Genomic DNA, 57,465 nt, shown 5'->3' on the forward strand with positions numbered 1-57,465 from the left:
CTACGGCGTTCTCAAATCGGGCACTGCGTTCGACCCGAAAAGAGGCCTTGCCTGCTAGGGGGTAAGACGGTATCTACAAGGGTGCTGCCGGCTGGCATACACCTGCGCAATGCACTCTTGCTCTGGCGCCGACATACACCAGAGACGGTATCCCACGCGACGCAGGCGTTGGACGACTCCCTGGGTGAGATGCAACAGCGACATCAGAACAGGGGAGCGGCACGGCATGCGACCGCCATCGCAACCGCCTCTTGTAGGAGCGGCTTCAGCCGCGATGGCTTCACCGAGAAAGCCCGTCGCGGCTGAAGCCGCTCCTACGACAGCCACTGCGACCCAAAGCAACTGATGCGCTCGCCTGCTGTGGAACCGGCGCCAGGCTCGCCTGCGCGCTGCGCGGCGCGCCCTAGGGACGCCGCCGCCTGAATGCACCCCCACGTGCCGTGCTCTACCCAGCACCAACCCCGCTTGCCGGCCACCCAACTTCGATATATCGTTTCCGCGCCAAATTCGACATATCGAAATGCCACGACCCCACACCCCCGGCCCGCATCCCGCGCACCGCCTGTTCGAAGAGGACCGGGCCGGGCGCGGCCGTGGCGCACGCGGCCCCCGTCCGCTGGGCCACGGCGACCTGCGGCTGTTGCTGCTGGCGATGATCGAGACCCAGCCGCGCCACGGCTACGAGTTGATCCGCGCGGTCGCCGAGCTGTTCCATGGCCTGTACACGCCCAGCGCCGGCACGGTCTATCCGACCCTGGCACAACTGGAAGCGCAGGGCCTGGTAGAGGCCGATACCGACGCCACCCGCAAGCGCTATGCGATCACCGAGGCCGGCCAGGCCTTCGTGCAGGCCGAGCGCGCGCAGGTGGACGCGGCGCTGCAGCGTACCCAGCACAGCGCGCGGGCGCTGGTGCGCGCCAACGTGCCCGCGCCCGTGCGCGAGGCGATGCGCCGCATCAAGCACGGCCTGCTGGCGCGGCACGGGCGCTGGGATCCGGACGAGATCGAACGCGTCGCCGCGCTGTTGCAGGCCGCCGCCGACGGCATGGATGGCGCTCCCCCCTGACTTCCCCTTCCAGCCAGCACGCGGACACCTGCGCTTTCGGCAACCGCGCGCGCGCCAATCCCCTCCCCCACTTTTCGAGGATTCCCATGGCGACCCACGAACACCGCCTGCTGCGCCACCCGCTGCGCCTGCGTCATCTGCAGGTGCTGCGCACGCAACCGCTGACCCCGCACATGCGCCGCATCGTCGTCGGCGGCCCCGAGCTGGACGGCTTCGTCAGCGCCGGGCCGGACGACCACGTCAAGCTGTTCTTCCCCAATCCCGAAGGCGCGTTCGTGCTGCCGACGATGACCGAGCACGGCCCGGTGTATCCGACCGATGCGCTGCCCTCGCCCGCCCGCGACTACACCCCGCGCCACTACGACGCCGACGCGCAGGAGCTGACCCTGGACTTCGTGCTGCACGGCGATGGCCCCGCCTGCCGCTGGGCGGCGCAGGCCGACCCGGGTGATGCGCTGGTGGTCGGCGGACCGCGCGGCTCGTTCGTCGCCGCCGACGACTTCGACGCCTATGTGCTGATCGGCGACGAAACCGCGCTGCCGGCGATCGGCCGCTGGCTGGAAACCCTGCCGGCCGACGCGGAAGTCGACGCGCTGATCGAGATCCCCGGCTACGCCGACCGGCAAGCGCTGGACTGCGACGCCGAGCTGCGCATCACCTGGCTGGAACGCAACGGCGTGGACGCGCGCAGCAGCCAGTTGCTGGAAGGCGCCCTGCGCGACTTCGACCCGCCGGACGGCGACGCGTTCTACTGGATCGCCTGCGAATCGGCACGCGCGCGGATGATGCGCAAGTTCGTCGAAGGCCACCTGGGCGTGCCCAAGGAGTGGATCCGCGCGACCGGGTATTGGAAGGCGGGCGGCGAACATGACGAATAACACACCGAGGCGCCGTGCCGCTCAGCGACGAAGTGCGACGTCCTTCGGGCTGGAACAGCGCGGATGCACGGCCGTAGACACAGTATATTTATGTGAATTTCATCACAATATATTGGTACTCCGCATTCTACAAAGCCGCCTACCCATCGATGGATCTCGAGAGGCGGCTTGCACATGGACAAGGCATTTCACGAGATCGATCCCCGCGGCATTACGCTGAACCCGGACGGATCGATCAACTTCGCCAACCATCGATTGCGCGCCGCGGCGATCGCTTCCGCGAAATCGGGATCGATTCGCCCGATGAGCGAAAATGCCGGAACGTGCACCAACTCCGGCACCTGCTCCTCCACGAATTACACCTGCAACAACACCGGCGACTGTTCCAAAGCGTCCAACGTCGGCTCTTGTCGCGCCGGCGGCCAGCCCTCGCCAACCGGTTGAGGCACGCCGATGCTGAGCGAAGCCACCATCGCCGAGGCGCTTTCTCCGCGCATCCTCTCTCTCATCCTTTTGCCGACCGAAAAATGCAACTTCCGCTGCACCTATTGCTATGAAGACTTTGCAATAGGCCGTATGCAGCCGAGCGTGGTCAGCGGCATCAAGGCACTGATCTCCCATCGCGCACCACACCTGGATCGACTCAACATCTCCTGGTTCGGCGGCGAGCCACTGCTGGCGCGCGATGTCGTCTTGGAGATCGGTCAACACGCAAACGCAGTGTGCGCACAACATGGCGTTGCGTTCAGCGCCGGATTTACCACCAACGGCTACCTGCTGGAGCCGGCGCTCCTGCAAAGGTTGACTGAACTCCAGCACCGCGAGTTCCAGATCACGCTGGACGGCGATGCGGAATGGCACGACAGGACACGGGTCACCGCCAACAAGGGCGCCACGTTCGAGAAAATATGGTCGAACCTCATTGCCTACCGCTCGCTGGCGGCGAACTTCGCCATCTCGCTGCGGCTGCACCTGCACCAGGACAACATCGAATCGGTACGACGCCTCTATGCCAGCCTGCATCGTGAGCTGCTCGACGATCCACGGTTCTCGGTCTACTTTCACAAGGTCTCGAATCTGAGCGCAGGCGGCACGATCGAAGAAAAGGTGTTGCCGCGAGACCGCTACCTGGAAGCCATCGCCTATATCACCGCGTGCACGGAACATCCGCCCAAGGACCAGCGCCCGATTTCGGAAGAGCACCTGGATGGATACATCTGTTATGCCGCGAAGCCAAATTCCCTGATGATTCGCGCCAACGGGAAGATCGGCAAGTGCACCGTTGCGCTCAACGATGAGCGCAACGACCTCGGGCGCCTGCACGCTGACGGCACCATCGATATCGAAAACGACAAACTGCGCCGCTGGATGAGCGGATTCTCCGATCTCTCCGAGCAAACACTTGGTTGCCCGCTTTCCACCTTGGCAAGCACCTGAGATGCATCCCAATGCCAATCCGCATAGACCCAGACAAGATATCGCTCGGCAAGAATGCAGAAGTGCTGTTCGACGGATCAGAGGCGTCTACCGCCGCTGCAGTCGAAGCGCTGGCAACACGGCGCTTTGGCACGCTGGCCACCAACGAAGTCTGCAATGGCACCAATCCGGCGTGCACGAACACGAAGGACTGCTCGTTAGGGAGCAACACCAACTGCACTAACAAAGGTTCCTGCATCACCCCCAACCCTGGCCCAGGCCAGGGCTGACGTGCAACCACCAGGTGGATCGCCATGACAACGCACACGAACGATAGTCGCCGCAACTTCCTCTTCGGCACCGCTGCGACTGCAATTGCTGCGATGATTCCTGTCGCTGCTGCATCTGCGGCGGCAACCGGTGCCAGCGCTCCACAGACGGCGCCTGCCGTCGGCCGCGCGCTCCCCGAAACGCAAACCTTCGCGGTGCACGTCCTCGGCGACCTGCGCCAGCCGTCGACCGACCTGCAGTTGATCCCCGGCCAGCTCTCCGAGCCGCTGGCGCTCAAGGGCAATGGCACCTATCGGGTGAAGATCAGCCCGACCGATATCACCACGCGCTTCGGACCGATCTACCGGCTCACCCTGGCCGATGCGCAGGGCGCGCCGCTGGAGGAGATGAACATCGGCAGCGACACCACCGCCACCTTCAGCCGCTACGGCGTGCAGGTCTATGCGCTGTCGATCGAACAGGCGATGTAGGAGCACGTCAAATACGTGCTTTGCCGCGGCTCAGCACGACATGCCGTTGTGCTGTTGTAGGAGCGGCTTCAGCCGCGACAGGCACGTCGGCCCCACGCGTCGCGGCTGAAGCCGCTCCTACAGTGCGCTTGTCGTCGCAAATGAAGGTTCCCGCAAGCCGTTCCTGTCGTAAGACACAGAGCGACCCCGGAAACACAAACGCCCGCCGAATGGCGGGCGTTTGCATTGCAGCGGACGGCAGCGCACGAAGCGCCGCCGCACGCGCAGGCGGGCTTACTTGGCCGCGTTCAAGGTCGCTTCGGTGGTGATGCGGATCTTCACCTCGTCGCTGACGTTCGGCACGTAGGCGCCCAGGCCGAAGTCGCTGCGCTTGACCGTGGTGGTGGCATCGAAGCCCAGCGCCGGCACCTTCTTCATCGGGTGCGGACCGGCGCCGTTGAGGGTCACCGCCAGCACCACCGGCTTGGTCGTGCCCTTGATGGTCAGGTCGCCGGCGACGGTCAGCTTGTTGCCGCCGGCCGAGGTCACCTTGGTGCTCTTGAAGGTGGCGGTCGGGAACTTGGCGGCGTCGAAGAAGTCGCCGCTCTTCAGGTGCTCGTCGAACTTGGCGGTGAAGCTGTTGAGGCCGGACAGCGGCAGGGTCACGTTGACGCTGGACTTGCTCACGTCCTGGGCGTTGTAGACCAGGGTGCCGTCGACGTCGCCGAAGTGCGCGGACGGGTTGGAGAAGCCGAAGTGGCTCCACTGCACCAGCACGTCGGTGTGGGCCGGGTCGAGCGTGTAGGTGCCGGAGACGCCCTTGGCGGCGGCAGCGGCGGCGGCCGACGCGGCGAAGGCGCTGGTGGCGGGCTGGGCGACGACGACGGCCAGGGCCATGGCGAGCGGGAGCAGCAGTTTGCGGGTCTTGGTCATGGTGGAACTCCTTGGAGGGGTGATGGGACGAAACTGCGGCAGGCGCGGGCCTGCGGTGGGACACGAAAGCAAAACGCGCGCGCTCACTCGATGCGCGCGGCCTCGTCGAAACTCAGCCGCGGCAGGCGCGGGAACAGGCCGCTGGGATCGCCGTAGCCGAGGTTGACCAGGAAGTTGGATTTGATCGCAGTGCCTGCGAAGAACGCGGCATCGACCTTGGCGTTGTCGAAGCCGGACATGGGACCGGCATCCAGGCCCAGCGCACGCGCGGCCAGGATCAGGTAGGCGCCCTGCAGCGAGCCGTTGCGGAACGCGCCTTCGCTGCGGCCCTCGCGCGGGCCGTCGAACCAGCTCTTGGCGTCGGTGTGCGGGAACAGGTACGGCAGCTTCTCGTGGAAGTCCTCGTCGTGGGCGACGATCACCGTGACCGGGGCGGCCAGGGTCTTGGCCAGGTTGCCTTCGGACAGCGCCGGCTTGAGCTTTTCCTTGGCCTGCGGCGAGGCGACGAAGACGAAGCGTGCCGGGCTGCCGTTGGCCGCGGTCGGGCCCCACTTCACCAGGTCGTACAGGGCGCGCAGGGTGTCTTCGCCGACCGGCTTGTCCAGGAACGCGTTCTGGGTGCGCGCGGTGCGGAACAACTGGTCGAGGGCGGCGTCGTGCAAGGCGTCGGACATGCGGGAAGTTCCTTGATCGAGGGAAGCGCCAGGAGGCCGGTGGGGCCGTCCCGATGCGAGGCGGCCAGTGTAGAGTGGCACGATTGTCGCAACACCCAGCCGCGATGCAACGGATTACTACCAAACGTGAAACGATCGGACGCGACCTGGGCGATTAGCGATGGCCGCGCCGGCAACGCCCGCCAGGCCGAGGCGCTGGCCGCCGCGTTGGCGCTTCCGGCCGCAACACCGATCCAGCCGCAGTTGCTGCAGCCGCACATGCCCTGGCGCTGGCTGGCGCCGCGCTGGCTGCCCGGCGCCCGGCATGCCTATGGCACGACCTTCGCCGAGGCGCTGCGGCAGCCGCCGCCGCTGGCCGTGGGCTGCGGCCGCCAGGCGGCACTGGCGACGCGGCTGCTGCGCACGCGCGGCAGCCAGGTGGTGCAGATTCTGGATCCACGACTGGACCCGCGACACTGGGATGTGGTGGTGGTGCCGGAACACGATCGCCTGCGCGGCGCCAATGTGCTGACCCTGCTCGGCAGCCTGCATCCGATCGACGATGCCTGGCTGTCCGCAGGACGCGCGGCGTTTCCTGCGTTGGGCGCATTGCCCTCGCCGCGCATCGGTCTGTTGGTGGGCGGCCCGTCGGGCCTGGCGCCATGGAGCGAAGCGCAGGCACAGTCTGCCTTCGCCGACATCGCCGCACAGCTGCGCACGCACGGCGGCAGCCTCCTCGCCAGCGCATCGCGGCGCACGCCGCCCGCGGTGGCCGCGGCCTTGCGTCGTACGTTCGCCGATGTGCCGGGCGTCGTGTGGTGCGGCGCGGACGACGGCGCCAATCCCTATGCCGGCCTGCTCGGCTGGGCCGAGCGCCTCGTGTGCACGCCGGACTCGGTGAATTTGCTGTCGGAAGCTTGCGCCACGCGCGTGCCGGTGCAGGTGCTGATGCCGGAGACGGCGCGTGGCCGCGCCCTGGATTTTCATCGCGCCTTGCAGGCACGTGGACGACTGCCGCCTGTAGACAATGCCGGCGACGCGCCCGCCACCGGCATCGAACCGCTACGCGAAACCGCGCGGGTGGCCGCGCTGATCCGCGACCGCTTGGCGCTGGCCTGATCGGCCGCCGTGCCGGCGTCGCTGCCACGACGCCGACACGGCAACCGGGCCCAACGCGTTACGGGTTGCTCGGCGACCGCGGCACGCCGGCCGGCGCCGCATCCAGCGCGCCGATCAGCAACCGCACCACCGGCGTGCCCAGGCCGACCGTGTAGTTGTACTTGCCCTTGATCGGCTGGTTGTTGTCGACCACACCGTTGTAGCCGGGGATGCCGCGATGCAGCGCCTCCGGCCCATTGGCGGCCAAGCGATACAGGTAATCGTTGAGATTGCCCTGGCGGCCCTGCTTCTCCACCAGCAGCGCGACCGCGCTGGCGAATTCCGGCGCGGCGACGCTGGTGCCGATCACCGCCGAGATGCCGCCCTTGAAGTAGGTGGCCACCGAGCTGTCGCCCTCCCGGCACGGCTGCGTCGCAATCCCCGGGCAGCCGCCGACCAGCATACCGATGTCCGGCAGCGCGCGCATGGACGTGCGCGTCCCGCCGAGTGCACGCAACTGATAGGCCGGACGCTGGAACAGGGTGCTGACGCCGCCGCCGGCGCCCCAGTAGCCGCCGGCCAGGTTCGCGCCGAAGCCGTAGTAGTCGGCGGTCTCCAGCGGATCGCCGTAGGCGCTTTCGCTCTTGTAGCTGGATTCCAGGCTGCCCTTCTTGTACGCAGTGAGCAGGTTGCCGCCGCCGACCGCGGTCACGTGCGGGCTGGCCGCCGGGTGTTCGACGCCGGCGACGAAGCGGCCGTCCTTGTGGTCGACCGCGTACTGCGTGTCGGCGCAGTCCAGGCCGGCGTTGTCGCCGCTGGAGGCGACGAAGGTGATGCCCTGCGCGTTGCCCTGCTTGAACACCGCATCGTAGGGGCGCAGCAGCGAGGTGAAATCCTTGCCGCCGTTGTAGGCCGCGGTGTAGTACAGCTCGCAGCCGCCGAACGAGGAGCTGACCACGTCGGCCTGGTTGTCCTGCACGATCTGCCGGTAGCCGGCCAGTACCGAGGCATCGCTCAGGTCCGGGATCACGTACAGCAGCACGTGCGCGCCCGGCGCGCCGCCCAGCGCCATCTCCACATCGAGCGCGGCCTCGCTCGCCGCGGCGTCGTTGCCGTCCTGCAGGCCCGGCTTGGCGCCGGCCACGTAGTGGCGCGCGTACAGGGTGGGGTCGGCGTGGTTGGCGGAGTAGCGGCTGAAGTTTTCGTGGTCGAACATCGCCTTGATGTCCGAATCCAGCACGTCGCTGCTGATCAGGATGGCGATGGTGCTGCCGGTGCCGTCGAGCCGGCGCTGCTGCCCGGCCGCGCCGGTGGTGGCCTGGTAGGACGGGTAGCCGTAGGCCTGCTTGAGATCGTTGTACCAATAGGTGGTACCGCCGGCGCCGTAGCGGTTGGCGGGATTCCTGGTGGCCGCGCGCTGCCAGTTGACGTGCATCGGCGGCACACCGCGGGTCAGGCCGGTCACCGTCGCACCGCTGTCGCGCAGCGCGGCGGGCAACTGCAAGGGAGCGGCGGCGGCGAGATGGGCCTGGCTGCCCTGCTGTACCTCGGCGGTCAGCGGCGCCGCGAACAAGCGCTCGACGTTGTTCGCGCTCGCACTGACATGCAGGGTGTTGCCCTGCTCGGTGACGTTCATGTGTGCGGCCTGCAGCGCGGCGCGCACCTGCGCGACCTGCGCCGGTGCCGGCGCGAAGCGGCGCTGGAACTCGGCCGGCGTCAGCCAATGGTGATACTGCGGGGAGACCGGATCCTGGATGTCGGCCAGCAACGCGTCCAGGCCGGCCTGATCGCGCAACGGCAGGTGCACGTCGAAATTGACCGGCGCGGCGCGCAGCGTTGCGGTCATTGCCGCGATGGAGGCGTCGGGCACGGCATTGGCGGTGCCGAGCGCGCACAGCAGGGAAGCGGACAACACGGCAGCCAGCAAGGGCCGACGGCGGATGCGATCAAGCATGGGCGTCTCTCCGGGGGTAGAGCGGGTGGACGAGGCCATCGCGGCCTCGCGGTGGGAAATCGATTGCCCCTCTGCTTTCGGGAGGGGAGTTGGGGGTGAGGGTGCGGCGCGCGCAGCGCGCGCGTGATTCGTTGCTGCGAGGCTGCGCTCGTACCCTCATCCGCCCCTGCGGGGCACCTTCTCCCGGGGGGAGAAGGGAAGCGCCTGGCCCCTCTCCCACCGGGAGAGGGGTTGGGGTGAGGGTACGGCGCGCGCAGACCTGTCGAGGCGAGGACCCAACAGCGCACGCGAACGACGCTCCGAGCGACGCGAGGGCACTGTGCTTCCTGCTCATGTCTGCACGCATCGGCACGTCGTCGGGCTTGGGCGAGGCGTGATCATTGAGGAGGAACGCACTACAAAACTTTGACGGCCGACGCCGTTTTCGACTTTGGAAACAGCATGTTTCGCCGGGTTTCCGACACACACGCTTACATGTGTTCACCACTCGTCATGCATGGCAACTGACGACACTCTGTATCGAATTGATGTCGACACGCGCGGACCACGCCGCTTCTTCCGCGATGGCGCACGATGGCGCGCCTGCAGTCATCGCGCGTCCGGCGGCCGCGACACCAACGCCATGCCGCAGGACCGCTGCATGACAACCGCAACGCCGATGACGCCAACCTGCAACGTCGCTGTCGCATGGTGTGCGCACTTCCTTTACGAATCCCCCCTTGCGCATGCCTCTCCATTCCCTGCTGAGCACGGCGATCCTCGCCGCCCTGTTGTCGCCCTTCGCCGCCACCGCTGCGGAGCCCGCCGCCGATGGTGCCGTGTCCGACGTGCAGCAACTCGATGCGGTGTCGGTGATCGGCCAGGGCGAGACCCGCCAGGTGCAGCGCATCACCGCGCAGGACGTGGCGGTGCTGCCGCCGGGCACCAGCATCCAGAAGCTGCTCAACCGCATTCCCGGCGTCAACGTGCAGTCCAACGACGCCTTCGGCGCCAACGAGGAATCGCAGACGATCAGCCTGCGCGGCTTCAACGGCGTGCGCCTGGGCTACACCCTCGACGGTCTGCCGCTCGGCGACAACGCCTACGGCAACTACAACGGTCTGAACATCAGCCGCGCGCTGATCGCGGAGAACTTCGGCGGCGTGGAGCTGGCGTCGGGCATCGGCAGCCTGGGCACCGCGTCCACCAGCAACCTCGGCGGCACGGTGCAGTACTACTCCGACGATCCGTCCACCGAGGTCGGCGTGCGCCTGGCGCAGACCGTGGGCTCGGACAGCAACCGCCGTACCTACCTGCGCCTGGATACCGGCGAGCACAACGGCTTCTCCGCCTACCTGTCCGGCATCTATGCCGACGCCGACATGTGGGCGCCGCCGGGCTCGCCGACCCACACCGCGCAGTTCAACGGCAAGGGCGTGTACCAGTTCGAAGGCGGCAAGATCACCGCCTTCGTCGACACCTCGCGCACCTCGCAGGCCGACTACGCGTACCTGTCCAAGAGCGGCCTGCACCGCGGCCTGGGTTGGGACTGGAACCTGTATGCGCCGGACTGGCAGCGTGCGCTGGCCGCGGCCTATTGCGCGCCGGCCACGCGCAACCCCAGCCGCTGCGGCTACAGCGGCGGTGTGGACAACATCGACGACGCCTACTACCAGAGCCGCGCGCTGCGCAACGACGACCTGTACTACCTGGCCGGCGACTTCCAGCCGTCCGATGCGGTGAGCGTGCACACCCAGGTCTACCACCACGAGAACGAAGGCCAGGGCCACTGGTGGTCGCCGGGCCAGCCGTCCTACCCGGGCACGCCGCAGGCGCTGCCGATCTCGATCCGCAGCACCAACTACACCATCAACCGCACCGGCGGCATCGCCTCGCTGGGCTGGGACATCGGCCCGCACCACCTGGAAGCGGGCGTGTGGTACGAGCGCAACAAGCACCACGTGGAGCGCAACTTCTACTGGATCGATGGCCCGATCGACGACGACATCTTCCTGAGCAGCCCGAACCGCCGGCTGTTCTCGCAGGACTACGTCATCACCACCAAGCAGGCCTATGTGCAGGGCACCTTCAAGCTGCTCGACGAGCGACTGACCCTGGACATCGGCGCCAAGAGCCCGCACACCACGATGACCGCGCGCGAGACCCCGGGGATCGCGGTGGAGTCGCCGGTGGCCAACGGCGAGCTGAAGGCCAGCAAGGCGCTGCTGCCGCAGGCCGGCCTGAGCTACCGCCTGGCCGAGGGCCAGGAAGTGTTCGCCTCCTACGCCGAGAACATCGCCGCGTTCCAGGGCGGCGGCGCCGGCGGCCCGCTGCTGGTGACGCAGGCCTCGTTCGACGCCAGCGTCGGCGCGCTGCAGCCGGAGAAGTCCAAGACCTTCGAAGCCGGCTACCGCCTGGTGCGCGACCAGTTCGAGGCTTCGCTGGTCGGCTACGACGTCACCTTCGACAACCGCCTGCTCTCGCTCAACCCGTGCCCGAGCATCCAGCAGGGCACCAGCCCGGCGTGCACCACGCGCTTCTTCAACGTCGGCTCGGTGAGCAGCCGCGGCGGCGAGCTGACCTTCATCTGGAAGCCGACCGCGCACCTGCAGTGGTACAACTCGGCCTCGATCAACCGCTCCACCTACGACGACAACTACGTGCAGAACGGCGTGGTCATCCCCACCGCCGGCAAGTCCACCGTGGACACGCCCAAGCGCATGTTCGCCAGCGAACTCAGCTGGACCTGGAACGGCTGGAACGCCAACCTGCGCGGCAAGTACACCGGCCAGCGCTACTACACCTACACCAACGACCAGGGCTTCGGCGGCTACACCTCCTTCGATGCCGGCGCCGGCTACGATTTCGGGGCGGTGTCGTTCCTGCGGGACCTGAAGCTGTCGTTGAACGTCACCAACCTCACCGACAAGCGCTACGCCTCCAACCTCACCGCCTTCAGCAACAGCGATCCGAACGGCCGCTCGCTGGCCTTCCACGCCAGCGCGCCGCGGCAGGCGTTCCTGACCCTGGACGCGCGCTTCTGAGCGCGTCCATCCTGTCCGCCCCTCGAACCGGAACGCATGCGATGATCCGATCCACCTCCTGGTTGTTGGGATGCGCGATGGCCGTGTTGACGACCACCGCGGCGGCCGCACCGGCCGCCGCACCGGGCGAGCACAAGCCGCTGGTGATCGGCCACCGCGGCGCCAGTGCGTTGCGCCCCGAGCACACCCTGGCGTCCTACGCCAAGGCCATCGCCGACGGCGCCGATTTCATCGAGCCGGACCTGGTCTCGACCAAGGACGGCGTGCTGGTGGCCCGCCACGAGAACGAGATCGGCGGCACCACCGACGTGGCCGCGCATCCGGAGTTCGCCGCGCGCAAGACCGTCAAGCAGATCGACGGACAGCGCGTGGAAGGCTGGTTCACCGAAGACTTCACCCTGGCCGAACTGAAGACGCTGCGTGCGCGCGAGCGCCTGCCGCAACTGCGTGGCACCGCCTTCGACGGGCAGTTCCAGGTACCGACCATGGACGAGATCATCGACTTCACCGCGGCCGAGTCGGCCACGCGCGGGCGGCCGATCGGGCTGATCCCGGAGATCAAGCACGGCACCTACTTCCGCGGGCTGGGCCTGGCGATGGAAGACAAGCTGGTCGCCACCCTCGAGGCGCACGCCTACACGCGCAAGGCGCCGGTGGTGATCCAGTCGTTCGAGATCGGCAACCTCGAGTCTCTGCACGGCAAGCTCGGCGACACCCATCCGAACGTGCGCCTGGTGCAATTGCTGGGCGATCCCAAGGAGCGCCCGGGCGACCAGTTGCGCGACGGCCCGACCTACGCGCAGATGGGCAGTGCGCAGGGCCTGCGCGCGATCGCCAAATATGCACAGCTGGTCAGCCCCAACCTGCGCGCGATCGTGCCGGTGACCGCCGACGGCGCCCTGGCCGCGCCCACGGCCTTCGTCGCCGACGCGCATGCGGCCGGTCTGCAGGTGATTCCGTACACGTTCCGGCCGGAGAACTATTTCCTGCCCAAGCAGTTGCAGGACGCGCGCGGCCCGGCCGCGCTGAACGCCGCCGGCAGCATGAAGGAAATGCGCGCGCTGATCGATGCCGGCATCGATGGCTTCTTCACCGACGACCCCGCGGTGGGCCGCGCCGCGGTGGATGGGACAGCGCCGCCGGCGCGGTGAGGCCGGGAGTGGGGATTGGGGAGTCGCAAAAGCGGTCCCCAGCGCGGAGTTCCATTTGTAGGAGCGGCTTAAGCCGCGACGCGTGGAAGTAGTGAAAGCACAGTGCGAGGCGGGCGGGTCATCGGTCGGGACTGAAGTCCCTCCCACAATGCAGCCTCCCGACAATGCCGGTGCGGTGGAGCCGGGATTGGGGAATCGCAACAGCGGTTCCCATCGCAGGGTTTCCCCCAGGTAGGAGCGGCTTCAGCCGCGACCACGCGAGATCGGGAAACGCCCTGTCGCGGCTGAAGCCGCTCCTACGCCGCACGGGGGCGTTGAGATCGTCCACACGCCCGGCATTGGTCATGGCGCGTCCGGGCCGCGATAATGCGCGCCCGCCGCTCCTGCCCCGATCGCCGTGCCCTCCGTCGCCGCTCCCTCGCCCACTTTCGCCGCGCTGACCCCACGCGCGTTGCTGCTGTCCGTGCTGGCGATGGGCGCGGTGGTGCTGCTGTCGAACGTGCTGGTGCAGTTCCCGATCAACGACTGGCTGACCTGGGGCGCCTTCAGCTATCCGGTGGCGTTCCTTGTCAGCAACCTGATCAATCGCCGCTTCGGCCCGCGCGCGGCGCGGCGGTTGGCCTGGTGCGGGTTCGCGCTGGCGGTGCTGCTGTCGATCTGGATCGCCACCCCGCGCATCGCCGCGGCCTCGTGCCTGGCCTTCATCGCCGCGCAACTGCTGGACATCACCGTGTTCGACCGATTGCGCCGCGGGCGCTGGTGGCGCGCGCCGATCGTCGCTACCACCTGCAGCGCGACCCTGGACACCACGATCTTCTGGTCGATCGCCTTCGCCGGCTCGACGCTGCCCTGGCTGAGCTGGGCCGCCGGCGACCTGGCGGTGAAGCTGGGCATCGGCGTGTGCCTGCTGGCGCCATTCCGCGCGCTGCTGTGGCGGATGGCGCCGACACGCTGACGGCTGCGCCGCGCTTCGCGCAAGCGCGGCTTGACAAGCGGCCGCGGCAGACGTTGAACAGGCCATCGGCGGCGCACGTCCCGTGCGCCGCGTCTGCGACGGGACCATGCCCATGCCACACGACGTCACCCCCGCCCTCGCGCTGAGTGCGCTCAACGCCACCCTGGCGCAACTGCAGCCGGCCGGCACAGCGCTGGCCACGCTGACCAGTCCCGCCGTTTCCAACCCAGCGTGGTCGTGCAATACCTTCGCCCCGCTGATGCTGGAAATGGTGCTGCTGCGCCGCGACCGGCCCTTGCGCACCACGCCGTACCTGGCGGACGCGGCGCTGCCGACCTTCGCCGATGGCGACTTCGTCAACATCGTGCTGCTGGGCGATCCGTCGCAGTTGATCCACAACGTCAACATCCTGGTGAATGGCGAGCGGATCTACCTGTTCCAGGCCTACCTCGGGCAGGTCGTGGACCTGGTGCGGGTGTTCGACTCCATGACCTTCCATGCGCTGTGGCACGACCTGTGCGCCGGCCGCGCCGGCCTGTGGAAGCACGCCTACCAGGCATTGTTCGGGGTGGATCCGGACCAGGTGGTGGACACCGATCCCGACACGGCCTGGTTTCAGTCGCAGTACGTCAGCGTGTAGCGATCGCACCACTGCGGCGCGGGGCGGCAGGCCAGCGGCGGCGCGCTTGCGGATGCAGCGCGGCAGCGTGCACAGGCTCCCTGGGAATTGCAGACAGCGCCGGCGACGCGTTTTCTGCCGCGATTCGGCAAGACACGCGTTGCCGGAAACGCGTGTCGCCGCCGCCATCGCACGTGCGCGCCTGCGCCTGCCTGGCGTCAGGATGGCAGCCGCGCTAGCGCGCCGCGTCGCCGTCCGCGCGGCCGTCGACGAACACCAGCTCCAGCGTGGCTGCGGCAGCGCGAATCGCCGCACGCGCCGCGGCGATCTCGACCGTGGGCGCGGTCAGGCGCGGACGCCGGTCCAGTGTGCAGGCCAGGCCGGCCTCGACCAGCGTAGCATGCGCGGCATGCAGGCTCGCCGCGATGGGCGGCGACAGCCAGCCGCTGTGCGCCAGCGCGTCGAGCAGCGCCGGGGTGTCGCGCGGCGCCAACAGCGCCGGCTGCTGCGCGGCACCGAGCAGTACGCCGGCCTGCACCAGGAATTCCAGGTCGACCAGGCCGCCGGCGCCCTGCTTGAGGTCGAAGCGCGCGGCATCGCTGCGGTCGAGTTCGGCACGCATGCGCGCACGCATCTTGCGCACTTCCTCGCGCAGCGCTGCGGGCTCGCGCGGGCGCGCCAGAGTCTGCGCGCGCACCTGCTCGAACTGCTGCAACAGCGGCGCATCGCCGGCCACGCCGCGCGCGCGCACCAGCGCCTGGTGTTCCCAGGTCCAGGCGCGCTCGCGCTGGTACTCGCGGTAGCTGGCCAGCGACGACACCAGCGCGCCCTTGCCGCCATCCGGACGCAGCCGCACGTCGATGTCGTACAGGCGGCCGCCGCCGGTGACCGCGCCGAGCAGGGCGATCACCTTCTGCGCCAGCCGCGCGAACCAGCGCCCGCCCTCCAATGGCCGCGGCCCGGCCGAGGCCTCCACGCCCGGCGGGTGGTCGTACAGGAACACCAGATCCAGGTCCGAGCCGATGCCCAGTTCCACGCCGCCCAGGCTGCCATAGCCGACGATGGCGAAACTGCCGCCAGGCACTTCGCCATGCGCGGCGACCAGATCGGCACGCGCCAGGCGCAGCACGGTCACGACCACCGCCTCGGCCAGCTGCGCCAACTGGCGGGCGCTGTCGAGCGCGGGCTGGCGTCGATCCAGCGTGGCCAGGGCGATGCGGAAACTCAGCGCCTGGCGCGCTTCGTTGAGGCCGCGCAGGGCCGCTTCCGGATCGTCGCCGGCGGTGGCGACCGCGGCATCGCACAGCCGCTGCATCGCCGCCTGGTCCGGCATCGGGCCGTCCACGCGGCTGTCGAGCAGTTCGTCCAGCAACAGCGGGTGCGCGGCCAGCCGTTCGGACAGGAACGCGCTGCGCGCCAGCACGTCGACCAGCCGCGCCAGCGCGCTGGGCTGTTCGTCGAGCAGGGCCAGGTAACTGGCGCGGCGCAGGATCGCCTGCAGCAGGCCGAGCACGCGGTGCAGGGCGGCATCGGCCTGCGCCGAGCGCGCCGCGGCATGCAGCAGCGCCGGCAACACCCGGTCCAGGCGCGCGCGTGCGGCATCGGAGAGCGTGCGCACGCCCAGCGACTGCACGAAGCCGCGCAAGGCCTGGTCGGCGCCGTCAGGGTCTGCGAAACCAGCCTCGCGCAGCACCTGCGCCTGGCCGCCGTCGGGCAGGCCGCGCCAGTAGTCGGCCAGCGCATCGGGCGCCAGCGTGCGCTCGCGCGGCGCCAGCAGTTCGGCGAACTCGGCGGCGACGCGGTCGCGCTGGAGTTGCAGCGCCGCGTGCAGCGCGGCCCAGTCGGCATAGCCAAGACCGAAGGCGATGCGCGCGCGGTCCAGCGGATCCTCCGGCAGCGCGTGGGTCTGCGCATCGCGCAGCATCTGCAGGCGATTCTCCACCCGACGCAGGAAGCGATACGCCTGCGCCAGTGCGGCGCCGTCCTCGGCCGCGACCTGGCCGGCGGCGACCAGCGCCTGCAGCGCCGGCAACAGGCGGCGCTCGCGCAGCGCAGGTTCGCGACCGCCGCGGATCAACTGCAGCGACTGCACCAGGAACTCGATCTCGCGGATGCCGCCGGCGCCGCGCTTGATGTCGTCCAGGCGGTCGTGGCGCGCGACTTCGGCGGTGATCGCCGCCTTCATCTCGCGCAGGCCGTCCAGCGCGGTGTAATCGAGATAGCGCCGGTACACGAACGGGCGCAGCGCCTGCAGCCACTCCTCGCCGGCGGCGATGTCGCCGGCCACCGCACGCGCCTTCAGCCAGGCATAACGCTCCCAGTCGCGGCCTTCGCGCTGGAAGTACTGATCCATGCCGGCGAACGACAGCGCCACCCGGCCGGCCGTGCCGAACGGGCGCAGGCGCAGATCCACGCGATGCGCGAAGCCGTCGGCAGTGGTTTCGTCGAGCAGCCGCGCCAGGCGCTGGCCGAGCCGCGCGAAGTATTCCTCGGCGGCCAGCGCGCGCGCGCCGTCGGACTCGCCGCCTTGCGGATAGGCGTAGACGAGATCCACGTCGGAGGAAAAATTCAGCTCGCCGCCGCCGAGCTTGCCCAGGCCGAACACCACCAGCCGCTGCACGCTGCCGTCGGCGGCACGCACCACCCCGTGGCGCGCGGCGAACTCGCCCTCCAGCGCCTGCAGCGCCAGCGCCAGGCAGTCCTCGGCCAAGCGCGTGCTGCCGGTCAGGGTCGCATCGACATCGTCCAGGCCCAGCACGTCGCGCCACACCAGCCGCGCCGAGGCGGCCGCGCGATAGCGGCGCAGCTGCGCCGGCCATGCGGCGGGCTGCGCCGGATCCAGTTGCGGCAGCGGCAACGGCGGCGGATCCGGCTGCGTCAGGTGCGCGAGCAAGGAGGGCTGCCGGCACAGCGTGTCGAGCAGGAAATCGCTGGCCAGCAGCGCGCGCGCCAGCGCGGACTCGAAACCGGGGGAAGACGGCCATGGCTGCGCGGCCACGGCCTGGCGCAGGCGCGCCAGGCTGCGTTCGAGGGTGGGCTGCAGGACGTCGGGAACGGTGGCGAAAGCGTTGGACATCGGGCGATTCTGGCATCCCGTGCGTTCAGGCACATCCAACACAGCAAGAATCGCCATTGCGTTGTAGGAGCGGCTTCAGGCGCGACGGGCATTCCCGATAACGCCCGGTCGCGGCTGAAGCCGCTCCTACAGCTGCCTCTGCCATCGCCGTGCAAGCGCTCGGCATCGCGCGCCCATTGCAGCTACGATCCGCTCAACGCGACACGTCGCGATCCGCCTATACGCCTTCGCAAACACGTCGCCGCACGCGCCAGGCATTGCCGCAAATCAACGCAATACACAGCGTTTCACGCCACGTTCGCCGCGTTTCGCGGACCATGCCGCCCGGCCGAATCGGGCGATGGTGTATCATGCGCCCCCTCGACGGAGCCTCGCGTATCCCGCGCCGCCCGCTCCGTCTCTTCGATCCCGCAGCGCCGTGGTGTTGACGCGGCCATCCGGGATCGTGCCCCCGCAGACCAGTGCGGCGCCTCTTGCGCCCTTCCGTCTTGCTTTGCCCTGCCCTGTGCGGGTCGGGGGTCATGACCTCACCGTTCCAGGACAGGAGAAGACATGTCGGAGTTCCACGCCCATTTCGGATGGTTCAAGCGCCGCCGCCAGTTGCGGGTGGAAGAAGTCACCGTGGTCGACAAGCCCATGCTCAAGCGGGCGGTCGGCGCGGCGGCGCTGGGCAACGCGATGGAATGGTTCGACTTCGGCGTGTACGGCTATCTCGCCGTGACCCTGGGCCATGTGTTCTTCCCCAGCACCAACCCGACCGCGCAGCTGATCGCCACGTTCGCGACCTTCACCGTCGCGTTCCTGGTGCGCCCGCTGGGCGGGCTGGTGTTCGGCCCGCTGGGCGACCGCTACGGCCGGCAGAAAGTGCTGGCCGCGACCATGATCCTGATGGCGCTGGGCACGTTCTCGATCGGCCTGATTCCCTCCTACGAGCGCATCGGCATCTGGGCGCCGATCCTGTTGCTGGTGGCGCGGCTGGTGCAGGGCTTTTCCACCGGCGGCGAATACGGCGGCGCGGCGACCTTCATCGCCGAGTATTCGACCGACCGCAATCGCGGCTTCATGAGCAGTTGGCTGGAGTTCGGCACGCTGGCCGGCTACATCGCCGGCGCGGCCACGGTGACCGCGCTGCATGTCGCATTGAGCGATACGCAGATGTTCGACTGGGGCTGGCGCGTGCCGTTCCTGATCGCCGGCCCGCTGGGCCTGCTCGGCCTGTACATGCGCATGAAGCTGGAGGAAACCCCGGCATTCCAGGCCTATGCCGAGCAAGCCGAAAAGCGCGAGCACGACGCGCCCGGCCTGGGCGCGCTGTTCCGCATCCACTGGCCGCAGCTGCTCAAGTGCGTGGGCCTGGTGCTGGTGTTCAACGTCACCGACTACATGCTGCTGACCTACATGCCCAGCTATCTCAGCGTCACCATGGGCTATGCCGAGAGCAAGGGCCTGCTGCTGATCATCATCGTGATGCTGGTGATGATGCCGCTCAACGTGGTCGGCGGACTGTTCAGCGATCGCCTGGGGCGCAGGCCGATGGTGATCGGCGCGTGCATCGCGCTGCTGGTGCTGGCGGTGCCGTGCCTGCTGCTGATCGGCACCGGCAACGACTGGCTGATCTTCCTCGGCCTGATGCTGCTGGGCGTGGCCCTGGTGTGCTTCACCAGCTCGATGCCGTCGACCTTGCCGGCGCTGTTCTACACCCCGGTGCGCTACAGCGCGCTGTCGATCGCCTTCAACGTGTCGGTGTCGCTGTTCGGCGGCACCACGCCGCTGGTCACCGCGTGGCTGGTCGAGCGCACCGGCGATCCGCTGGTGCCGGCGTACTACCTGATGGGCGCGGCGGTGGTGGGCATCGCGACCATGGTCTTCGTGCGCGAAACCGCCGGCCTGCCGCTGCGCGGCTCGCCGCCGGCGGTGGCCAGCGAGGCCGAGGCACACGCGCTGCTGCGCAGCGACGAGCCGCTGACCGTGGATCCGACCCGACCGGAACTGCCGGCGTCGCCGGAACCGCCGTCGCAGGCCATGCCGACCTGACGCGAACGCGGTCGCCGCGCACTGCGCCGCAAGACCCGCGCGGCCAGTGCGGATCCCGGGCGCGCGACGCGTTCACGCCGTTGCAGTGCACGACTGGGATCGATATCCCACACCATGCCGTCGCCGCGTCTCCGCGGTCGGCTGGATCCGGAAAACAGGCAATAAAAAAGCCCGCTTGCAGCGAACTGCCAGCGGGCTTTGCTCCCTCCCCCACGTCGGGATGCAGGGCTATCTTGGGCGCTTTTTTTGGACATTGCACGCTGCACTGCAAAACGATACCGGGCAGTACATTCTGCGTGGGCGGGAATGGGGAAACGGGAATGGGGAATAGATAAAGCGGGGATACGCGCGTTGCATGCTTGCGCATGCGGGCGCGACGCGGCGCGGCGCAGAGCGCATCTACCCGCATCCAGCGAAGCACGCCTAACGCGATCTCTGTCGCGCTAAGGCGATGCCGCCGGCGCCGGCGCCTCCGGCAGCCACGCCGGTTGCTGGTCGTACCACTCGCGTGCGCCGAGCAGATGCCATTGCCGTTGTTCGCCGCGCAAGGCCACGCCGACGCCGAGCACGCCCCAACGCGCATACAGATCGCCCTGGGTACCGGCGTCGCCGACGCGCAGGCGCGCGCGCAAGGCCACGCGTTCGTTCTCCGCCGCGACCCGATCCAGCCACAGCGCGTCCTTGCGCCAGCGCAGCTGTCCGCGGGCCTGCAATTGGCCGGCGTCGGCCAGCTTCAGCAACCACGCCGGCGCATCGCTGTGCTGCGCGAACACCGCCAGCACCGGGCCGGCGTCGCGCATCTGCATCTGCACCTGCGCATCGGCCTGCACCGGCGCCGCCGCGGCGATGCGGCCCTGCGGAATCCGTAGCGTCGCCCACCAGTCGCCCTGCTTGGGCTGGGTGCCGTAGCGCACGCCCTGCAGGCGCAGCGTGCTGCCGCTCAGATCGAAGCGCTTGTCCTGCAGTTCGGCGCGGCGCAGCCGTGCGTCCAGGTCGAGATCGCCGGCCAGTTCCAGGCCCGCGGTCTGCAGCCGCGCCTGGCGGCCGAGCACGCGCACCGTTCCCTGCCCGACCTGGCCTGACGCGTCCAGCTGCAGATCGCCGCTGAGCCGGCCATCGCCGCCAAGGACGCGCACCTGCGCCGCCGGCAGGTAGCGGTTGTACGCGCGCAGGTCGGGCACGCGCGCGTCGGCGAAGCGTAGCCGCGCCTGCAGCGAATCGCGCAAGGTGGCCAGCGCGCCGTCGCCCTGCAGGTCCAGTTGCAGGTTCTCGCCTTCGACGAAGCTGGCCTTGGGCGCGTCCAGCGGCGCCAGCGCGAAGCGGCGCATGCGCACGTCCAGTTGCGTGCGCGGCCGGTCGGCGCTGCCGACGATGCGGCCAACCGCCTGCGCCTTGCCGCTCAGGCGCACGCGCATGATCTCCGCCACCGCCTGCACGTCGGGCACGTCGAGACGGCTGCCGGGCTGCAGCGCGCCCTGCCGCAGCTGCAGATCGGCGGCGACATCGCCGCCGCCGTCGAGCTGAAACCAGGGCTTGCGCACCAGCAGGTCGCTGATCCAGTTCAACGATTCGAAATGCCAGCGCCCCTGCACGCGGCCGGAGGTGCGCGGCAGCAGCGCCGCCAGGTCGGCGAACGGCACCTGGCGTCCGGCGATGCGCAGATCGGCATCGAGCATGCTGCGCGGATCGACCTTGCCGGGCAGGCGCGCGCGGGCGCGGATGTCCTCGCCCTCCACGTCCAGCAGCAGCGTCAGCACGCCGCGATCGGTGGCGCCCACGCCGGCATGCAGCGGCACCCGCCAGTTGAGCGTGCTGCCCGGCTGCAGCGCGCCGCGCAGCAGGTGCAGATCGGCCTGCACATGGCCCAGCCCGGGTTCGGTGCTGAGTTTGGTGGTGTCGCCGGCGGTGTCGATGCGCAGGGCCACGCTGCGGCCGTGCATGCGCAGCGCCAGGTCGGTGATGCCCAGCTTGCGCAGCCCCGGCGCCTGCGCGCGGTAGTGGCGCGGGAACGAGAAGCGCGCGTCCAGCGTGGCCTGGTCGGCGATCTGGCGCTTGCCGTAGCGCACGCTGGCGTCCTCGAACACGATCTGCGAGCGGAACAGTTCCGACGGGCCGCCACGCAACTGCTTGAGGAAGCCGACGGTGCCGTGGCCCTTGCCCTCGATCGCAAAATCGCCGAAGCGCGCACGGCGCAGCGTGCCGCTGTGGATCGAATCGAAGCGCAGGGTCCAACCCTGGTCGCTGGGCGGCGGTGGTGGGATCATCTCCTCGACGCGGTCCATCTCGCCGATCACGTTCACCGCCTCCATCCACGGCAGGCGCACTTCGCGATGCAGCAGCGGCAGCAGCGCGATGCGCGCGCTGGCGCGGTCGGCACGCACCTGCCAGACATTGCGCTGCACGTGGCCGCGCATGCGCACGTTCCAGGCGGTGATGAAGCCGGGCAGCACGGTGATGGCCGGCCCGGTGTGCATGCGGAACTTCTCCGGCTTGCGGTTGGTGGCCAGGTCGAACAGCGGCGTATTGAGGAACACGTTGCCGGCCAGCAGGTACAGCAGGTAGGCGATCAACAGGCCGCGCAGGAACAGGCGCCAGCCGCGCGGCAGACGCCGGTAGCGAGCATGGACGGCAGTCAGTGGGCGGGCGGAGAGCGGCACCGCCGCACTATCGCCGTGGCGCGGCGTGGAGCGCGTGAAAGCGGCAGTGGCACGTACACGGCACTGCGCTGGCTGCATGCGCGCTGCGTCCTGTCATCACAAGGCAGACCCACCAGGAGAAGGGAGAAGCCAGAGCCCCTCTCCCACCGGGAGAGGGGTTGGGGTGAGGGTCCGGCGCGCGAAGCGCCACACACATCGCACAGACCGTGGCGTGCGTGCGTTACGTGGCGCCTGCCCGCACCGCCGTGCGACAGGCGCAGAAAGTGGGGACGCACCCCAGCGCGGGCCTCGGCCCGATCCGCGATAATTGCCCTCCCCTTCCCACGCCATGGTCGCCGCATGTCCGCCGAACGCATCCTCCATCCCCGCCTGCGCGAACGCATCGTCAGCGCCGAGGCCGCGGCGGCGTTGATCCAGCCCGGCGAGACGGTGGCGATGAGCGGCTTCACCGGCTCCGGCTATCCCAAGGCGGTGCCGATGGCGCTGGCGCAGCGCATCGAGGCGGCGCACCTGCAGGGCCAGTCGTTCAAGATCCAGCTGATGACCGGCGCCTCCACCGCACCGGAGCTGGACGGTGCGCTGGCCAAGGCCGACGGCATCGCCCTGCGCATGCCGTTCCAGTCCGACCCGGACGCGCGCCAGCGCATCAACGCCGGCACGCTGGACTACATCGACATCCACCTCAGCCACGTCGCCCAGCACGTGTGGTTCGGTTTCTATGGGCAGATCGACACCGCGGTGGTGGAAGTGTCCGGCATTCGCGAAGACGGCAGCCTGATCCCGTCGACCTCGGTCGGCAACAACAAGACCTGGCTGGACCTGGCGAAGAAGGTGATCGTCGAGGTCAACGACTGGCAGCCGGCCGGCATCGACGGCATGCACGACGTGTACTACGGCACCGCGCTGCCGCCGCACCGCAAGCCGATTCCGCTGCTGCACGCCGACGACCGTATCGGCGAGCCGTCGCTGCGTTGCGACCCGGACAAGATCGTGGCGGTGGTGCGCACCCACGGCCCCGACCGCAACAGCCCGTTCACCCCGGCCGACGCCACCAGCCAGCGCATCGCCGAGCACCTGATCGCGTTCTTCCAGCACGAGGTCGGCAAGGGCCGGCTGCCGCCCAACCTGCTGCCGCTGCAGTCCGGCGTGGGCAACATCCCCAACGCGGTGCTGGCGGGGCTGGCCAGCAGCGGCTTCCGCGACCTCAGCGCGTTCACCGAGGTGATCCAGGACGGCATGCTCGACCTGCTGCGCAGCGGCGTGCTCAAGGTCGCCTCGTGCACCGGCTTCGCGCTGAGCCCGGAGGCCAACGAGGAATTCAAGCGCAACATCGATTTCTATCGCGAGCGCATCATCCTGCGCACGCAGGAGATCTCCAACCATCCGGAACTGGTGCGGCGGCTGGGCTGCATCGGCATGAACGGCATGATCGAAGCCGACCTGTACGGCAACGTCAATTCCACCCACGTGATGGGCAGCCGCATCATGAACGGCATCGGCGGCTCCGGCGATTTCGCCCGCAACGGTTTCCTGTCGATCTTCCTCAGTCCCAGCACGGCGAAGAACGGCAGCATCTCCTCGATCGTGCCGATGGTCAGCCATGTCGATCACACCGAGCACGACGTCTCCATCATCGTCACCGAGCACGGCCTGGCCGACCTGCGCGGCCTGCCGCCGCGGCAGCGCGCGCAGCAGTTGCTCGCGCACTGCGTGGACCCGAGCTACCGCGCGCAACTGCAGGACTATTTCGATCGCGCCCTGCACGCCAGCTACGGCAAGCACACCCCGCACCTGCTGCCCGAAGCGCTGTCCTGGCACCAGCGCTGGCTGGACACCGGGACGATGCGGATTCCAGCGTGATGCTGGATGCGCTGCTGGGCGCGCTGGGCATAAGGGCCGAACGCCAGGACAAGCGGTACCTGCAGGATTTTCTCGATCCCGTCCGCGGCACGTGTCATGTCGGCGATTTGTCCGAACCGCTTCACATCGAGATCGCCGCATGGATCCGTCTGCATTGCGAAGGCAGCCGCTTCGATGCGCACTTCCTCGACGGACTGGAACTGGGCACAGCGCAACGGCGATGCTTCGAGGCGATCCTGGTGACTTTCCTGCGGATCGCCGAGCGCGTTGTCGGCGACAGGGGACCTTGCCAGGGCGAACCCGGTTGGCCCTGGCGGCGGAGCGTCTTCATCGCGCCGACGCTGGAGGTCAATGCGTGCGTGAAATTCAGCTTCGATCTCAAGCAGCAGACCCTCTTCATCGTCATCAACGCCGGCCTGCTCCTGCAACTGGCGCATCGCATCAGCGCTGTCCTGCAGACGTCGTCCTTCCGGCGCAGCTTCGGGATCGATCGGGCCGCTCCCATGGCCAGCACCGCTCCGCCGCAGAAGCACGGCCCGTGGCTGACGCCGCTGCACGACCACCCGTTGGTGCTGATGGCAACGCTGTCGGCAGCAATGCTGGTGCTGACGCACGAGCTGGCGCACTTCTATCGCGGCCATCTGCATCTCACCCGCCACACGTCCGGCGACGACGCCGTGCTGGAGGAGCGCGACACATCGGGCGCCACCGCCACCGCAGGCCTGCCGTCCAGTCAGCGCCGGCTGCTCGAACTGGATGCGGACGAAACCGCCGGGAAGCTGGCGTCCGTCCTCTGGCGGCTGCTCGACTATCCTCAGTTCGGTCCTGACGACTCGCCAAACGAGAACTTCTACTGCGGCATGCTGCTTGGCAGCACCTGCCTGTTCCTGTTGCTCGACGAAACAGTGGCATCCGCGCATTACTACAGCCCGTTCTGGCGCCTGCGCATCACCATGGCCACCTTCAATCGCGACTACTTCGCCGCCCCCGATGACACGGATGCCGAGCATGCTGCGGATTCGATCGAAGTCTTCAGGCTGATGCAGCGCATGGTCGAGGCATGCGAGGCCGCGCATCGCGAACTGGGCTGGGGCGAGGGACTGGAAGGCAGACGCTTCCTGGCCGAGACGGAAGCACTGCTGGACCGGGACCGACGCGCGTTGCAGCAGTTGCTCATTACGCAATTGGCACCGCTGATGCCTTATCCAGCGCAACGCGGGAAACATTAGCGAGATAGCTCCTACATCCCTTGGCCTGCGCAGATCATCGCAGTCTCGCATGTCAGCCGGCTGATCGCAGCGTTGAAAGAGCAGCCGGATTGCCTGCACCACCTGCTGATCAAGGACCACGGCCAGACAGACGCCGCCGGTTTGGGCGCGCTCGACCGCCGGCGTGGCGCGCCTCGGCTATGCTGCTGTGGAGACGGCGTGCGTGGCAGGACGATTGTTGCGGTGTTCAAGTCCAGCGCGTCGGGACTGAAGTCCCTCCCACGGTGCGGCTTTCTGCCATTCGGCATCTGCGCGACTATCCAGCACCGTCGTAGGAGCGGCTTCAGCCGCGACGGGCGTTACCGGTCACGCTTCTCGCGGCTGAAGCCGCTCCTACAACACCGTTGCAGATTCGGCGGTCGCTTGCAGGTTGTCGGCGCCAGGTGCGGTCTCGGGCGCGGCCAGGAACGCCAGCTTGCGGCCACGCGGCAGCTGCTTGAGCGCGTACTCGGCGCGCGAGGCGGCGGCGCGGTCGGGATAGGCGCGGCTGGCCAGCAGCCGCACCGGTGGATTGGCGCGGGTGTACTTGGCGCCGGTGCCGCGCAGGTGCGCCTGGAAGCGTGCCTGCAGGTCCGGGGTGATGCCGGCGTAGTAGCTGCCGTTGCGGCATTCGAGCAGGTACAGGAACCAGGGCGAGTCGGCGGCCATGCGTCCATTATCGACGCGGCGGCCGGTTTCGCCAGCCACAGCCTCCGCCCGTAAGCTCATGTGAGACGTTCAGTGCCTGCTGGCCAGACCATGACGCGCTTGCACCTGGCGCGCATGAAAAGGCGATCGCCGCTGCGTTCCGGCGCTCGGCAATCCGCTCCGAAAGCGCGCCTCCAACGTCTGCTCCGCGCGTTCGCACTGAACAGACGACAACACGCTTTAACGCACTGCGAACACCTTGCCAGCCGCTGCCACACACCGGCATACCGTGGTCACCGGATGCGCGGATAACGTCATCACCGGCACGCGGCCGTCGACACCGAAGCTCTCTCCCTTCGCATTCGGCGGCGCGTCCGGCCCCTCTTCCGGGCCTCCCCCGCCCACGCACGCAGCCGGTCAGGCTGCGTGCACTTCTCCCAACAGCGCCTTCAGGCCGCCTGCGCCACGCGCGCCAGGCGCCGCGCGCGCACCGCCTGCGCCAGCCGCTCCAGCACCTGCACCGAGCTGTCCCAGTCGATGCAGCCGTCGGTGATGCTCTGCCCATAGACCAGCGGCTGGCCGGCGACCAGATCCTGGCGGCCGCCGCGCAGGTGGCTCTCGACCATGGCGCCGACGATGCGGGTCTGCCCGGCCTCGAGCTGGCGCGCGATGTCCTCGATCACCTTGGGCTGGTTGTCCGGGTTCTTGCCGCTGTTGGCGTGGCTGGCGTCGACCATCAGCCGCGCCGGCAGGCCGGCCTTCTCCAGCACCTGCGCCGCCGCGGCCACGCTGTCGGCGTCGTAGTTGGGCTGAGTGCCGCCGCGCAGGATCACGTGGCAATCGGGATTGCCGGCCGTGGCCGCCACCGCGGTCTGCCCGTCCTTGGTGACCGCCAGGAAATGGTGCGGATGCGAGGCCGCGCCGACCGCATCGACCGCGATCTTGACGTCGCCACTGGTGCCGTTCTTGAAGCCCACCGGGCACGACAGGCCGGACGCCATCTCGCGGTGCACCTGGCTCTCGGTGGTGCGCGCACCGATCGCGCCCCAGGCCACCAGGTCGGCGATGTACTGCGGCGAAATGATGTCGAGGAACTCCACGCCGGCCGGCAGACCCAGGCGGTTGATGTCGCGCAGCAGGCCGCGCGCCAGGCGCAGGCCCTTGTTGATGTCGAAGCTGCCGTCGAGGTTGGGGTCGTTGATCAGGCCCTTCCAGCCGACCGTGGTGCGCGGCTTCTCGAAGTACACCCGCATCACGATCTCCAGCGCATCGCCGTAGGTCTCACGCAGCGGGCGCAGGCGCTGCGCGTACTCCATCGCCGCGACCGGGTCGTGGATCGAGCAGGGGCCGATCACCACCGCCAGGCGGTCGTCGCGGCCGTGCAGGATCTCGTGCAGCGCCGCACGCGCGGCGGCGACGGTCTGCGAGGCCTCCTCGTCGCAGGGCAGCAGCGCCTGCAGTTGGGAGGGCGGGGTCAGCGGTTCGATCTTGCGGATGCGCAGATCGTCGGTGTGCGGGGCCATGTGCGTGTCTCGTCGGGGGGCTGGGTGGGGGCCAGATCCGGCGGCATGAAAAAAGCCGCCAGGTTCGCTGGCGGCTTTCGGGATTGCGGCTGAAGTGTCCTTCAGGGTGAACGCGATCCTTCCTCCGCCAGCGGCATCGGAAAACCGTAATACCAAAAGTAAAAGCTGCGGCAGGAAGCGTTCATGGGATGTAGTGATAACACAGGGTTTGCTGCAGCGCCACAGTTGCTGATGCAACGAATGCAGGGATTGGGGAGTGGGGATTCGGGATTCGAAAAAGCGGTTCGATGTGGTGGGAAGGCTATGAGGTCGCCGTCGTCGAATAGGAGCGGTGATGCCTGCGTTTTTGCTTGGCGCTGCGCGCTCCGGACCCTCACCCCAACCCCTCTCCCGGGGGGAGAGGGGCTAGCCGCTTCCCTTCTCCCACCGGGAGAAGGTGCCCCGTAGGGGCGGATGAGGGTACGGCAGCAAGCGATCCAATCTCCACAAGCGCACGCCCATGCATTCCTGCGAGGCGCTGCGCGCTCCGGACCCTCACCCCAACCCCTCTCCCGATGGGAGAGGGGCTACTGCGCTTCCCTTCTCCCATCGGGAGAGGGTGCCCCGCAGGGGCGGATGAGGGTGCGGCAGCAAGCGATCCAATCTCCACAAGCGCACGCCCATGCGTTCCTGCGTGGCGCTGCGTGCTCCGGACCCTCACCCCAACCCCTCTCCCGGAGGGAGAGGGGCTAGTACGCATCCCGAATCCCCACTCCCGACTCCCGGCCCCTCAGAAATCCAGCACATACTCCATCGCCACCTCGCGACCGATCGCGTCGTACAACGTGGTGTTGTAGAACTGGTAGCCGTAGTAGCGCTCCTTGTTGTCGTAGCCGACGGTATTGAGCACGTTGTTGATGTACAGGTTGACCTTCATCTTCGGGGCGATGCGGTAGCCGGCGGTGAGGTTCCAGTACAGCGCCGGGCCGACGCGACCGAAATAGCGGGTAGTGCTCTCGCCGAAGTGGCGGTTGCCGCTGTCGGTGACGCGGCAGGCGTCGGAAGGGCTGGGCTGGTAGCCGTCGTCGAAGCGGGTGCAGGTTCCCCAGTTCACCGCCTGGGTGGAGCCGAAGCGCTTGGCATAGAGAGTGAGATCCAGCGGGCCGCCGTTCTCCCAGTGCACGCTGCCGCGCAGCTTGCTGCGGATCTTCTGGTCGCGCAGGTTCTTGTCGTCGTCGGTGCGGTAGGTCTGCTCGTGGTAGCCGATCAGGTTGTTGTAATCCAACGCGACGCTGAAGTTGCCCCAGCGCGCGGTGTTGAAGCGGTACTTCAACGAGGCATCGACGCCGGACACGTGCATCTGCGCGATGTTGATCGGCCCCTGCTCGATGCCGGTCACGCGGCCTGCGGCATCGCGCGAGACGCGCGAGAGGATGCGCGCGCAGTACTCGGCGCCGCCGGGATTGACCCACACGCCGCCGGCGGTGGTCAGGCCGGTGCGGCAGCCGGCTTCGGCGCTGAGCACCTCGTCGCGGTTGAGGTCCTTGATCATGTCCTGCAAGCGGATCCGGTAGTAGTCCGCGGTCAGCGACAGGCCCTCGGCGATGTCCCAGACGAAGCCGGCGGTGACCGAGCGGCCATGCTCCGATTCCAGGTCCGGGGTACCGCGGCGGTTGACCTGCATCAGGTAGAACACGTCGCTGTTCTCGGCGCTGCAGCCGCCGGTGAGGTAGTAGCCCTTCTGGATGCAGCGGTACTGGTCGATCACGGTCTGCTGGGTGGAACTGGGCTCGCCGAGCACGTAGTGCATGTCCGGGGCGCGGAAACTGGTGGCGACGCTGCCGCGCAGCAGCAGTGTGCTCAGCGGCCGCCATTCCAGGCCGGCGCTCCAGGTGGTGTCGCGCTGCGTGCCGATCGCCGCACCCAGGTCGCTGCCGTAGGCGCGGTAGTCGCCGTAGCGGTCGTGGCGCGCGGCCAGGCTGGCGTTGAGCGAGGACAGCAGCGGCACGTCGAACTCGATACCGCCGGAATAGCGCAGCCGCTCGCCGCCACCATAGTCGACCACGTCCAGCGGATAGCAGGTGTTGGCGCAGGGATCCGGTGACAGCCGGTAGCCCTGCTTGGCTACCTCGCCGACCGCGGCGAACTTGATCGGCCCGGCCCAGCCCTGCAGCAGCTCGCCGGTGATGTTGGCGCTGGCCTGGTTGACCCAGGAATCGGCACGGTTGTGCGCCTTCACCGCCAGGTCGTTGTACTGCGCGCCGGTCAGCGGCTGGTACCAGCGCGACTCGTCCAGATCGTAGATCGGCGTGCCGTCGGCGGTGCTGCCCAGTTGCGGGCCGAGGAAATAGGCGGTGGCCTTCTGCGTGTCCACGGTGCGCACGTATTCGTCCACGGTGTAGCGCGCGCGGCCCACCGCCACTTCCCAGTCGAAGCGATCGGCGAGGCTGCCCTTGAGGCCGGCGCTCAGGTCCCAGGACAGTTCCTTGGTGGTGTTGGCCAGGTTCTTCCAGCCGCCGGATTCGAAGCGGGTGAGCTGGCGGATCGCGTACAGGTCGCGGTCGCTGCCGGTGTCGTGGAACGGGCCGAGGTAGACGTAGGGCGGGTCGTAGGTCCAGTAGCCCAGGCTCTTGGTCGTGGACAGCGTGCTCCAGGCCTGCACGCCGTTGTCGAAGTCGAAGGTGCCGTACAGATACGCCGAGCCGCTGTCGCCGCCGCTGGCGGCCAGCCAGTCGGCGTAGTCGTGGGCCATGCCGCAGTAGCCGCCGAGGTTGCGCACGGTATCGCTGTTGTAGTCGTAGCTCAGCCGCTGCGCGTCGACGAACTGGCCGCCGAAGCGCGCGCAGGTGCCGCTGGGCGGTGCCAGGCGCGTGTTGTCGCCGGCGTCGACCAGGCTCAGGCCGGTGAACGGATTGAAGCCGTACTTGCGCGCCTGCGCGGTCCAGTTGCTGTAGGACTCGTCGTCCTGGTCGTCCATCTTCGGCCGCTCGCCGACCGAGAGCGGATCGCGCCGGGTCCACTGCAGCGCGTAGGTCAGGTTCCACCTGTCGCCGCTGCGCCCGCCGACCCAGGACAGGTCGACCACGTCACGCCCGCCGGCGGTGGCAGTGCCGCCGCGCAGGCGCACCTGGTTGCCTTCGTAGCCCTGCTTGAGGATCACGTTGATGACGCCGGCGACCGCGTCCGAGCCGTAGATCGCCGAGGCGCCGCCGGTGAGGATCTCGATGCGCTCCACCGCCGCGGAGGGGATGTTGGCGTAGTTGGCGAAGTTGCTCTCGCCGGCGTAGGGCTGTGGGTAGTCGGCGACGCGGTGGCCGTTGACCAGCAGCAGCGTGCGCCCGGGACCGAGGTCGCGCAGGCTCACCGGCGAGGCGTTGGGCGTGTGCGAGCCGTACTTGGTGTCGGCCTCGACGCTGCCCTGCTGGTTGAGCGTGCTGAGCACGTCGTAGACGGTGAGGAAGCCTTCCTGCTGGATCTGCTGCGCACTGATCGTCAGCACCGGTTCGGCGCCCTCCACCTGCGAGCGCTTGATCCGCGAACCGGTGACCACGACCTGGCCCAGGTCGGTGGTGGCGGGCTTGGGTGCGGCGGTGTCGGCGTCCTGCGCGCACGCCTCGCGGGCGCCGTACAGCGCCAGCACGATGCCGAAGGCGAGAGTGGTGAGTGGGCGACGTGGCATGGGGTGTCCTCTGCAGCGGATGGGAGCGACACCGTGCACGCACGACGTCCGGCGTCCTCTTCGCTGCGCCGCGCCCACGACCATGCCGCGCATGCCGCAGGCACGCGCCACCCTGCGCCGGCCGCGACGCACAGAAGAAGACGAACATGCGGGCGTGCAGATCCCCTGCGCCCGCGCGTCCTAACCTGCATGTCGCTGAAAACACTGTCAACACGCGGCCACACCGCGCTTGTAGACGATTGCGTGTTGTGCACGATTCTCCGCGCAGCGCGTGGATTCTCGCCGCATCGCCAGCGGATGCAGTCCAAGGGGCAACGTCTCTGGTGGACGCGCTGGTGAGCGACGACGCGCTGCACCCGCGTCGCGATCGTGTGTCCCTCTCCCGTCGGAAGAGGGGTTGGGGTGAGGGTTCGGCGCGCAGCATCTCGCGGTCTGTGGGTACATGGCGCGACGCCCGCATCCTCATCCCTCCCATCGGGCACTGTCGCCTGACACGCCTGTGCCGCGCCTCCGTCGGGGAGATCGCACAAGTGCGGCTGCAGGCAGCTTCCAATGACGCACTTTGCTGCTTGCTGCGGCTGGTGGACACGCCGCTGTCCTCGCAGGAGCGGCTTCAGCCGCGACGCGGCGTTACCGGTAATGCCCGTCGCGGCTGAAGCCGCTCCTACAACATGGCTTCCCGCCTTTTCCAGCGCGCTCTACAGACGCTCGCCAGGCAGGTTCTGCCGCGGCACGGCCAGCGGATGCACCGGGTCGTTGACCAGGGCGCACGGACGCGCGCATCGGCATGCCACCATGCCGAGGACGCAAAAAAAGAGCCCCGCATCGCTGCGGGGCTCCTTTCGACTGCGTGGAACAGGTCGGCCGAGGCCGGCTGGATCAGAAATCCATGCCGCCCATGCCGCCCATGCCGCCACCCATGCCACCCGGGGCGGCCGGCTCTTCCTTCTTCGGGGCCTCGGCCACCATCGCTTCGGTGGTGATCATCAGGCCGGCGATCGAGGCGGCGTTCTGCAGCGCCGAACGGGTCACCTTGGTCGGATCCAGGATGCCGAACTCGACCATGTCGCCGAACTCGCCGTTGGCGGCGTTGTAGCCGAAGTTGCCGCTGCCTTCCTTGACCTTGTTGAGGATCACGGACGGCTCTTCGCCGGCGTTGGTGACGATCTCGCGCAGCGGCGCTTCCATCGCGCGCAGCGCGATCTGGATGCCGTGGGTCTGATCTTCATTGGCGCCCTTCAGCTCGCCGATCGCGCTCAGCGCGCGCACCAGCGCCACGCCGCCGCCCGGGACCACGCCTTCTTCCACCGCCGCACGGGTCGCGTGCAGGGCGTCTTCGACGCGCGCCTTCTTTTCCTTCATTTCGATCTCGGTCGAGGCACCGACCTTGATCACCGCCACGCCGCCGGCCAGCTTGGCCACGCGCTCCTGCAGCTTCTCGCGGTCGTAGTCCGACGAGGTCTCTTCGATCTGCGCCTTGATCTGCTTGATGCGCGACTCGATCGCCGAGGTGTCGCCGGCGCCGTCGATGATGGTGGTGTTCTCCTTGGAGACCTGCACCTTCTTGGCGCGGCCCAGGTCCTTGATGGTCGCCTTTTCCAGCGCCAGGCCCACTTCCTCGGAGATCACGGTGCCGCCGGTCAGCACGGCCATGTCTTCCAGCATCGCCTTGCGACGGTCGCCGAAGCCCGGGGCCTTGACCGCCACGACCTTGACGATGCCGCGGATGGTGTTGACCACCAGCGTCGCCAGCGCCTCGCCTTCCACTTCCTCGGCGACGATCAGCAGCGGCTTGCCGGCCTTGGCCACGCCTTCCAGCACCGGCAGCAGGTCACGCACGTTGGAGATCTTCTTGTCGTGCAGCAGCACGAACGGGTCGTCCAGGTCGGCCTGCTGGCTCTGCTGGTTGTTGATGAAGTACGGCGACAGGTAGCCGCGGTCGAACTGCATGCCCTCGACCACGTCCAGCTCGTTCTCCAGGCCCGAGCCTTCCTCGACCGTGATCACGCCTTCCTTGCCGACCTTCTTCATCGCGTCGGCGATGATGTTGCCGATCGACTCGTCGGAGTTGGCGGAGATGGTGCCGACCTGGGCGATGGCCTTGTCGTCGGCGGTGGGCTTGCTGATCTTCTTCAGCTCGGCCACGGCGGCCACGACGGCCTTGTCGATGCCGCGCTTGAGGTCCATCGGGTTCATGCCGGCGGCGACCGCCTTGGAACCTTCGCGGATCAGCGCCTGCGCCAGCACGGTGGCGGTGGTGGTGCCGTCGCCGGCGTTGTCGGAGGTCTTGGACGCGACTTCCTTCACCATCTGCGCGCCCATGTTCTCGAACTTGTCGGCCAGTTCGATTTCCTTGGCGACGGAGACGCCGTCCTTGGTGATGGTCGGCGCGCCGAAGCTCTTCTCGAGCACGACGTTGCGGCCCTTCGGGCCCAGGGTGGCCTTGACGGCATTGGCGAGGATGTTGACGCCGCGCACCATGCGCGAACGGGCGTCTTCACCGAAACGGATATCTTTGGCAGCCATGTGTGTTGCTCCGGGATTCGTGATTGGGGATTAGGGATTCGCTAGAGCGGGGATTCGTGTCTGAGATCCTGGGTCGCGCGGCGCCGAGCGCCTTGCCAATCCCGAATCTCGACTCCCGAATCCCGCGATCGGCGGCGCTCTTAGCCGACGATCGCCAGAACGTCGTCTTCGCGCAGCACCTTGTACTCGACGCCTTCGGCCTTGTAGCTGGAACCGGCGTACTGGCCGTAGATGACCTTGTCGCCGACCTTCAGCGCCGGGGCGCGCACGCTGCCGTTGTCCAGCGGCTTGCCGGCGCCGACGGCCACGACTTCACCCTTGGTGGACTTTTCCTTGGCCGAATCCGGGATCACGATGCCGCCGGCGGAGATTTCGTCGGCTTCGATCGGCTTGACTACGACGCGGTCGTGAAGCGGCTTGATGCTCATTGAGTGAGACCTCTTAAGTGATTGATTGGTCTAGGAAAGGCCGGCGATGTTAGCACTCGCCCATGACGACTGCCAGCAACGCTCGCGAAAAAACCCGGTAGCGCCGGGATGCGCCTGATGTAGTGCCGTGGCCGGGGCTTTCAAGGGCGGGAGGCAAAAAATTTTTGCCAGGAACGTGCATTCGGTGGCAAGCAGTGACCGAATCCCGTCACAGTGTCACAGAGGCAGGCTAGGCTGAGCGCGGACCCAAGGGGGGATCCGTCACCAAAAGGAGTTGTCGATGAAGCCATCCGCCGTTGCGCTGCCGCTGGCCTGTTTGCTCGCCCTTGCCGGGCCGGCCCAGGCCGCCGTATTCATCAATGAATTGCATTACGACGATGCCACCGCCGCCGGCGACACCGGCGAGGGCGTGGAGATCGTCGCCACCGCCGGGGAGAGCCTGAGCGGCTACCGCGTCTACCTGTACAACGGCAGCAACCCGGGGTCGGCCACCGTCTACGCCAACAGCGCGGTGCCGGCCGGCAACCTGGTCAGCTGCGGCGGGCAGGTGCGCATCGCCACCGTCAGCTACGCCAGCAACGGCATCCAGAACGGGCCCAACGACGGTCTAGCGCTGGTCGACGGCAACGGCAAGGTGGTGCAGTTCCTCAGCTACGAGGGCGCCATCACCGGCGGCGGCGGCCCCGCCGCGGGCATGACCAGCCAGAACCTGCCGGTCAGCGAGAGCAACAGCACCCCGGCCGGCACCTCGCTGCAGTTGCGCGGCAACGGCAGCGCCGCGGCCGACTTCAGCTGGAGCGACAGCGCCACCAGCACCTTCGGCGCCTGCAACAACGGCCAGACCTTCGCCGGCGGTGGCGGCAGCAACGCCGCGCCGACGGTGACCGCTACCACCCCGACCCAGGGCGCCACCGACTTCCCCGCCGCCGGCGACCTGGCGGTGACCTTCAGCGAGGCGGTGAGCCTGGCCAGCGGCGCGTTCGGCCTGAGCTGCCAGCAGTCCGGCAGCGTGGCGCTGACCTATCCCAGCAGCGGCACCCAGTTCTCCCTGTCCACCAACACCGCGCTGAAGGCCGGCGAGAGCTGCACCCTGAGCATCGTCGCCGCACGCGTGAGCGATGCCGACGGCGCACATCCGGCGCAGGATCGCAGCGTCGCCTTCAACGTCGCCAGCGGCTCGGGCGGCGGCGGCAATGGCGCCGGCACCTACTACTCGCGGGTCAACACCTCCAGCCCCAGCCAGCTGCGCTGCTCGCTGCACGAGACGATCAAGGGCCACACCGTCTATCCGTACAGCAGCAGCTCCGGCACCGACACCTGGGCCATCCTGGAGATCGCCGACGAGGATCCGAACAACAGCCAGCGCGTCCTCGACGCCTACCGCAACCGCAGCTATGCCAAGGGCACCGACCGTGCCGGCAGCGGCAGCGGCCTGAAGTACAACCGCGAGCACAGCTGGCCGAACTCGCTGGGCTTCGGCACCTCCACCGGCAACAAGGGCCTGCCCTACGCGCCGTACACCGACACCCACATGCTGTACCTGACCGACGCCACCTGGAACGCCGACCGCGGCAACAAGCCCTACGCCAAGTGCGACAGCAACTGCGGCGAGCGCGCCACCGAGGCCAATGCCGGCTTCGGCGGCGGCAGCGGCCGCTACCCGGGCAATTCCAACTGGGTGCGCACCCCGGACGGCAACAGCGGCACCTTCGAGGTGTGGGACCACCGCAAGGGCGACATGGCACGTGCGGTGATGTACATGGCGATCCGCTATGAGGGTGGCGTGGATGCCAAGACCGGCCAGTCCGAGCCGGACCTGGAGCTGACCGACGACCGCAGCAAGATCGTCAAGACTTCGTCCTCGCCGGCCTACATGGGCCTGCTGTCGACCCTGATCGCGTGGAGCCAGCAGGATCCGCCGGACGACGCCGAGCGCGCCCGCAACGAGGTGATCTACAGCTTCCAGGGCAACCGCAACCCGTTCATCGACCACCCGGAGTGGGCGACCTCGTCGCTGTTCACCTCGGCCAAGCCGGCCAGCTGCCAGTTGCTCAACTGAGCCGTGGTGCCTCGCCCGCTGCATCTGCAGCGGGCGGGGATGATCCGCCATTCGGCTGCTGAAAAGCCGGGGATTGGGGATGCGCGGCCGCCGGCCACCGGCCGGCCCCGCCAAAGCGCGGCCGGCATCCCTATACTGTCGGCCGCATGTCCGCGCCCGCCCTCCGCTTGCTACTCAGCACCTGCCCCGATCCGGCCAGCGCCGCGCGGGTCGCCCAGGCGCTGGTCGACGAACGCCTGGCCGCCTGCGTCAGCCGCCTGCCCGGCGTGCAGTCCACCTACCGCTGGCAAGGCGAGGTGGAACAGGGCGAGGAAGTGCTGCTGCTGATCAAAACCGCCGCCGACCGCCTGCCAGCATTGCGGCAGCGGCTGTGCGCGTTGCACCCCTACGAGGTTCCCGAACTGGTCGAACTCGAGGTCGCCGGCGGCCTGCCGGCCTACCTGCAGTGGGTGCATGCCGAAACCCGTGAGGAACCGTAAGCCGATGACCCTGCTGCACCGCCTCGCCGCCCTGTGCCTGCTGGCCGTGGCCGCCTTCCCCGCCCTGGCGATCAGCGAAAAGGACTTGCTGCCGGTGGACCAGGCCTTCGCGCTGAGCGCACAGGCGCCCGAACGCGGCCGCATCGCGCTGCACTGGGACATCGCCAAGGGCTACTACCTGTACCGGCACCGCATCGCGGTGAAGGTGATCGGCGGCTTCAAGCCCAACCCGACCCTGCAGTTGCCGGCCGGCCACAAGAAGACCGACCCGTATTTCGGCGAGGTGGAGACCTACCGCGACGAACTGAACGCGGTGCAGAGCGGCGTCGCCGATCCCGGCACCAGCCGCGTGCAGCTGGAGGTGCGCTACCAGGGCTGCGCCGATGCCGGCGTGTGCTATCCGCCGCAGAAGCGCCTGCTCGAGGTCACTCTGCCGGCCGCCACGGCCGCCACCGATCCCGCCCCGGCACTGCCGCCGCCGGCCGCGACGGGCGGATTGCCGGGCAGCGGCCCGGGCGCCGGCAACGGCGCCAAGCCGCTGTTCGGTCCCGGCCCCGGCGCCGCGGCGGTGCAGGGCCTGCCGCTGCCCTCGGACCAGGCGTTCCAGTTCGAAGCCATCGTCGGCGACGGCAATACCCTGCTGCTGCGCTTCACCCCGGCGCCCGGCTACTACCTCTACCGCGACCGCACCGCGCTGGCGCTGGAGGGCGCGCCCGGCATCCGCACCGGCATGCCGCGCTGGCCCAAGGGCAGCTCGCACCAGGACGAACACTTCGGCAACGTGGTGGTGTACTTCGACCAGACCGAGGTCACCGTGCCGCTGCAGCGCCAGCGCGCCGACGCCACCGCCGCGACGCTGGTGGCGACCTTCCAGGGCTGCCAGACCGACGGCATCTGCTACCCGCCGATGACCCGGCGGGTGAAGCTGGCGCTGCCCAAGGGCACTGTCACCCCGGCCGACCAGGCCGAGGTCAGCCCGCTGCTGGTGACGCCGCTGGACAGCCGCCAGGCCGACGCCAACGACGCGGCCGCGGCCACGGCCGCCGACGCCCTGCCGGCGACGCCGGACGCCTCGGCGCACAACGCCGCGCGCAGCGCCGCACCGCCGCCGGCCACGCAGAACCTGCTGTGGATCCTGCTGCTGGCGCTCGGCGGCGGCCTGCTGCTGAACCTGCTGCCGTGCGTGTTGCCGATCCTGTCGCTGAAGGTGCTGGGCCTGGCGCAGAGCGGCGAGAGCCGCGGCCGCGCCCGCAGCCATGCGCTGTGGTACACGCTGGGCGTGCTCGCCTCCTTCGCCGTGGTCGGCGGCATCGCCGTGGCCGCGCGCCTGCTGTGGGGCTTCCAGCTGCAGCGCCCGGGCTTCGTCGCGGTGCTGGTGTACCTGATGTTCGTGGTCGGGCTGAGCCTGTCGGGGGTGTTCACCCTCAGCGCCAACCTCGGTGGCGTCGGCCAGTCGCTGTCCACGCGCAGCGGCCCGGTCGGCGACTTCTTCACCGGCGTGCTGGCCTGCGTGGTGTCCAGCGCCTGCATCGGCCCGTTCATGGGCCCGGCGCTGGGCTATGCGCTGACCGCGCCGCCGGCGATGGCGATGCTGGTGTTCCTGACCCTGGGCCTGGGCCTGGCGCTGCCGTTCCTGCTGATCGGCTTCGTGCCCTCGCTGGCCAGGCGCCTGCCCAAGCCCGGCGCCTGGATGGAAACGCTCAAGCAGGTGCTGGCGTTCCCGATGTACCTGAGCGCGATCTGGCTGCTGTGGGTGCTGGGCAAGCAGCGCGGCGTGGACGCGGTGGCGCTGCTGCTGATCGGCGCCACCCTGCTGGCGCTGGGCCTGTGGTGGTTCGAGCGCGCGCGCTGGCGCGACCACAAGACCGGCATGCGCCTGGCCGCCGTGCTGCTGCTGGCCGCCCTGCTGCCGGCCTGGGGCGTGACCCGGCTGCCGCCGCCCAGCGCCAGCGTCGAGCGCAACACCGTGGCGTACTCGCCGCAGATGCTCGACCGCCTGCGCACCGACAACCGCGTGGTGTTCGTCAACATGACCGCCGACTGGTGCGTCACCTGCAAGGCCAACGAGCGCAACGTGTTCGACAGCGACGCCTTCCGCGACACCATCAAGCGGGTGGACGCGGTGTACATGAAGGGCGACTGGACCAACGAGGATCCGCGCATCAGCGCCTTCCTCGCCGAGCACAAGGCGGTGGGCGTGCCGCTGTACGTGGTCTACGGCCCCGGCGCACCGCCGACGGTGCTGCCGCCGGTGCTGAGCCAGGCGGTGGTCGAGGACGCCCTGCTGCGCGCGGCGCGATGACCCCCGCCAGCGCGCGCCTGCTGGCGGTCGCCGCGGTGGCGGCGGTGCTCGGCGTGGCGGCGGCGCACTGGTGGGAACGGCGGACGCCGGCTGTGGCCTCGGCCGCGCCGGCAACGGTCGGCAGTCCTGCCGCGGCGGCCCCGGCGGCCGCGGCGCGCCCGGGCGATCTGGCCCCGGCGCTGCGCCTGCCCACGCTCGACGGCGGCCACCTGAGCCTGGCGCAGTTCCGCGGTCGGCCGCTGCTGGTCAACGTGTGGGCAAGCTGGTGCGAGCCGTGCGTGCGCGAGATGCCGGAACTGGACCGGCTGGCCCGCGCGCAGCCGGCCGACGGCCTGCAGGTGCTGGGCATCGCCCTGGACCGTGCCGAGGACGTGCGCGACTTCCTGCAGCGGGTGCCGATCGGCTACCCGATCGCGCTGGAGACCCCGGGCCCGGCCGACGCCAGCGTGCGCCTGGGCGACACCCAGGGCCTGCTGCCGTACAGCGTGCTGATCGACGCCGACGGCCGCATCGTCAAACAGAAGCTCGGCCCGTTCGCGCCGGGCGAGGTCGACGGCTGGACGGGCGATGCGCATCCGTCGCGTTAACGCGCCGCCTCTTCGCCCCTTCTCGTAGGAGCGGCTTTAGCCGCGACAGCCATTCGCACGCATGCGTCTTGGCTGAAGGCTCGAGCCACGCTGGAGACACCCGTGCGGCAGAGACGTCGGCCCCGACGCCGCGCTCTTCCCCGGTAACGCCCGTCGCGGCTGAAGCCGCTCCTACAGGACAGCGCGAACGCACGCGGTAGCGGTAGCGGCGGCGCTAGAACGCCTGCCGCTGCCACGCTTCGCCAACACTGCCATTCCCGGCCCGCACCTGCGCCAGCGTCGCCAGCTCCTCGGCCAGGCGCTGCGCGGCGGTGCGCAGTTCCGGCACCGCGGTGATCTCCCACAGCACGCCACGCAGCAGCGGCCCCAGGCAGTACAGCCCGGCGACCGGATGGCCGCTGCCGTCGCGCACCCGCAGGCGCTCGTCCACCTGCAGCCCAAGGCCCAGCGGATCGGCCTGCAGCAGGCCGGCGTCGCGCATCGTGGCGACCAGCGGATGGCTGGTGCGGGCGACGTCGGTGTCCAGCCCGGTGGCGCGGATCAACACGTCGAAGTCCTCGGTGCGCGCGTTGCTGCTGGCGCGATCGCGGATCACCGCTTCCACCGCGGTCTCGCCCAGCCGCGCGCGCAGCAGGCGCCCGGCGCGGATGCGCAGCTGGCCCTGCGCCTGCAGTTGCGCCAGCGCGGCCGCCGCGGCCGGCGCCAGCCGATGCCGCGCCGCTTCCCAGTACGGCCGCAGGTGGCGCAGGAAGCGGGCGCGCGCCGCCGGCGCCAAGCCTTGCCAGAACGGCTGCAGGTGCGGACGCAGCGCATCCACCACGCAGCGCCAATCCTCCACCACCGTGGTCAGCTGGCGCAGGCTGCGCACCAGGCCGCGCAGGTCGTGGCTGCGCAGCGCCTGCACGACGCTGGGCGGCAGGCTCACCGGCGCGCCCGGCAGCGCCAGGTGCGCCTGTGGCGCCAGGCCGCGCCGCGACAGCGCGGTGATCGGGCCGCGGTGTCCGCGCCGGCGCAGGGTCAGGGCCACATCGGCCATGGTCAGGCCGGTGCCGACCAGCAACAGCCGCGCCTGCGGTGGCACCTCGTCCAACACGCCGTCCTGCCACGGCCACCCGATGTAGCGGCGATGCACCGCCAGGCGCGGGCCGATGCCCGGCAGCGCCGCCGGCGGCAGCGCGCCGATCGCCAGCACCACCACGTCGGCGACCACAGCCTCGCCATTGGCCAGGAACAGGCGGAAGCCGTCGGGATCGCGCTCCACCGCCACCGCCTCCTCGCTCACCCGCGCCACCTCGACCGGCGACGTCGCCAGCGCGTCGTCCAGGTGCTGCTGCAGGTAGCGGCCGTACAGCAGCCGCGGCAGGAACTGCAGGCGTTGCGCGGCATCCAGCTGCAGGGCGTCGGCGAAGCCACCCGGATCTTGCGGGTCCACGCCCAGGTCCTTGGCGCGCACGTTCAACACGTGTTCCGGCCGCGCCGCACCGTAGGCGATGCCGCGGCCATAGGTGTCGGCCACGCCGACCAGGGTGATGTGGCGGGCGGCGCCCTGCCTGGCCAGCGTCGCGGCCAGCACGTTGCCGCAGAATCCTGCGCCGATGATCGCAATTCGCATGGCTCGCACCTTGGCCGGTCGGGCGTTCTTTGTGCCCGGGATGCCCGCCGGAGGTGTAAACCCTCGGTTAATGCGTGCGCCGATCGCCATGGCGATGCGGCATCAGCACATGGGCGATGTCCATGAGCCAGGCGGCGCAGCGATCGGCGAGGCCGAGCCGAAGGCTGCTGGCGCCATGGCAGACACATAAGCGCTCGGCCGGCATGTACCGATGGCGCGACCTCGCGGCTCGCGGTTGCGGCCTCCTCGCGCGGCGTCGCCGCGGGGGATCAAGCTCCGCGCGTTCTCGCCGGCAACGACGCCGCCCGCCGCCTTGCGCTTGCGTCGGACACCGCACGGGCCGGATCGGCAACGTGCCGCGCCGGACCCGGCGTCTGCCGCGCAACAGGTGAGCCGTCGGCAAGGAGCGCCGTGGTGCGCCGATCCGGACCGGCACGCCGCCGCTAACGCGCCGGCGGACGCTGCACCAGGCCGGGCGCATCGGCGATGAAGGTATCCAGCACGCCGTCGGCGACCTTGACCGGGCCGCCGAAGCGGGTCGCGCCGGGGATGGAGGGAATCGCCTCGGCCTGCGCAGCGAGTTGCCCGGCCGTGGCGAAGGCCTGCTCGGCCGCCGGATCGCCGGCCAGCGCCTGGTTCAACCCGTCCACACTCAGGCGCAGCGCGCGCCCCCACAATGCGGTCGCGTCCAGCCACGGCGCCGCCTCGGCAACGAACGCGCCGGTGGCGGTGCCGGCACGGATGCGCTGCGGTGCCGCCGCCAGGTCGTCGGCCGCCTGGCCCAGCGCCGCCAGCGCCGCGGTGCGGGCGGCCGGATCGCCATCGGCCAGCGCGTCGCGGGCGGCGTCGATCAGCGCCTTGAGCCGCGGCGCCTGCGGCTGCCAGGGCAGATGGCCGAAGGTCGGCGCCAGGTGCTGGGTGTCGAAGAAGGTCAGCAGCGCGTCGGCGACCTGCGCATCGCCACCGGCCAGGTCGCGCGCGGCCGCACGCCAGGTGCGCTGCGCGTCGTAGCCGCGGTCGTTCCAGGCGAAGGCCAGCAACCCGGCCACCGCCGGCCGGCTGGCCACTTCCTGGTTCATCGGGTTGGCGACGATACCGCTCAGCTCCGTCGACAGCCCGGCCTGGCGGCGGTCGTACGGCGCCAGCAGCAGGCGCCCGGCGGTCTCGGCGAAGTCGTTGACCGGGTAGTTGTCCCACAGCAGCGTCTTGCGCCCGAACGCCTTGGTCGCGTTCTTCGCATCGCTGACCGAGATCGAGGCCGGGACCACGTCGGTGCCGGTCCACTGCACCACCACGCGCGGGTCCAGCGCCTGCCGCAAGGTCGCCTTGTACGGCGATTCGGTGACGTTGAAGTACTCGGTCGGCACCATGATCAGCGCGCCGTGGCCGGCCGCGGCGATGTCCGCCTGCACCGCGTTGAGCAGCCGCGCCTGCGCGGTGGCCGCGGCCTGCTCACCGGCCGGACCGAACGCGGTGGCGTCGCCGGGGCAGTTCCACTTGGTGTATTCGATGTCGTCGAAGGCGATGTAGAAGCTGCGCACGCCGCGCGCGCGCAGCGCGGCGAACTTGCGCCGGATCGCCTGCAGGTCGGCCGCGTCGCTGTAGCAGATCGACGGACCCGGCGAGAGCGCGTAGACGAAGTTGATGTGCTCGCGGTTGGCCACCGCGGCCAGCTTGCCCAGCGCCGCCAGCGTGGCGGCCGGGTACGGCGCGCGCCAGCGATCGCGCGCGAACACGTCGTCCTTGGGGCTGTAGATGTAGGTGTTGGCCTTGAACCGCGCCAGGAACGCCAGGTGCGCGGCGCGCTCGGCCATGCTCCACGGCTTGCCGTAAAAACCCTCGATCGTGCCGCGCACCGGCATCGCCGGCGCGTCGGTCACCGCCACCGCGGCGATGCGCCCGTGCGCGACCAGCTGCCGGAAGGTCTGCGCCGCGTGGTACAGGCCGGCGTCGTCGCGGCCGGCCAGCACGATCCGCGTGCCCTGGCCGCTGGCCATGCTGCCCAGCGCATAGCCTTCCACGCGCTCCGGCACGTCCAGGTCGACGGCGGCCAGCGCGTCGCGCACCGGCGCCGCGTCGACGGTGCCGAGCACCACCGACACCGCCTGCGGGTCGCGCGGCAGCGTGCTGGCGCGGCGGATGCGCGAGACCCCGGCCTCGCGCAGCACCGTACGCACCAGCGCGTCGGTGGCCGGATCGGGCGTGCCGGCCTGCACCAGCACCACCGACGACCCCAGCGGCAACTCCGGCCCGAGCAGGCGCAGCGCGGTCGGCGCCGGGTACACCGCCGGCAGCGTCGCCGGTGCCGCCGCCACGGCCGGCGCGGCGCTCGCCCCGGCCAGCAGCGCGAACGCCAGGATGGAGCGGCCAAGGCCGCAACGGCCAGCACGATCGGTTCGCATGCGCCCACTCCCTGATTGGTATTTCAGTGATTTTCAAATGGTATATACCACTTTCAACAGCGTCGCCACGCCCCGGCACCAGCGCCTGCAATGCAGGCGCCCCATGCTGCAGTGACACTTGCGTGGCGCGCGCGGGATGCGACATAAAAGGTCAGCGCCAGCGCGCGCCGCCGCACGCCGCCGCACGCCGCCGATGCCCATCGTCTCCGTCGCAAAGGCGCCGCAGCCGGGCGGCAAAATCAAACATTTGTTTAAAACACCCGCAACTTCGCCGAACTGGACAGCAATGCCGGCTTCGCGCAGACTGCCGCCCTTTCCGCTGCTTTGTTCCCGATGGCGCGACTGCTGCTGCTGCATGGCCCCAACCTCAACCTGCTCGGCACCCGCGAGCCGGGCGTGTACGGCCATGCCACCCTGGCGCAGATCGATGCCGCGCTGCAGGCCCAGGCCATCGCCGCCGGCCACGCGCTGGAGAGCCTGCAGTCCAACGCCGAGCACGTGCTGGTGGACCGGGTGCAGGCCGCGCGTGGCGACGGCACAGCCTTCATCCTGATCAACCCGGCCGCCTTCACCCATACCTCGGTGGCGCTGCGCGACGCGTTGGCGGCGGTGGCGATCCCGTTCATCGAGATCCACCTGTCCAACCCGCACAGCCGCGAGCCGTTCCGCCACCACAGCTATTTCAGCGACCACGCGGTCGGCGTGGTCTGCGGCTTCGGCGCCGACAGCTACCGCTATGCGATGGACGCGGCACTGACCCGGCTGGGAGCGGCCGCATGAACCGCCTCCACGCCTGCCGCCGCGCCGCAACGGCGCCGCACACCCCCGTCTGAGCCCCCGGGCCGCGCGCCCGGTCTTTTTCAAAGTCACCTCACGAGGCCGTTATGGATCTCCGCAAAATCAAGAAACTGATCGACCTGCTGGAAGAATCGAATCTCGCCGAGATCGAGATCAAGGAAGGCGAGGAAAGCGTGCGCCTGGCGCGCACCCCCAAGGGCATGACCGCCAGCGCACCGCAGTACGTAGCCGCCGCCCCCGCGGCCGCGCCGGCCGCGGCCGCATCGATGCCGATGAGCTCGCCCACCGAGGCCTCCACCGGCGGCAGCGCCAAGCCCGGCAACGCCCTGCCCGAGGGCCACGTGCTGCGCGCGCCGATGGTCGGCACCTTCTACACCTCGCCGTCGCCGGACAAGCCCGCCTTCGTCAGCGTCGGCCAGACGGTCAAGGCCGGCGAGACCCTGGCGATCATCGAGGCGATGAAGATGTTCAACCCGATCGAAGCCGACGTCTCCGGCACCATCGTCGCGATCCTGGGCGAAAGCGGGCAGCCGGTGGAGTTCGACCAGCCCTTGTTTGTCATCGGCTGAGACGCCGGGATTGGGGAATCGTGATTCGGGATTCGCAACAGCGGCCGCACGAGCGCCTGGACGTCTGGTGCGACGCGATGGCGCTGGTCGAAGCGACCTACCGGCTCACCCAGGATTTCCCGGATGCCGAACGCTTCGGACTGACGGCCCAGATGCGGCGCGCCGCGATCAGCGTTCCCTCCAACATCGCGGAGGGTGCCGCGCGGCGCTCCACCGCCGAATACCTGCGCTATCTGTCGATGGCGCGAGGCTCGCTGGCGGAGTTGGATACGCAACTGCAGATCGCGATACGGCTGCAATTCTGTGCGACCGACGCGGCAACCCATGATCTCTTGAACCGCACGTTCTCCAGGCTCAACGCATTGATCCGCACGCTGGACGATTCGCGACACCTGCGCGATGCCGGCGCCCTTTACGAATCCCCAATCTCGAATCCCGAATCCCATGCTCGATAAAGTCGTCATCGCCAATCGCGGCGAAATCGCGCTGCGCATCCTGCGCGCGTGCCATACGCTCGGCATCCGCACGGTCGCGGTGCATTCCACCGTGGACCGCAACCTCAAGCACGTGGCCATGGCCGACGAGTCGGTGTGCATCGGCCCGGCGCCCTCGTCGGAGAGCTACCTCAACATCCCGGCGCTGATCGCCGCGGCCGAGGTCACCGACGCCCAGGCCATCCACCCCGGCTACGGCTTTCTGTCGGAGAACGCCGACTTCGCCGAGCGCGTGGAGCAGTCCGGCTTCATCTTCATCGGGCCCAAGGCCGACACCATCCGCCTGATGGGCGACAAGGTCGAGGCGATCCGCGCGATGAAGGCCGCCGGCGTACCATGCGTGCCCGGCTCGGGCGGCCCGCTGGGCGAGGACATCGTCGCCAACACCAAGATCGCCCGCGAGATCGGCTACCCGGTGATCATCAAGGCGGCCGGCGGCGGCGGCGGCCGCGGCATGCGCGTGGTGCATTCGGAGGCCGCGCTGAAGGCCGCCATCGAGACCACCAAGTCCGAGGCCAAGGCCGCCTTCAGCAACGACCAGGTGTACATGGAGAAGTTCCTGGAGAACCCGCGCCACGTGGAGATCCAGGTGCTGGCCGACGGCCAGGGCAACGCCATCCACCTCGGCGAGCGCGACTGCTCGATGCAGCGCCGCCACCAGAAGGTGGTGGAGGAAGCGCCGGCGCCAGGCATCACCGAGGAACTGCGCAACGAGATCGGCAAGGTCTGCGTGGACGCCTGCATCCGCATCGGCTACCGCGGCGCCGGCACCTTCGAGTTCCTGTTCGAGAACGGCCGCTTCTACTTCATCGAAATGAACACGCGCATCCAGGTGGAGCACCCGGTCACCGAGCGCATCACCGGCATCGACCTGGTCTGCGAGCAACTGCGCATCGCCGCCGGGCACAAGCTCAGCATCAAGCAGAAGGACATCGTCCTGCGCGGCCATGCGATCGAGTGCCGCATCAACGCCGAGGATCCGGAAACCTTCATGCCCAACCCGGGCCTGATCACCGGCTTCCACCCGCCCGGCGGCCCCGGCGTGCGCGTGGATACGCACATCTACAGCGGCTACAAGGTGCCGCCGAACTACGACTCGATGATCGGCAAGCTGATCGTGCACGGCCCCGACCGCGAGACCGCGATCGCGCGCATGCGCGTGGCGCTGAGCGAGATGGTGGTGGACGGCATCAAGACCAACATCCCGCTGCAGCAGCGGATCATGCGCGACAAGGGCTTCCAGGCCGGCGGCCAGAACATCCACTACCTGGAAAAGCGTCTGGCCGAGCGCAAGAACAAGTCGATCGCGTTGTAGGAGAGGCCGGGATTCGGGATTCGGGATTCGGGATGACCTGCCTGCGGCTGTTGAACGCCGGGATTCGCAAGGCGGAGTTCGGGTCCTGATCCGTTCCTGGTGAGGGCGGCAGGGCCGTGAGCCGCCTCGACTGTCGCCGATGCGTTTGCGGGGTGCCGGAGATCGCACCCCGGTTACTCGCTTGTCCCGCGGCGGCATCGCCAGCGGTCTTGCATCAGCGCCTGGCGTAGCGGCTGGGCGGTTCGCCTGTGTGACGGCTGAAGGCGACGCTGAAGCTGCTGGTGGAGCCGTAACCGACGCGCTGCGCCACGTCGGCCACGCTCGCCCCATCGCGCCGCAGCAGGTCCTTCGCCACCCGCATGCGCCAGGCCAGCACGTACGCCATCGGCGCCACGCCGACGGTGCGGGTGAAGCGCTCGAAGAAGGTCGAGCGCGACAGCGCCGCCACCCGGGCCAGTTCGCCGACGGTCCAGGCGTGGTCGATGCGGGCATGGATCTGCGCGAGCGCCGGCGCCAGCCGTGCGTCGCCCAGGCCGCGCAGCAGGCCCGGCGGCGCATTGCCCGCGCTGGTCCAGCGCATGGCCTCGACCAGCAGCATCTGCACCAACCGCGACAACATGTAGTCGTTGCCCGGTTTCCTGTCCTGGTACTCCTCGCCCACCATCCGCACCAAGTGCATCAGCCGGCCTGCGCCCTGCACATGCACCACCGCCGGCAATAGCGAGACCAGCAGCCCGGCATTGGCGCTGTCGAACAGGAAGGCGCCGCCCAAGGCCAGCATGTCCGGCGCACCGCCCTGCTCGCCGTGGCGCAACTCGCCTTGCCCGCCCGCAACGACCTGCGGATCGATGAACACCGGCGGCGCCGGCAAGACGCCGGACAGGGTGAACGCCGGCGTGGTCGGCAACAGCACGAAATCCCCTGCCCCGATCGCGACCGGCGGGTGTCCGTCCACTGCCAGCACCGCACTGCCCTCCAGGACGATGCAGAACCCCGGTTGCCCGTACGCGGCATAGCGCACCGCCCAGCGCCCCTTGCCGCTGATCAGGTTGGCGAACACCGCCTGTGGGTGCAGCAATCGCACGACATCGGAGAGCGGATCGCGCATTTCGGACGACGACTAAAGCGAAGCGGATTCTGGATTATCGATCATCCGGGGTCCCGCGCCTATCGTGTCCTCCCGAATCCCCACTCCTGGAGAACGCAATGAAGACCGTCCTGATCACCGGCTGTTCCTCCGGCTACGGCCTGGAAACCGCGCGCCATTTCCTGTCGCAAGGCTGGAACGTCGTCGCCAGCATGCGCCAGCCGCAGCAGTTGCTGCTGCCGGCGTCGCCGCAACTGCGCCTGCTGGCGCTGGACGTGACCGATGCCGACAGCATCGCGCGCGCGCTGGCGGCCATCGGCCCGATCGACGCACTGGTCAACAACGCCGGCATCGGCCTGTTCGGCGCGTTCGAGGCCACGCCGATGGCGACCGTGCGCGCGGTGTTCGAGACCAATACCTTCGGCACGATGGCGGTGTGCCAGGCGGTGATTCCGCAGTTCCGCCAGCAACGCGCCGGCGTCATCGTCAACGTGACCTCCAGCGCCACGCTGGCGCCGTTCCCGCTGGTCGCCGCATACACGGCCAGCAAGACCGCGATCCAGGGCTTCACCGCGTCGCTGGCGCACGAACTCGCGGCGTTCGACGTGCGGGTCAAATTGGTGGAACCCGGCTACGGGCCGTCCACCCGCTTCACCGCCAATGGGCAGCAGCGCATGCAGGGGCTGATCCCGGACGCCTATGCGCCCTTCGCCGGCGAGGTGTTTGCGCGCCTGGGCCAACCGGCAGCGGTGACCACGCCCGGCGATGTGGCCCAGGCGATCTGGGACGCCGCCAACGACGCCAGCGACCGGTTGCATTACCCCGCCGGCGCCGACGCCCTGGCACTGTCCGCGCAACCCCAGCCGCACCGGGCGCCCGCCACACAGCGCTGATCTCCCAATCGCGACGACCTGACAGGATCCGGGAACCCGCTCTAGCGGTTCCCCATTCCCGGTTCCCCACTCCCGGCTACTTCCCCTGCTGGGTTCCCGCCACCGGCTCCACGCCCAGGCTCGAGGTCGGGCTGACGATCATCACCGTCTCGGTGGAGCCGTCCGGCCAGACGATCTGGAAGGTGCTGCCCGGGGCCAGGGTGGAGAACGGCATGCCGCTGTTGGCACGGTAGATCGCCGCCACCTGCGCGGCGCCGGCGCGGCGCACGTCCGGCGCGGCGTGCGCGGTGGTCAGTTCGACCTTGGACAGGCCGCGGTAGCGCTGTTCGGCGGTGTCGATCAGCAACAGGCCCGCCGCCGCCGCCGAATAGGCGACGAAGGCCAGGACCCAGAACCAGAATTTGGCGCCGTGCAGCCATCGCCGGTAATTCATGAGCCTGCTCCCTTGCTGTCCACCAATCGATTGACCATGTCGTTCATCGTGTCCGTGCCTTGCCGCGGCACCGCGGCGTCGTAAACAAAACTGCTGAAGTCCTGGGTGGGGTCGCGCGAGCAGATCCCGCCGTTGGCGCAATAGCGGGTCATCAACTCGCTGTCCGGGCCGCAATCCAATCCCAGCCTGCAGGCGGCCAACTGCCAGGCCAATTCGGAAAACTGGGTGCCGGCCACGCGCCCGTCCAGGCTGTCGTCGCCGCTGGCGGCCAGGCCCATCGCCGGCGACAGCGCCACGTAGGCATCGGGATCGCCGGAGGCGCGCACCCGCGCGACCAGATCGCGCTTGTACTCGGCGCCGGCATGCAACGGCTGGCCCAGCGCCAGCAGCGCCGCTTCGGCGGCCAGGTTGCCGCCGCGCGCAGCCTGTATGCGCTGGGCGACGATGGCTTGGCGGGTCAGGCCGTCGCCGGGCGCGAACCCGGCGCAGCGGCGGCCGACGCGGGCGCGCGCCTGCACCATCTGCGCGGAGGTCGGCAGGCGCGCGTCGGCGATCGCGCGGGTATCGGCTCCATAGCCGACCGGGTCCATCGCATAGCCGGCGCAGTAGTCGTAGATGCGGCTGAGCCGCCAGGACGCCTCGGGGTCGCCGTGCGCGGCGGCGATCGACAGTTGCTGCGCGGCGCGGTAGAGGTCGGCGCCGCGTTCGCCCTCGGCGTCCCCGTGCCGGCGCCCTGGCGTGGACGCCGGCAGCGACGCGGTGGCCGACGCGACAGGCGCAGGGGCGGCAGCGGCCGCCACCGCGGTCGCCGGCATGGACGCTGCCGGTGCAGCCGGCAGCGACAGCACGCGATAGGCGACCACGCCCAGCAACAGCGCGGCGGGCGCCAGCAACAGCCAGGTTGGACGGGACACGACGGGCATGCGCGAAAGAGCCGGACAACGGGCAGAAGCGCAGCCGGACCCCCTGTCGCCCGGCCGCTGCGAGCCGGCAGTCTACCCCAGGCCACGGCCGCGGCATGCGCCAAATGCGGGCGGCGGCACCGGTGCACGGACGCGCGGAGCGGCGGCACGGACGAACGGCAGGCGGCGGCGGTCGTGGCACCACGCCGCAGTCCCGGTCTTGGCATCGCCTGACGGCGTTGTCGGATCCTTTCAGCCGGCCGGCGCAGGCGGGCTGGACAGGGGCCGGCCGCATCGCATCCCCGACAGCGGTTCCCGCGGTCCTGTCGGCGGGCGGGGCGCCGGCCGCGCGGGAATACGGCCGGACACGATGACGCTCCGGCCCTCTCGGCGAACCGCGGCAGCGGCGCGACGCCGCGCACACCCTCGCGTGGGCGCATTGCGAACACGGCCGTCTGGACGTGGGGCGTGCGTCACCCGCCGACACGCACGCCCTGCTCCGCTTCGCCGGCCAGACAGCCTCCAGCGCGAAGCCCGCCGCCCGTCTAAGATGCGCGCTTCCCCTCGTTGCCCCACCGACCGATGCCGTTCCTCGAACTGACCCTGCGCTGCACCGACGCCACCCAGCCCCGCTACGAGACCGCGCTGGAGGATGTCGGCGCGCTGGCGGTGACCCTGCTCGATGCCGACGCCGACACCAGCAACGAACGCGCGATCCTGGAACCGGGCGTGGGCGAGACCCCGCTGTGGGGCACGCTGGTCCTGACCGCGCTGTTCCCCGAGGAGCAGGACGCGCTGGTGCTGCTGGCCGCGCTGGAGGCGTTCGACCCCGGGCTGGACTGGACCCAGGCCACCTTCCGCAAGGTCGACGACCAGGACTGGGAACGGGCCTGGCTGGACCAGTTCCAACCGATGCGCTTCGGCGCGCGCACCTTCATCGTGCCGTGGAACCACGACCTGCCGGAGGAGGCCAGCGGCGCCGATGCCGCCGTGGTGCGCCTGGATCCGGGCCTGGCGTTCGGCTCCGGCACCCACCCGACCACCGCGCTGTGCCTGCGCTGGCTGGACGCGCTGGCCACCGACGGCGTCCTGGCGCAGGCGCGCGTGCTGGATTTCGGCTGCGGCTCGGGAATCCTGGCGCTGGCTGCGCTGAAGCTGGGCGCCGCCGCCGCGGTGGGCGTGGACAACGACCCGCAGGCGCTGCTGGCCAGCCACGACAACGCCGAGCGCAACGCGGTTGGCGAGCGCCTGGCCGTGTACCTGCCCGCCGACGAACCGGCGGCCACCTATCCGGTGGTGGTGGCCAACATCCTCGCCTCGGCGCTGGATGCGCTGGCGCCGACCCTGGCCGCGCGCGTGGCGCCGGGCGGGCGCATCGCCCTGTCCGGCATCCTGCACGGCCAGGAACAGGAGCTGCTGCAGCGCTACGCACCGTGGTTCACCCAGCTGCGCACCGAACAGGACGGCGACTGGATGCGCATCGACGGCGTACGCCGGGACTGAACCGGGGCACGGCCACGCCGGGGCGCGGCCCACCGCAAGGCCAGCCGGCCCGTTGCGCTAGAGACAGTATCGCTAACATTTAACTGATGGACAGCGCTGCGAACCAAGCGCAGCAGCCGGCGCGGCTATATCTCGCCTCCCCTGCGGAGGTGCGTGTGAACAGCAAGCTGTACGAACGGGTGCGCGAAGCGCGCAAGCTCACCGGCCTCACCCAGGAGGCCCTGGCGCTGGACCTGGGCGTGACCCGCAGCGCCGTGGCGCAGTGGGAAATGGCCGAAGGCACCGCGCCGGCGCTGGAGCACCTGATCGCCCTGGCCCGCCGCAGCGGGCTGCACTTCGAGTACCTGGCCACCGGCCGTGGCGAGCGCGTGTTCGGCGAACCGATGGCGGCGGACGCCGCGGCCATCGGCGAGCTGCCCAGCCACTACCAGTTCACCGACCAGCAACTGCGCCTGCTGGAGCGCTTCGACAGCCTGAGCCCGCGCCAGCGCGCCGGCTTGCTGGACCTGCTCGACACCCGCAAGTCGCGCTGAGCCGCCGCGAGACCCTCGCTCCCTAGAGCGTCCAGCGCTGACAAAGGCCACGATCCACCGGCAGCGCACTGCAGATCCAGCCGGCGCGTGCTTGAATACGGCTCTCGCCGTCGTCGCCCGCGCGCATGCCCGATCGCACTCCGCCCCGTCCCAGCCTCGCCACCTTGCTGCGTCAGCCCGATCCGTCCGCCACACAGGGCGAGACCCCGGTCGCGCCGGCGGCGGGCGGTGACGCGCCGGCAGCCGCGACGCCGCTGACCGACACCGCAGCGCCGAGCGTCTCGCCAGCGTCTGCGAACGTGAAGCCGGCCGAAGAGGAGGCCGACGCGGTCCACGCCGCACCTGACGCGGGCAACCTGGAAGCGCTGCCGCCCGCGTCGGCGACGGACCCCGCACTGGCACCGGACACGGTCGCGTCCCCCGCGACCGCCCCCACCTCGCCAGTGTCCGCCGCCGCCGCGCCCAGCTTCCTGCATGGCCCGCGCGAACGCCGCCCGGTGCTGCGTGCCGCGCCCTGGCAGTGGATCGCACTGGCCGGGCTGGGCCTGCTGCTGGCGCTGCAGATCCTGATCGCCGATCGCCAGCGCCTGGGCGCCGACCCGCGCTGGCGGCCATGGGTGGCCGGGGTCTGCCAGGTCTTGCGCTGCAGCGTGCCGGCCTGGCGCGAGCCGGCCGCCTTCACCATGCTCAGCCGCGAGGTGCGGCCGTTGCCCGGCCATGCCGGCACCCTGCAGGTGCAGGCGACCTTCCGCAACGACGCGCGCTGGGCGCAGGCCTGGCCGCTGCTGCAACTGTCGCTGGCCGACGCCGACGGCCGCACCATCGGCAGCCGCGTACTGCGCCCGCAGGAGTACCTGGGGCGCGCACGGCCGGACAGCGCCACACTGGCGCCGGGACAGAGCGCACAGATCGCGTTCCAGGTGCGCGAACCGGCCGCCGAGACTGCGGCATTCAGTTTCGATTTCCACTGAGAACGCTGCGTTCGGGCACTACGCCATGGCAGCGGCGCAGGCCACGCGCTAGACTCGTCCCCCCGCGCCGGCCCTCCTGCCGTCCGGCGCCGCTGTCATCCGGGGATCCGTCGAACTTGAACGCCGCCACCACTCGTCCTGACTCCAGTCGCGGCGCGCCGAAGCCGCCGCTGCGCGAACACGTGGCGCAATCGGTCCGCCGCTACCTGCGCGACCTCGACGGCTGCGACGCCGACGACGTGTACGAGATCGTGCTGCGCGAGATGGAGATCCCGTTGTTCGTGGAAGTGCTCAACCATTGCGAAGGCAACCAGAGCCGCGCCGCCGCGCTGCTGGGCATCCACCGCGCCACCCTGCGCAAGAAGCTCAAGGAATACGGGCTGGCCTGAGGGAGGCCGGGATTGGGGATTCGGGATTCGGGATTCGGGATGACCAGCCTGCGGCTGGTGAAAAGCTGGGAATCGGGAATCGGCGTGCTGTCCTGCATGACTTGACTGTCAAGCGATCCGACACACACAGCGACACAGCTTCTAGCGCCTGTGCATCGCCCTCGTAGGAGCGGCTTCAGCCGCGACGCCTGAAATCCACCAGGCGATAGCGAACGCACTACCGCGGCGAAGAAACCACCGAACGCCGAAGCGCACGCCTCGCCATTGTGGGAGGGGCTTCAACCCTGACGCGACACTGGCTGCAGCACCAGGGCTGCAGCCCTACTACAACGAATCCGACGCCGCACCATCGCAACAAAGCGCGACCGCATCACTCAACTTCCATCGCCGGCCAGACGAACGGCTGTGGGTATCCGAAAGCAATTCTTGCCCTCTTGTTGCGCGATTAGCGCCGGCGCGCAATCGGTAAGCATCGCGGCTAAAGCCGCTCCTACGCAGGCGCAACACTCTCACCGCGCGACGCTCCAGCGAATCCCAAATCCCACCATCCCCAATCCCCGCCCCTCACACCCACCCATAGCGGATCAGGTGGAAGAACACCGGCGCCGCAAAACACACCGAGTCCAAGCGATCGAGCACGCCGCCGTGCCCTTCGATCATGTGGCCCCAGTCCTTGATGCCGCGGTCGCGCTTGATCGCCGACATCACCAGGCCGCCGAAGAAGCCCATCAGGTTGGCGACCAGCGCCAGCGCGAACGCCTGCAGCGGCGAGAACGGGGTGATCCACCACAGCGCCGCGCCCAGCAGGCTGGCCGAGAGGATGCCGCCGACGAAGCCTTCCACGGTCTTGGACGGCGACAGCTTGGGCGCGATCAGGTGCCGGCCCAGCAGCTTGCCCCACACGTACTGCAGCACGTCGGAGGACTGCACCACGATCACCAGGAACGCGAACAGCAGCAGGTTGCGGTCCTCGTAGCCGGGAATGCGCAGGTTCAGCAGCGCCGGCACGTGCGAGATGCAGAACACGCTGATCATCAGCCCCCACTGCACCTTGGCGGTGCGCTCCAGGTAGCGCGTGGTGTCGCCGCCGATGGTGGACAGGATCGGCAGCACCAGGAACGCGTAGACCGGGATCAGCAGCGTGTACAGGCCGTACCAGTCGCTCCACACCAGCCAGTACTGCCACGGCAGCACCACGTAGAACGCGGCCAGCAGCGCGTAGTAGTCGCCGCGCCGGGTGGGAGTGAGGGTGATGAATTCGCGCAGCGCGAACAGCGACACCAGCGCGAACAGCACGATCACGCCCAACCGGCCGAAGGCGAACGCCAGCGCCACCACCGCCGCCATCACCCACCAGGCGCGGATTCGCGCCACCAGGTTGTCCAGTACCGCACTGGGCCGTTCGCGCGCGCGCCAGCGCAGCGTCTCGGCGATCAGCGTGGCCACCACCAGCACCGTGGCGATGCCCAGGAACAGCCACACCGTCTGTTGCCGCATCGAGGATTGCTGCAGGTGTTCGCTCAGCGCGATCGGATTCATCGGGCGGCCTCCGCCTGCTCCGGCGCCAGCGCCAACAAGGCCGCACGCGCGCGATCGAGAAAGGCCTGCTTGTCCTCGCCGGCGCCCAGCCGCAGCGGTTCGCCGAAGGTGGTGGTGCACAGCAACGGCAACGGCAGCCACTTGCCCTTGGGCATCACCCGCTTGAGGTTGTCGATCCACACCGGCACGAACTCCAGTTCCGGACGCTGCCGCGCCAGGTGATAGAGACCGCTCTTGAACGGCAGCAGCCCCTCCTCGGTATTGCGGGTGCCTTCCGGGAACAGGATCAGCGAGCCGCCGCCGTCGACCGCCTCGCACAGGCAGGCGATCGGATCGCGCTGGCGCTGCTGCGGATCGCGCTCGATCAGCACGCCGTTGAACACCGCGTGGATCAGGTAGCGGCGCAACGCGTCGCGCTGCCAGTAGTCGGCCGCCGCCACCGGCCGCACCTCGCGTCGCAGCGCTGCCGGCAACGACGACCAGATCAGCACGAAATCGCCGTGGCTGGCGTGGTTGCCGTAGTACACGCGGCGCTCGCCGGACGGCATGCAGCCGCGCCACAGCGCACGTGCGCCGGTGAGTAGACGGATCGCGGCACTGCAGCCGCGGGCGATCAGACGGGCGATCATTTCCACTCCAGTTCGCGCACGATGGCGCGCACGCGAATCACGATGGTCAGGGCGGCGGCGGCGATCAACAGCGCCAGCGCCACGGCAAGAAGCATGTAGGCCAGTGTGGTGTGCTGCAGCAGCAATGCAGCGGCCGCCGCCAACGCGGCCAGCGACAGCCAATGCATGCGCTGCACGCGCGCCATCGGCCCCTGCAACGGTTCGCGCACCGCGCAGGCCAGGCCGAGCATGCGCACGTAGGCGGTGCCCACGCACACCAGCGCAGCGGCCCAGCCCAGTTCCGCGCCGATGCCCAGCACCGGCTGCAGGCCATAGCCCACGCCCAGGCACACCGCCACGTCCGACAGCCGGTCCGGCGCCTCGTTGTACACCGCCCCGGCACGGCCGATCATCTGCGCCTGCTGCGCCAGCAGCCCGTCCAGGCGGTTGCACAGCAGCCGCGCCTGCAGCGCCAGTGCCGCCAGCACAAGCAGCGCGGCGGCATTGACCGGCGGCTCGCGCCAGGCCAGGACGAACATCAGTGCCGCCAGCACCGCGCACGCCAGTCCGGTCCAGGACACGCCATTGGGCGTGGCCCCACGCGCGCGCAACGCCAGCGCCAGGCGCGCCCGCCACTGCGCACGCCGCGCCTGCCAGGTCGAAGCGGCCATCAGTCGCCGCCTCCACAGCCGCCGCAGCCACCACCGCCGCAACTGCTGCCGCCGCCATCGCTGCTGCCGGCACCACAGCTACTGCAGTTCGTCGTTGAACACCGGCCGCCATGGCCGTTGGGCGCCGGTGTGCGCAAAGCGTGGTAATCGGCCCAGGGCGTGGTCATCAGCACACTGGTGCCGGCCAGGGCCAGCGGCAGCGCCAGATGCGAACCGGGCGCCAGCGAGGGAGCGGCGACGCCGTCGCGCCAGGCCGCCTCGCGCTCGGCCAGCAGCGCGTCGCCGGCGACGCTGCGCCGCGGCGGCGTGAGCAGGAAGCCGAGCGCAACGACCGCGACCACCACCATCGCCGCAACCAGAAAGCCGATCGGGCGCTGCAACTGCAGGCCGATGCGCAGCTTTAGCAGACCCAGCATCCACAGCGCCAGCAACGGTGCGGCGCCGAACAGGCGTGCGCACAACGCCTGTCCATGGCCCAGCCACAGCCCCTTGTCGACCAGCGAGCGGCGCAGCGGCGCGGCGTCGCGCCGCAACGCGGCCAGCGCCGGCTGCAGGTGCGGCTGCGCGCGCACGATCGCCAGCGCGCGCTGCAGCGCTGGCGGTGCGGCGACACGGGTGAGCCGCAGCCGCGCGTGGCGGCGCACATGCGGTTCGGCCTGCAGGCGCACCGCGTCGGCCGCCAGCAGCAAGGCCAGTTGCTGATCGGCGACGCGCTCGCTGCCGCCGGCCAGGTAGGCCAGCTCGGTGGCGTCCAATGGCGTATCGAGCGCCGCGCGGCGCAGTCCGCGCACGGCCAGGCGCAGGCGCGTGCCCAGGCTCCAGGCCAGGCCGATGCCGGCCAGGAACAGCAGCAGGAACGGCGGTCCCGGCCAGTGCAGCGGCGAGAGCGGGCCGTTGCCCTGCCATAGCACCGCGAACAGCAGCGCTGCGCCCAGCATCCAACCCCACAGGGCGATGCCGCCGCGCGTGGACGCGGTGCGGCGCGTGCGCGCCTGGCGCATTGCCGGCGCGGGCGGCCGCGTGCCGGCCGGCGCCGGCCAGCACGCCGTTGGCGGCTCGCCGAAGTAGTGCCGGTACTGCGTCAGGGTAGCCGCGTACTGGGCCTGGAAGCGCGCGGCGTCGGCCGGGTCGCCGCGCCCGGGATGGTGGTGCAGGGTGCGGCGCAGGACCTGCGGA

At 69.5% G+C, this 57,465-nt stretch carries 46 protein-coding genes (1 of these 46 only partly in view); 26 read left to right on the plus strand and 20 right to left on the minus strand.

Annotated features, from left to right (window positions below; all coding sequences use genetic code 11):
- The first annotated feature begins 520 nt into the window (after positions 1-520).
- The 5 genes from PIQ37_RS16165 (at position 521) to PIQ37_RS16185 (ending at position 4,121) form a co-directional block, all read left to right on the plus strand.
- Positions 521-1,066, plus strand: coding sequence for a PadR family transcriptional regulator (locus PIQ37_RS16165; RefSeq protein ID WP_342074236.1), 546 nt, complete (start codon positions 521-523; stop codon positions 1,064-1,066).
- A gap of 86 nt (positions 1,067-1,152) precedes the next feature.
- Positions 1,153-1,944: a siderophore-interacting protein gene (locus PIQ37_RS16170; protein ID WP_342074237.1), complete on the plus strand. Its 792-nt coding sequence runs from the start codon at positions 1,153-1,155 to the stop codon at positions 1,942-1,944.
- A 174-nt stretch (positions 1,945-2,118) separates the two neighbouring features.
- Entirely contained in the window at positions 2,119-2,388 is a 270-nt protein-coding gene (locus tag PIQ37_RS16175; protein ID WP_342074238.1) for a hypothetical protein, read from the plus strand.
- Between the two features lie 9 nt (positions 2,389-2,397).
- The gene (locus PIQ37_RS16180; protein ID WP_342074239.1) at positions 2,398-3,381 is read left to right on the plus strand and encodes a radical SAM protein; all 984 of its coding nucleotides are present in this window, start codon (positions 2,398-2,400) and stop codon (positions 3,379-3,381) included.
- 464 nt (positions 3,382-3,845) lie between these two features.
- On the plus strand, positions 3,846-4,121 hold the full coding sequence (locus tag PIQ37_RS16185) for a hypothetical protein (RefSeq protein WP_342074240.1): 276 nt from the start codon (positions 3,846-3,848) through the stop codon (positions 4,119-4,121).
- 273 nt (positions 4,122-4,394) lie between these two features.
- On the opposite strand, the gene PIQ37_RS16190 is transcribed toward PIQ37_RS16185, so the two are convergent.
- Together PIQ37_RS16190 and PIQ37_RS16195 are read right to left on the minus strand one after the other, a co-directional pair.
- Positions 4,395-5,033, minus strand: a complete 639-nt coding sequence (locus tag PIQ37_RS16190; RefSeq protein WP_342074241.1) for a YceI family protein — start codon at positions 5,031-5,033, stop codon at positions 4,395-4,397.
- Between the two features lie 83 nt (positions 5,034-5,116).
- On the minus strand, positions 5,117-5,707 hold the full coding sequence (locus tag PIQ37_RS16195) for a malonic semialdehyde reductase (RefSeq protein WP_342074242.1): 591 nt from the start codon (positions 5,705-5,707) through the stop codon (positions 5,117-5,119).
- Positions 5,708-5,833: 126 nt separating this feature from the next.
- On the opposite strand from PIQ37_RS16195, the gene PIQ37_RS16200 reads away from it, so the two are divergent.
- The gene (locus PIQ37_RS16200; protein WP_342074243.1) at positions 5,834-6,805 is read left to right on the plus strand and encodes a mitochondrial fission ELM1 family protein; all 972 of its coding nucleotides are present in this window, start codon (positions 5,834-5,836) and stop codon (positions 6,803-6,805) included.
- A gap of 58 nt (positions 6,806-6,863) precedes the next feature.
- Here the strand turns inward: PIQ37_RS16200 and PIQ37_RS16205 are convergent, their stop codons facing one another.
- Positions 6,864-8,738, minus strand: coding sequence for a S53 family peptidase (locus PIQ37_RS16205; protein WP_342074244.1), 1,875 nt, complete (start codon positions 8,736-8,738; stop codon positions 6,864-6,866).
- A gap of 725 nt (positions 8,739-9,463) precedes the next feature.
- Here PIQ37_RS16205 and PIQ37_RS16210 point away from each other — a divergent pair.
- The 4 genes from PIQ37_RS16210 to PIQ37_RS16225 all read left to right on the plus strand — a co-directional run bounded on the left by PIQ37_RS16210 (position 9,464) and on the right by PIQ37_RS16225 (position 14,507).
- On the plus strand, positions 9,464-11,761 hold the full coding sequence (locus tag PIQ37_RS16210; protein ID WP_342074245.1) for a TonB-dependent receptor: 2,298 nt from the start codon (positions 9,464-9,466) through the stop codon (positions 11,759-11,761).
- Between the two features lie 77 nt (positions 11,762-11,838).
- Positions 11,839-12,912, plus strand: coding sequence for a glycerophosphodiester phosphodiesterase (locus tag PIQ37_RS16215; RefSeq protein WP_342074246.1), 1,074 nt, complete (start codon positions 11,839-11,841; stop codon positions 12,910-12,912).
- A gap of 397 nt (positions 12,913-13,309) precedes the next feature.
- Positions 13,310-13,867, plus strand: a complete 558-nt coding sequence (locus PIQ37_RS16220; RefSeq protein WP_342074247.1) for a queuosine precursor transporter — start codon at positions 13,310-13,312, stop codon at positions 13,865-13,867.
- A 112-nt stretch (positions 13,868-13,979) separates the two neighbouring features.
- Entirely contained in the window at positions 13,980-14,507 is a 528-nt protein-coding gene (locus PIQ37_RS16225; RefSeq protein WP_342074248.1) for a hypothetical protein, read from the plus strand.
- A gap of 214 nt (positions 14,508-14,721) precedes the next feature.
- On the opposite strand, the gene glnE is transcribed toward PIQ37_RS16225, so the two are convergent.
- Positions 14,722-17,562, minus strand: coding sequence for a bifunctional [glutamate--ammonia ligase]-adenylyl-L-tyrosine phosphorylase/[glutamate--ammonia-ligase] adenylyltransferase (gene glnE / locus PIQ37_RS16230; RefSeq protein ID WP_342074249.1), 2,841 nt, complete (start codon positions 17,560-17,562; stop codon positions 14,722-14,724).
- 552 nt (positions 17,563-18,114) lie between these two features.
- Here glnE and proP point away from each other — a divergent pair.
- Positions 18,115-19,596, plus strand: a complete 1,482-nt coding sequence (gene proP, locus PIQ37_RS16235; protein WP_342074250.1) for a glycine betaine/L-proline transporter ProP — start codon at positions 18,115-18,117, stop codon at positions 19,594-19,596.
- A 443-nt stretch (positions 19,597-20,039) separates the two neighbouring features.
- On the opposite strand, the gene PIQ37_RS16240 is transcribed toward proP, so the two are convergent.
- The gene (locus PIQ37_RS16240; protein WP_407136825.1) at positions 20,040-22,232 is read right to left on the minus strand and encodes a hypothetical protein; all 2,193 of its coding nucleotides are present in this window, start codon (positions 22,230-22,232) and stop codon (positions 20,040-20,042) included.
- A 360-nt stretch (positions 22,233-22,592) separates the two neighbouring features.
- Between PIQ37_RS16240 and PIQ37_RS16245 the strand changes: the two genes are divergently transcribed.
- Both PIQ37_RS16245 and PIQ37_RS16250 read left to right on the plus strand, forming a co-directional pair.
- Entirely contained in the window at positions 22,593-24,113 is a 1,521-nt protein-coding gene (locus tag PIQ37_RS16245) for an acetyl-CoA hydrolase/transferase family protein (protein ID WP_342074252.1), read from the plus strand.
- Entirely contained in the window at positions 24,113-25,342 is a 1,230-nt protein-coding gene (locus PIQ37_RS16250; protein ID WP_342074253.1) for a hypothetical protein, read from the plus strand. The genes PIQ37_RS16245 and PIQ37_RS16250 overlap by 1 nt, the downstream gene beginning before the upstream one ends.
- 372 nt (positions 25,343-25,714) lie before the next feature.
- On the opposite strand, the gene PIQ37_RS16255 is transcribed toward PIQ37_RS16250, so the two are convergent.
- The 5 genes from PIQ37_RS16255 to PIQ37_RS16275 all read right to left on the minus strand — a co-directional run bounded on the left by PIQ37_RS16255 (position 25,715) and on the right by PIQ37_RS16275 (position 34,143).
- Entirely contained in the window at positions 25,715-26,029 is a 315-nt protein-coding gene (locus PIQ37_RS16255) for a GIY-YIG nuclease family protein (protein ID WP_342074254.1), read from the minus strand.
- A gap of 428 nt (positions 26,030-26,457) precedes the next feature.
- The gene (locus tag PIQ37_RS16260) at positions 26,458-27,531 is read right to left on the minus strand and encodes a 3-deoxy-7-phosphoheptulonate synthase (protein WP_342074255.1); all 1,074 of its coding nucleotides are present in this window, start codon (positions 27,529-27,531) and stop codon (positions 26,458-26,460) included.
- Between the two features lie 769 nt (positions 27,532-28,300).
- Positions 28,301-31,210 carry a TonB-dependent receptor plug domain-containing protein gene (locus PIQ37_RS16265; RefSeq protein WP_407136827.1) on the minus strand — a complete coding sequence of 970 codons (2,910 nt, stop codon included), beginning with the start codon at positions 31,208-31,210 and terminating at the stop codon, positions 28,301-28,303.
- Between the two features lie 858 nt (positions 31,211-32,068).
- Complete coding sequence (groL, locus tag PIQ37_RS16270) at positions 32,069-33,715, minus strand: chaperonin GroEL (protein ID WP_010340980.1); 1,647 nt, start codon at positions 33,713-33,715, stop codon at positions 32,069-32,071.
- Between the two features lie 140 nt (positions 33,716-33,855).
- On the minus strand, positions 33,856-34,143 hold the full coding sequence (locus PIQ37_RS16275; protein WP_010340979.1) for a co-chaperone GroES: 288 nt from the start codon (positions 34,141-34,143) through the stop codon (positions 33,856-33,858).
- A gap of 280 nt (positions 34,144-34,423) precedes the next feature.
- On the opposite strand from PIQ37_RS16275, the gene PIQ37_RS16280 reads away from it, so the two are divergent.
- The 4 genes from PIQ37_RS16280 to PIQ37_RS16295 all read left to right on the plus strand — a co-directional run bounded on the left by PIQ37_RS16280 (position 34,424) and on the right by PIQ37_RS16295 (position 39,570).
- Positions 34,424-36,202 (plus strand): endonuclease, encoded by a 1,779-nt coding sequence (locus PIQ37_RS16280; RefSeq protein WP_342074257.1) that lies wholly within the window; start codon positions 34,424-34,426, stop codon positions 36,200-36,202.
- A 146-nt stretch (positions 36,203-36,348) separates the two neighbouring features.
- A complete protein-coding gene (gene cutA / locus PIQ37_RS16285; RefSeq protein WP_017907317.1) occupies positions 36,349-36,681 on the plus strand; it encodes a divalent-cation tolerance protein CutA in 333 nt (110 codons plus the stop codon).
- Positions 36,682-36,685: 4 nt separating this feature from the next.
- Entirely contained in the window at positions 36,686-38,983 is a 2,298-nt protein-coding gene (locus PIQ37_RS16290) for a protein-disulfide reductase DsbD family protein (RefSeq protein ID WP_342074258.1), read from the plus strand.
- Positions 38,980-39,570 (plus strand): TlpA disulfide reductase family protein, encoded by a 591-nt coding sequence (locus PIQ37_RS16295; protein ID WP_342074259.1) that lies wholly within the window; start codon positions 38,980-38,982, stop codon positions 39,568-39,570. The genes PIQ37_RS16290 and PIQ37_RS16295 overlap by 4 nt, the downstream gene beginning before the upstream one ends.
- A 214-nt stretch (positions 39,571-39,784) precedes the next feature.
- Here PIQ37_RS16295 and PIQ37_RS16300 read toward each other — a convergent pair whose 3' ends face one another.
- The 3 genes from PIQ37_RS16300 to PIQ37_RS16310 form a co-directional block, all read right to left on the minus strand.
- Complete coding sequence (locus PIQ37_RS16300) at positions 39,785-41,182, minus strand: FAD/NAD(P)-binding protein (protein WP_342074260.1); 1,398 nt, start codon at positions 41,180-41,182, stop codon at positions 39,785-39,787.
- 443 nt (positions 41,183-41,625) lie between these two features.
- Positions 41,626-43,584: a beta-N-acetylhexosaminidase family protein gene (locus PIQ37_RS16305; RefSeq protein WP_342074261.1), complete on the minus strand. Its 1,959-nt coding sequence runs from the start codon at positions 43,582-43,584 to the stop codon at positions 41,626-41,628.
- Positions 43,585-43,617: 33 nt separating this feature from the next.
- Complete coding sequence (locus PIQ37_RS16310; RefSeq protein WP_342074262.1) at positions 43,618-43,941, minus strand: hypothetical protein; 324 nt, start codon at positions 43,939-43,941, stop codon at positions 43,618-43,620.
- On the opposite strand from PIQ37_RS16310, the gene aroQ reads away from it, so the two are divergent.
- From aroQ to accC, 4 genes are all read left to right on the plus strand, one after another.
- A complete protein-coding gene (aroQ, locus tag PIQ37_RS16315) occupies positions 43,918-44,364 on the plus strand; it encodes a type II 3-dehydroquinate dehydratase (RefSeq protein WP_342074263.1) in 447 nt (148 codons plus the stop codon). The genes PIQ37_RS16310 and aroQ overlap by 24 nt on opposite strands.
- Before the next feature lie 104 nt (positions 44,365-44,468).
- Positions 44,469-44,951, plus strand: a complete 483-nt coding sequence (gene accB / locus PIQ37_RS16320) for an acetyl-CoA carboxylase biotin carboxyl carrier protein (RefSeq protein ID WP_342074264.1) — start codon at positions 44,469-44,471, stop codon at positions 44,949-44,951.
- Positions 44,952-45,028: 77 nt separating this feature from the next.
- Positions 45,029-45,406, plus strand: coding sequence for a four helix bundle protein (locus PIQ37_RS16325; RefSeq protein WP_407136804.1), 378 nt, complete (start codon positions 45,029-45,031; stop codon positions 45,404-45,406).
- On the plus strand, positions 45,396-46,760 hold the full coding sequence (gene accC / locus PIQ37_RS16330) for an acetyl-CoA carboxylase biotin carboxylase subunit (protein WP_048489337.1): 1,365 nt from the start codon (positions 45,396-45,398) through the stop codon (positions 46,758-46,760). Before PIQ37_RS16325 ends, accC begins: the two co-directional genes overlap by 11 nt.
- Positions 46,761-46,974: 214 nt before the next feature.
- On the opposite strand, the gene PIQ37_RS16335 is transcribed toward accC, so the two are convergent.
- Positions 46,975-47,868 (minus strand): AraC family transcriptional regulator, encoded by an 894-nt coding sequence (locus tag PIQ37_RS16335; RefSeq protein ID WP_342074266.1) that lies wholly within the window; start codon positions 47,866-47,868, stop codon positions 46,975-46,977.
- A gap of 98 nt (positions 47,869-47,966) precedes the next feature.
- Between PIQ37_RS16335 and PIQ37_RS16340 the strand changes: the two genes are divergently transcribed.
- Positions 47,967-48,740, plus strand: a complete 774-nt coding sequence (locus tag PIQ37_RS16340; protein ID WP_342074267.1) for an SDR family oxidoreductase — start codon at positions 47,967-47,969, stop codon at positions 48,738-48,740.
- A 76-nt stretch (positions 48,741-48,816) separates the two neighbouring features.
- Here the strand turns inward: PIQ37_RS16340 and PIQ37_RS16345 are convergent, their stop codons facing one another.
- Together PIQ37_RS16345 and PIQ37_RS16350 are read right to left on the minus strand one after the other, a co-directional pair.
- Positions 48,817-49,173, minus strand: a complete 357-nt coding sequence (locus PIQ37_RS16345) for a hypothetical protein (protein WP_017911500.1) — start codon at positions 49,171-49,173, stop codon at positions 48,817-48,819.
- Positions 49,170-50,096 (minus strand): hypothetical protein, encoded by a 927-nt coding sequence (locus PIQ37_RS16350; RefSeq protein WP_342074268.1) that lies wholly within the window; start codon positions 50,094-50,096, stop codon positions 49,170-49,172. The genes PIQ37_RS16345 and PIQ37_RS16350 overlap by 4 nt, the downstream gene beginning before the upstream one ends.
- Positions 50,097-50,657: 561 nt before the next feature.
- Between PIQ37_RS16350 and prmA the strand changes: the two genes are divergently transcribed.
- The 4 genes from prmA (at position 50,658) to fis (ending at position 53,471) form a co-directional block, all read left to right on the plus strand.
- The gene (gene prmA / locus PIQ37_RS16355; protein ID WP_342074269.1) at positions 50,658-51,578 is read left to right on the plus strand and encodes a 50S ribosomal protein L11 methyltransferase; all 921 of its coding nucleotides are present in this window, start codon (positions 50,658-50,660) and stop codon (positions 51,576-51,578) included.
- Between the two features lie 86 nt (positions 51,579-51,664).
- Positions 51,665-52,111 (plus strand): helix-turn-helix transcriptional regulator, encoded by a 447-nt coding sequence (locus PIQ37_RS16360; RefSeq protein WP_342074270.1) that lies wholly within the window; start codon positions 51,665-51,667, stop codon positions 52,109-52,111.
- Between the two features lie 125 nt (positions 52,112-52,236).
- Entirely contained in the window at positions 52,237-53,082 is an 846-nt protein-coding gene (locus PIQ37_RS16365; protein WP_342074271.1) for a DUF3426 domain-containing protein, read from the plus strand.
- 116 nt (positions 53,083-53,198) lie between these two features.
- Positions 53,199-53,471: a DNA-binding transcriptional regulator Fis gene (gene fis, locus PIQ37_RS16370; RefSeq protein ID WP_010343856.1), complete on the plus strand. Its 273-nt coding sequence runs from the start codon at positions 53,199-53,201 to the stop codon at positions 53,469-53,471.
- Positions 53,472-54,035: 564 nt separating this feature from the next.
- On the opposite strand, the gene PIQ37_RS16375 is transcribed toward fis, so the two are convergent.
- The 4 genes in view from PIQ37_RS16375 to PIQ37_RS16390 are tightly spaced (each overlapping or abutting the next) and all read right to left on the minus strand, a layout consistent with a single transcriptional unit that may run on beyond the window.
- A complete protein-coding gene (locus tag PIQ37_RS16375) occupies positions 54,036-55,010 on the minus strand; it encodes a phosphatidate cytidylyltransferase (protein WP_342074272.1) in 975 nt (324 codons plus the stop codon).
- Positions 55,007-55,639 carry a lysophospholipid acyltransferase family protein gene (locus PIQ37_RS16380; RefSeq protein WP_342074273.1) on the minus strand — a complete coding sequence of 211 codons (633 nt, stop codon included), beginning with the start codon at positions 55,637-55,639 and terminating at the stop codon, positions 55,007-55,009. Before PIQ37_RS16380 ends, PIQ37_RS16375 begins: the two co-directional genes overlap by 4 nt.
- Positions 55,636-56,289 (minus strand): CDP-alcohol phosphatidyltransferase family protein, encoded by a 654-nt coding sequence (locus PIQ37_RS16385; RefSeq protein ID WP_342074274.1) that lies wholly within the window; start codon positions 56,287-56,289, stop codon positions 55,636-55,638. The genes PIQ37_RS16380 and PIQ37_RS16385 overlap by 4 nt, the downstream gene beginning before the upstream one ends.
- On the minus strand, positions 56,289-57,465 hold the 3' portion of the coding sequence (locus tag PIQ37_RS16390) for a TIGR04222 domain-containing membrane protein (RefSeq protein ID WP_342074275.1). It continues 299 nt past the right edge of the window; the window shows 1,177 of its 1,476 coding nt (coding positions 300-1,476); its start codon lies off the right edge, out of view; it ends in the stop codon at positions 56,289-56,291. Before PIQ37_RS16390 ends, PIQ37_RS16385 begins: the two co-directional genes overlap by 1 nt.

The organism is Xanthomonas protegens, from assembly GCF_038442435.1.
GTDB lineage: Bacteria > Pseudomonadota > Gammaproteobacteria > Xanthomonadales > Xanthomonadaceae > Xanthomonas_A > Xanthomonas_A sontii.

What these genes read in the sequence shown, in the direction of transcription:
- PIQ37_RS16165 (WP_342074236.1), top strand. Translation starts at nt 521, where the DNA reads ATGCCACGACCCCACACCCCCGGCCCGCATCCCGCGCACCGCCTGTTC.
- PIQ37_RS16170 (WP_342074237.1), top strand. Translation starts at nt 1,153, where the DNA reads ATGGCGACCCACGAACACCGCCTGCTGCGCCACCCGCTGCGCCTGCGT.
- PIQ37_RS16175 (WP_342074238.1), top strand. Translation starts at nt 2,119, where the DNA reads ATGGACAAGGCATTTCACGAGATCGATCCCCGCGGCATTACGCTGAAC.
- PIQ37_RS16180 (WP_342074239.1), top strand. Translation starts at nt 2,398, where the DNA reads ATGCTGAGCGAAGCCACCATCGCCGAGGCGCTTTCTCCGCGCATCCTC.
- PIQ37_RS16190 (WP_342074241.1), bottom strand. Translation starts at nt 5,033, where the DNA reads ATGACCAAGACCCGCAAACTGCTGCTCCCGCTCGCCATGGCCCTGGCC.
- PIQ37_RS16195 (WP_342074242.1), bottom strand. Translation starts at nt 5,707, where the DNA reads ATGTCCGACGCCTTGCACGACGCCGCCCTCGACCAGTTGTTCCGCACC.
- PIQ37_RS16205 (WP_342074244.1), bottom strand. Translation starts at nt 8,738, where the DNA reads ATGCTTGATCGCATCCGCCGTCGGCCCTTGCTGGCTGCCGTGTTGTCC.
- PIQ37_RS16210 (WP_342074245.1), top strand. Translation starts at nt 9,464, where the DNA reads ATGCCTCTCCATTCCCTGCTGAGCACGGCGATCCTCGCCGCCCTGTTG.
- PIQ37_RS16215 (WP_342074246.1), top strand. Translation starts at nt 11,839, where the DNA reads ATGGCCGTGTTGACGACCACCGCGGCGGCCGCACCGGCCGCCGCACCG.
- PIQ37_RS16225 (WP_342074248.1), top strand. Translation starts at nt 13,980, where the DNA reads ATGCCACACGACGTCACCCCCGCCCTCGCGCTGAGTGCGCTCAACGCC.
- glnE (WP_342074249.1), bottom strand. Translation starts at nt 17,562, where the DNA reads ATGTCCAACGCTTTCGCCACCGTTCCCGACGTCCTGCAGCCCACCCTC.
- proP (WP_342074250.1), top strand. Translation starts at nt 18,115, where the DNA reads ATGTCGGAGTTCCACGCCCATTTCGGATGGTTCAAGCGCCGCCGCCAG.
- PIQ37_RS16245 (WP_342074252.1), top strand. Translation starts at nt 22,593, where the DNA reads ATGTCCGCCGAACGCATCCTCCATCCCCGCCTGCGCGAACGCATCGTC.
- PIQ37_RS16250 (WP_342074253.1), top strand. Translation starts at nt 24,113, where the DNA reads ATGCTGGATGCGCTGCTGGGCGCGCTGGGCATAAGGGCCGAACGCCAG.
- PIQ37_RS16255 (WP_342074254.1), bottom strand. Translation starts at nt 26,029, where the DNA reads ATGGCCGCCGACTCGCCCTGGTTCCTGTACCTGCTCGAATGCCGCAAC.
- PIQ37_RS16260 (WP_342074255.1), bottom strand. Translation starts at nt 27,531, where the DNA reads ATGGCCCCGCACACCGACGATCTGCGCATCCGCAAGATCGAACCGCTG.
- groL (WP_010340980.1), bottom strand. Translation starts at nt 33,715, where the DNA reads ATGGCTGCCAAAGATATCCGTTTCGGTGAAGACGCCCGTTCGCGCATG.
- PIQ37_RS16275 (WP_010340979.1), bottom strand. Translation starts at nt 34,143, where the DNA reads ATGAGCATCAAGCCGCTTCACGACCGCGTCGTAGTCAAGCCGATCGAA.
- PIQ37_RS16280 (WP_342074257.1), top strand. Translation starts at nt 34,424, where the DNA reads ATGAAGCCATCCGCCGTTGCGCTGCCGCTGGCCTGTTTGCTCGCCCTT.
- cutA (WP_017907317.1), top strand. Translation starts at nt 36,349, where the DNA reads ATGTCCGCGCCCGCCCTCCGCTTGCTACTCAGCACCTGCCCCGATCCG.
- PIQ37_RS16290 (WP_342074258.1), top strand. Translation starts at nt 36,686, where the DNA reads ATGACCCTGCTGCACCGCCTCGCCGCCCTGTGCCTGCTGGCCGTGGCC.
- PIQ37_RS16295 (WP_342074259.1), top strand. Translation starts at nt 38,980, where the DNA reads ATGACCCCCGCCAGCGCGCGCCTGCTGGCGGTCGCCGCGGTGGCGGCG.
- PIQ37_RS16300 (WP_342074260.1), bottom strand. Translation starts at nt 41,182, where the DNA reads ATGCGAATTGCGATCATCGGCGCAGGATTCTGCGGCAACGTGCTGGCC.
- PIQ37_RS16305 (WP_342074261.1), bottom strand. Translation starts at nt 43,584, where the DNA reads ATGCGAACCGATCGTGCTGGCCGTTGCGGCCTTGGCCGCTCCATCCTG.
- aroQ (WP_342074263.1), top strand. Translation starts at nt 43,918, where the DNA reads ATGGCGCGACTGCTGCTGCTGCATGGCCCCAACCTCAACCTGCTCGGC.
- PIQ37_RS16310 (WP_342074262.1), bottom strand. Translation starts at nt 43,941, where the DNA reads ATGCAGCAGCAGCAGTCGCGCCATCGGGAACAAAGCAGCGGAAAGGGC.
- accB (WP_342074264.1), top strand. Translation starts at nt 44,469, where the DNA reads ATGGATCTCCGCAAAATCAAGAAACTGATCGACCTGCTGGAAGAATCG.
- PIQ37_RS16325 (WP_407136804.1), top strand. Translation starts at nt 45,029, where the DNA reads ATGGCGCTGGTCGAAGCGACCTACCGGCTCACCCAGGATTTCCCGGAT.
- accC (WP_048489337.1), top strand. Translation starts at nt 45,396, where the DNA reads ATGCTCGATAAAGTCGTCATCGCCAATCGCGGCGAAATCGCGCTGCGC.
- PIQ37_RS16335 (WP_342074266.1), bottom strand. Translation starts at nt 47,868, where the DNA reads ATGCGCGATCCGCTCTCCGATGTCGTGCGATTGCTGCACCCACAGGCG.
- PIQ37_RS16340 (WP_342074267.1), top strand. Translation starts at nt 47,967, where the DNA reads ATGAAGACCGTCCTGATCACCGGCTGTTCCTCCGGCTACGGCCTGGAA.
- PIQ37_RS16345 (WP_017911500.1), bottom strand. Translation starts at nt 49,173, where the DNA reads ATGAATTACCGGCGATGGCTGCACGGCGCCAAATTCTGGTTCTGGGTC.
- PIQ37_RS16350 (WP_342074268.1), bottom strand. Translation starts at nt 50,096, where the DNA reads ATGCCCGTCGTGTCCCGTCCAACCTGGCTGTTGCTGGCGCCCGCCGCG.
- prmA (WP_342074269.1), top strand. Translation starts at nt 50,658, where the DNA reads ATGCCGTTCCTCGAACTGACCCTGCGCTGCACCGACGCCACCCAGCCC.
- PIQ37_RS16360 (WP_342074270.1), top strand. Translation starts at nt 51,665, where the DNA reads ATGGACAGCGCTGCGAACCAAGCGCAGCAGCCGGCGCGGCTATATCTC.
- PIQ37_RS16365 (WP_342074271.1), top strand. Translation starts at nt 52,237, where the DNA reads ATGCCCGATCGCACTCCGCCCCGTCCCAGCCTCGCCACCTTGCTGCGT.
- PIQ37_RS16375 (WP_342074272.1), bottom strand. Translation starts at nt 55,010, where the DNA reads ATGAATCCGATCGCGCTGAGCGAACACCTGCAGCAATCCTCGATGCGG.
- PIQ37_RS16380 (WP_342074273.1), bottom strand. Translation starts at nt 55,639, where the DNA reads ATGATCGCCCGTCTGATCGCCCGCGGCTGCAGTGCCGCGATCCGTCTA.
- PIQ37_RS16385 (WP_342074274.1), bottom strand. Translation starts at nt 56,289, where the DNA reads ATGGCCGCTTCGACCTGGCAGGCGCGGCGTGCGCAGTGGCGGGCGCGC.